Origin of the sequence: Prosthecodimorpha hirschii (assembly GCF_001305515.1) — a bacterium.
GTDB classification, from domain to species: Bacteria; Pseudomonadota; Alphaproteobacteria; order Rhizobiales; family Ancalomicrobiaceae; genus Prosthecodimorpha; species Prosthecodimorpha hirschii.
This window is the reverse complement of the sequence record NZ_LJYW01000001.1, coordinates 1,891,222-1,947,456: the sequence shown is the minus strand read 5'-3', so window position 1 is coordinate 1,947,456 and position 56,235 is coordinate 1,891,222. Positions and strand designations below refer to the sequence as shown.

Below are 56,235 nucleotides of genomic sequence, written 5' to 3'. Positions count from 1 at the left end.
GTGCAGCGTGGCGAGCCGGGAAATCTCGGTGGCGCGCTGCCGTTCCGCGCGGGTGCCGGCATCGGCCGGCGGGGATTCGATGACTTCGTCGTCCATGGTAGTCCTCTTGAGTATGGGTTCAGTTCCGGGCGCCGGCATCGGCATGCGAACCATCGCGCTAGCGTCGGCCGGCACCGACACAAGGGACACCTCGTGAAGTGACCAGCGTTTCGCGGTCCAATCCTCGCGGCCAGTGGTCTCGTCGACGGCCGTGATCTGCCATTTCTCGACGCGATAACCGACGCTGATGCCGGTCAGCTCGCCGCGCTCGATCTGGCCGGCGGCCTCCTGGGCGTCGGGCGTGGCGGCGAGACGGATGGCGCCGATGAGGATTCCACCCTCGATCCAGGCCCTCTCGACGACACCGAGCACGGCGCGGCGGTCGGTGGCGCGGTGATGGTCGAGGAACCGGACTTGGCCGGTCGGCATGCGGGTCAGGTCGATGGCATCAGGCGAGATCGAGAGGATCTCGTTGCCGAACCACCGGCGAACCGGTGTCGCCGTGGCCAACACCGCCTCCAAGGTCCCGGCCTTGGCATCGAACGTGCCGGGTCGGAACTGGATGCCGTCTACCAGCGCCACCCTTGCCCCGGCGACCTGTCCAGGCGCCAAGCGCTGTGTCCGTTGCAGCGTGGTCATGAGGCCTCCGATCTGCCGCCGGGCGTACCCGGGTCCGTCGCGACAGCCTCGGCGACCTGGGAGGCACCGGACTTCGCGACCTTCCTCGGATCGGAGTCGAGGACGATCCCGGCGGCATCGACCGCGGCATTGAACTCTGCGATTTCGGCCAGCACATCGGACGGCGGGCGGCCCCGCTCCTGAACGATCTCGGCATGCGAGCGGAGACCAGCCCTGAGATCGATGACGTCGGCCATGGCCTGTTTCATGGGATCGACCGCAGGCATGCGCGGCGGCGCCCACTCAACGGGGACAGACGCCAGGGGGATTTTTCCGGCCGTGTAGGCCACCTCACAGAACCAGTCCCACACCCGCTGACAGAAGGCGGGGACCAGAATCTGCCACTGGATGACTTCCACCAGCCGATAGAACTCCTGCAGGCCGAGCCGGCCCGAAATGTAGCTGACATGGGCGAGATCGCCGGAAAGCAGCTCGTATGGCACCCGGAAGCCCGCCGCGATGTCCTGCAGCGAGGCCCGCTTGTAGGCCTCATAGGATCCGGTGGCAGCCGGCGAGTTGAACGTGATCTGCTTGCCGCCGCGGGCATAGAGGAACATGCCGGGCTCGAAACGGTCGACCGTCGCGCCGGAGCTGTCGTAGACGCCTCGAAGCGCTGCAGCCTCGCTGTCGTCCAGCGGAATGCCGACGCCCATGTCGGTCTCATCGCCCCCGGTGACGACGCCCACGGCGCAGGCTTCGATCTTCTTCCGCATCATCTCGCTATCGCGGTAGTCGTCGAGGTCACGAAGGCCGGCAATGGCGGCAACACCCCACGGCTCCCCGCGTGACTGGTCGCGCCGCATCTCGAAGACGTGGGCAATTTCGGCCGCAGGGACGCGAAGAGACCGAAAGCCGTTCGCTTCCAGCGACCAGGTGCCGGAATCGCCGGGATGGCGCGGGAACAGCCAATAGCCGGACGGCCGGTCGGATGCGTCCTGCTCGATCCCTTGATAGGCCGTGACACCGTTGCCGACCGGACCATCCCTGGACGTATCCAGTAGGTCCGCCTCCAGGACCTGCAATTCCAGCGGAACCGCTGCACTCGTTCCGCGGCGGATCCGCTTCCGGATCAGAACCTCGCCGGCCTCGATGAACTCGCGGCAGACCAGGGTCTGCAGACCGTAAAAATCAAGCAGCCCCTTGGAATGGCATGATTTCGTCCACGTATCCCATTCCGCCATGATCTTCCTGTCGCGGCCCTTGTTGCCGGTTTTGGCGCGCGGGACGATTCCGGTGCCGATGGCGTGAACCACGATGGTCGAGACCGCCTTTGCCGCATGGGGGTTGTTCCGCACCAGGTCGCGCATGCGGTTCCGAAGCGCCGGCAGGCTGACCGACAATTCGGCATTTGCCGAGGCGCCCTTCGGAGTCCACCCGCCGGACTGGCGATTTTTGTTGGCGCCGGCATAGGAACGGATCCGCGCCTCAAGCTTGGCCCGCTCGATCAGGCGTCGTTCCCCTGCGCCGGGGGCGAAATAGCCGATCAAGTGGTCGAGCCAGGTCGCCGGCATCAGACCGCACCGATCTCGAATCCGATGCCGAGCTTGGCCGCGCGCTGCCGGAGGCCGGACACCAGAGAAGTGATGTTCGTCGCCGCGATGGCGATCATGTCGCCGTCGATATCGCCGATCGGGACGAGCCCGTGCCGGCTGACGACGCGGAGATCCGCGGCCGGGCCGATGGCCACCGCGAGACGCTCCAGCCGACGGGTGCCGTCGGTCCAGCCGACGCGAACGATCGCGAAATAGCCGGGGACGGACGCATCCTGGTAGACCCGCGCAACCTTCTGAAGGTGATCGAAATTCTCGTAGATCAGGCTGGTCACGGTCTCGGCGCCGAGATGTCGGCCGACGAGGGCATCAGCGGCAAGACACGCGATGGCATCGGCGACGCTGTATCGCCGATAATGACTGTCATTTGAGGATCGGACCGGCAGCGGCAGGGTGCCGTTGTTGACGCCGTGACGGATCTGACTATCGGTCAGATCCGTCAACAGGCAGAAAGCTTCTCGTCGCATAGTTTTCGGCTCCACGTTCTGTACCGAGCGTGGCCGCAATGGAACGGAATGGCAACCGCCATCCTGCGAGCTGCCTCGCGAGGCTACATTCCGCGGTCGGCAGTGTGGACATCGCCGTCACGCCGAGCGTCCCGGCAGCCGGTCCATCCATTCCGCCACCGCTGAGGCCCGCCACCGGACGGACCGGGTCGACAGCACCAGCGGCTGCGGGAACTTGCCCTTACGCATCCACTCATAGATCGTCGACCGCGACAGGGCGGTGATTTCCTCGACTTCGTGAAGCTTGAGGAGGCGATCCATAGCGCCCTCAGAGCAGGACGACGCGAGGGGCCAGGCGGCAGAACGCCTTATCGGCAGCCTCCATGAGCCGCCGAGCGGCCTCGGCGTGCCGGCGGTTCAGACCGGCCGTCACGGCCAAGCTTTCGGCCGCGAGCGCATCGCCCCAGGTCGGCAGCGACGCGACGGCGGCGGCCTCCAGGATCGCCAGGAGGCGACGTTCCGTCGCCTCGTCAGACCACAGCAGCAATCCGTCGGCGGCATCACTGTATTGTTCGAGGAGACCATAGATATTGTAGCCGACGAGATCCGGAAAATCGTACGACGTTTGCGATTTGCAAATCCGGATTTGCGTATTTGCAGTGTGTTCAACGATTTCAAGGCGCATGACATCGACTCCTTGCGTGTTTATTACGCAAAGAACGATGCTCGATCTGGAAATTAGATGCAAGGGTGTCGAATTGACTATTTCAGGCTTGGCCTGGAATCGTCACGACATATTCGCCGGGTTCGACCGGCGATGGTGCCGGAATGGCTTCACCGTGGGCGCGGCGGTAGCCGATCGCCGTCTCGATTGCATCGGCGGCTTGTTCGAGCGCTTCCGCCACGGTGGCGCCGTTGGTCACGACTTCGCGCAGGTCGCGACAGGAGACCAGGACGACCCCGTCCTCCGGCTCCAGGCGCACGGCATAGCTCATGGTGCTTCCTCCGGTTGGTCAGGCTGGATATCGCTATCCATCGCCTGTGTCGCCGGAAATTTACGTTGCAAAACGCAAATTCAGAATCCAACCGCTAGCGAATTTGTGCGCTGCGAATCGCACCGCGGTCGATGGGGGTGGTCGGAAGGACCCGCGTCTATACCTCGATTGCCCTGGGTAAGGTCGGGTGCCATGGCCTCTCATCACCCTACGGCATCAGCCGGGTCAGCTTCGCTTCCACCTCGCGCTGCATGAGCGCCGGTGCCTGCGCCTCAAAGACTGCCAGGGTCGCGCCCTTGACGAGTTCCTTCCAGACTGCCGGCCCGTACAGCAACCGGCCCTTGGACTTACTGCCCTTCGCGGTGGGCAAGACGGCATAGTAGCGACCCTTGGCGCTGACAAACGACCGCTTGAACCGGTGGGCCACTCCCCACGGGTCCGACGTGACACCACCTTCGGTCCCGCCGGCGATCTGCCCCCAGCGGCCTCGGCTGTCTCGCGCCTGCAGCTTCCAATGCTGCCGCGGCGACCACCGGACGCTGTCTCGCTTCGATCCCTTCGTGCCCTGCACCTCAGCGATGTAGACGCCGGATCCCGTCGCGGCAATCTGGTAGACGCCGCGCATGCCAGCCGGAACGAACCCCTTCGTGCGGGACGAGACGCCGCGCGGCTTGATGTTGGTCTGTTCCTGCAGCGTCTTCCGCACGATCGGCAGCAGATACCGGCCGGCGCGGTGGACGCCTTCCTCCAGACGGGTTTGCACGAGATCCGGCGAGCGCAGCCCCGACAGGGCCGTCAGCATCTTCTGCACCCCCGACGGGTCGTATGTGATCACGATGCGCGCCATGGCGTCAGCTCCGAACGGAGCGGGAACATACCACACTGACCGACACGCGCCAAACGATCATGCCCGACACCGCACCCGCGACGGCTCGCCGATACAACCCGATCCGGGGCGGTTGGTAGCCCGCCCATCCCCGGAGGCGGGGCTTCCAACCGCCGGGGGGTATAGGGGGGTTGGAAGCACGCCGGTTGGAAGGTGGTTGGTAGGCCGTTGGTAGGGGTTTTAGAGGCGGTCGGAAGGCCGTTGGAATGGCGTTGGAAGGCCGATTTTCGAGTTGGAAGGGCGTTGGAAGGGGCATCATCGGTTGAATTCATGTGGCTGCGGTTGTGTTATGTTGACGGTATGATCCGGGTCCGCCGCCGCGATGCCGGGCCATGTTCCTCGATCCGAATCTCACCGGCTGCCAACAGCCGATCCATCGCTCCGGACAGATGTCGAGCCGTGCAGCCCTTCGCGCCCGGATGAGCCGCAAAAACACGAGGTGCATAGCTTGACGATGGCGCCGGCGACACGCTTCGCCCCTCGCGGCCGAACTGCCGCAGCAGAGTGACGAACACCTCCTCGGCGCGGCGTTCGGCCGCCATCTTGTCGAGCCCGCCGATGCCGGTGCCATCGGGCACGAAGACGCCAGCACGCCAGCGCAACAGGATGTCCTGCCCGGCCTGGGCATAGTTCGCCTTTTTCACGGACAGGCGCCGGAGGTCGGGATCCGGCTCGGAATCGTCTTCCGACTTGACCCGTTCGAGAAAGAGCCTCGCTCTGACCGAATTGCTCCAGCCCGTGCTACCGCTCGCCCCGGTGCCGCTCCGGAGACCATCGAGGCTGGGATGTGCCAGCATCAACACGGCGCATTGCAGATCAATGGCAAGGCCCCGCAGGAAGCCGATGAACTGCCGAGCCTGCGTCCGGTCGTTCTCGTTTCCGGCGAAGAGATCGGCCAGCGTATCCAGGACAATGAGCCGAGGTTGTACAGACGCCGCGTATTGCCTGATCTGTTTCAGACGTTCGGTTTTCATCACCGTCGAGCCGATCGCTGTACCGAGGACGGCATCCTTGCCGGCGAGCGGTAGCAGATGCAGGTTATCCAGGTCGGCGAGGTCGATGCCCTTGGCCCGGCAGATGTCGGCGAGCCGTCGATGCAATTCGTCCCGGTCATCCTCGGCGGATAGATAGATCGCCGGCCCGACATCGGGCAGTCCGCAGGGCCAGTCGGATCCGGTCGCGACCGCGACGGCCAATTGCAGGGCGAGCAGCGATTTGCCGGCTGCGCCGTCGCCATAGATCAGCGACACCGTCCGGTCCGGGATCAGCTCTGGCACCAGCCACGGACGCGACGGCACGGCTTCCCCGGCGAGTTCGGCAGCGATCAGGACCGGCAGCGGATCCGTTGCCGGCCGTTGATCATTACTCGCCGCGCGTTCGGCATTCCAGCCGCCCGCCGGGCCTGCGCGCCTTGATCCGCTCCGGCCCGGCTCGCTTTCGAGATCGTCGGGCAGACCGTAGTCGGCGAGGCTGAGGGCCGGAGGCCCGTCCGTAAGCCATGGCGGCAGGTCACCGAGCATCGGCGCCTCCCGCGGCCACGAGGAGGTCACCAGCCATGCGGCGCCAGTCCGTCAGGTGGTCGCCGATGGCGTCGCGGTGGTCGGCTTCAGCCGTCCGGTCGACGTCTAGGATCTCCGGCGGTAGCGCCGAGAAAAACGCAATAGCGTCGAGCGTCGCGATCTCACGCTCGATCTGAAGCGCGACATCGGCCAACTCGCAGGCCATCCGGCCGAGCGGTCCGCGCCTCGGCGCCCCTCCCGCCACGAAGCATGCCACCGTCGAGCCAATTACCACGAGTCGCGCTAGGTCCGCGACCGCATGTCGGATCCGTTGCCGGCGGTGCGGATCGGCCTCGGTCCGGTGCGCCTCGATCGCGGCCTCCAGCCACCGGGCGGCACGCCAGGCCCGCCCGACTTGGCCGGCGAGACCCACCCCGCGACCGTGGCTCCACGACCACGCGGCCCGGTGCCCGGGTTCGCGCCAGCGGTGGTCCCATTCCACGAGGCGGTCGAGCAGGAGCGGGATCCGCGCCGTCAGCGGAGGGCCGCCGTTTCCGGACCTTGTAGATTCCGCCGGTTTCGGGTAGGTCTGAGATGCACACGCATTGCTATCTTCGTTGCCGCCGGCCAGGGATCCGACCCCCTCGCCGGCGGTTTCGTTTTCGGGGTCCGGCGGACCATCCCGCCCAGGTTTCGCCCAGGATACCCGGGCACGATCCGAGAACGGATGCGAACATTCCGGCTCGGTCGGTGGCGGTTTTCCTTGCGAATCAGGCGAGGCACCCGCGTTGACATCGTAGGGGTCACAGGTTCGATCCCTGTCACGCCCACCATTCCCTCCGGTTCTGCCAAATCTTCCAAGCCTGAAGCGGTCATTGGCGCTGCCGAGACCGGGATGGCGCTTTGCCGGTCCGATCCGGGGCCGGGTCGGATCGGGTGATGCGGACGCGTGCTGCCGGTCGGCGTGAGCGCGCGGTGCGGACAGGATCGGGACGGCGGTTTCGGGCCGGCCTCAGGCGAAGATCCGGCCGGTCAGCAGCTTGACGTAGGTTTCCACGACCAGCTCCGACGGGCGCACGAACTGGCCGTCGACATAGCAGAAGCGGCCGCTCAGATATTCGCGCGTCGACAGCAGCATCTGCGTCAGGATGTCGATCTCGCGCGGGTCGCTGATCCGAAGGTTGCCGCGCCGCAGTTCGTATTCCATGGCGCGGCGGTAGCTTTCGGACTGCATTTCGAGATGCCGGCGGAAGCCGACCGGCGCCTGCACCATGCCTTCGCTCAGGATCTTGAACAGGTGCGGCGATTCCTCGAGGAAATCGAAGAAGCCGCACAGGCGGGCGCGCTCGCGCGCGATCGGATCGTCCGGCGCGGCCCTGACCCGGTCGCGGATCAGCTCATGCAGCTGTTCGCTGATCGCCGGCAGCAGCTGATCGAGCAGGTCCTGCCGCGATTCGAAATAATTGTAGAAGGTGCCCTGCGCCACACCGGCCCGCGCGGTGATCAGCGCCACCGAGGCGCCCGCATAGCCCTGTTCGCCGACGATCTGGATCGCGGCCTCGAACAGGCGCGTGCGCGTCACCTCCGCCTTCTCGGCGCGGCTGAGGCGTGTCCGGCTTGGCCGGACCGGGGTGGAAACGGGCTTGGGGGCGACGGCAGGAGAGTCGGTCATGATGTCAATAACCCTAGAGGACGCCATCCGGGCCGTCAATTTGGATGAATTCTGACTCGTCGTTCATTTCTCTTTACAAGGCTGGAAATCGGGCTAGCATGACCGTCACCGCGTTGCCCGTGGGAGGTTCCGGACGGAACGGCAGGGCGGTCGGGCCGGACAATCCCGGACGCAACAAAGCAAAGCCTGCCGATCGGGATGCAAGTCCCGAAACGAGTACGGCTGCCTTGGGGAGGAATTCATGATCCGACATGTCAAAACGCTACTGGCCGCGACCGCGATGCTTGGTCTCGCCTTTGCCGAGACCGCTGCGGCGGCCGACCTGATCATTTCGAGCGGCCTCGGCAAGCCGCATCTGTGGGTCGGCGCCCATATGGACCCCTTCGCCGACGCGATCGAGAAGGGCAGTGGCGGCAAGATCAAGTTCACGCGCTTCTATGCGGGCGAGCTGAGCGCGGTCGGCCGCGAACTCGACAGCCTGAACGGCGGGGTGATCGGCGTCGCCGCGCCGCTGCTGGCGCCCTATCACGAAGGCCGGTTCCCGCTCTCGGACGTGTCGCAGCTGCCGACCTACGGCACCACGTCGCCGATGGTCACCCGGGCCTATCAGAAGCTGCTCGATTCCGACGTGAAGCTGAAGGACGGCAAGACCTTCTATCAGTACGAGATCGGCCAGAAGGGCATCCGGGTGTGGGCGCTCGGCGCGACCGCCCCCTATTCGATCTCGACGGTCAAGAAGGTGCTGAAGGAGCCGCAGGACTTCAACGGCACGCCGCTGCGCGCCGGTTCGGCGCTGCACACGATCATGCTCGGCAAGCTCGGTGCGACGCCGGTCACGATTCCGGGCCCGCAGGCTTTCGAAGCCGCTTCGCGCGGCACGATCGAAGGCCTGGTGATCGCCATTTCCGACTGGCCGTCCTATTCGCTGCAGCAGGTGCTGCGCCATTCCATCGTCGATGTTTCGATCGGCCATTGGGAGAGCTACCTCGCGATCAGCGACGCCGCCTGGGCGCAGCTCACCGACGAGCAGAAGCAGCTGTTCGACAAGACGGCGCGCGAGATCGCGCTGAAGAATGCCGAGCAGTGGGAAGCCCGCGTCGGCACCGTGCGCGAGGATTCGATCAAGAAGTACGGCGGCTCCTTCGTCTCGATCAACACGCTGTCGGCGGCCATGAAGAGCCATGTCGAGACCGCGGCGGCCAACACCTGGACGGCCTGGATCGAGAAGACCGAGGCTGCAGGCCATCCGGCCAAGGCGGCGGCGCGGCTCTATGCCGAACTGATCCAGGCGGAAGGCGGCAAGCTGCCGACCGGCGTCGCCGAATATCTCGCCAAGTGATCCGTGGTCGGCGTCGCCGCGGCGGCGCCGTTCCCGCAACCCGAACCACGGAACTCCCATGAGCAAGGACTGGATCATCTGGGCGGTCACGGCCTGGATCGTCGTCTTCATGCTGGCCGGACAGGCGGTCGCGACCTGCCTGCTCGGCGCCGGGCTTCTCGGCGTGGCCCTCTGGATGGGTCCCGCCGTGCTGGGCGGCATCGTCGGCCAGGATACCTTCTACACCGCCTCGGCCTATACGCTGTCGATCATCCCGCTCTATCTGCTGATGGCGCAGCTTCTGCTCAAGGGCGGCGTGATCGTCGACCTGTTCCGCGTCGGCCACCGGCTGGCCGGCTACAAGCGCTTTCCGCTCGGCATCGCGACCATCGTGACCGGCGGCCTGCTCGGTGCGGTCTCGGGATCGGGCACCGCCAGCGCCGCCGCGCTCGCCACCCTGGCCGGCCCGGAACTGCAGAAGGTCGGCTATACCCGCAGCTTCTCGGTCGCCCTGACGGCGATCTCGGGCTCGCTGTCGGTGATCATCCCGCCGAGCCTGCTGATCATGATCTACGGCTCGCTGACCGAGGTGCCGATTGGCCATCTGTTCATCGGCTCGATCGGACCCGGCCTGCTCTGCATCCTGGTCTATATCGGCTGCCTCTACTTCCTGGGCGAGGTCGAGCCCGGCGCGATCGACGGATCGCGCGTGGAGCTCGACGAAGATCCGCGCCAGGCCCGCCGATCCGTTCAGGCCTTCACCTTCGTGGTGGTGCTGATGGTCGTCGTGTTCGGCGGCATCTATGGCGGCATCGTCACGGTCGGCGAGGCCGGTGCGCTCGGCGCCTTCGCGGCCTTCGTCGGCATGCTGGTGATGGGGCGGGTCGGGCCGAAGCAGATCGCGGCGGCGCTGGTCGATTCCGTCAAGGTCTCCGCCATGCTGCTGATGCTGCTGATCGGCGCGCAGATCTTCTCCCGCTTCATGTCCTTCTCGCGCCTGCCGACCGAACTTCTGGAATTCGCCCAGCCGCTCGTCGCCAATCCGACCGTGCTGGTGCTGGTTCTGATGGGCGGCCTGTTCGCTGCCGGCATGTTCATGGAGGAGGTGACCACGATCGTGCTTGCCGTGCCGCTGATCGAACCGATGATCGGGGCCGCCGGCATCGACACCATCTGGTTCGGCGTGATGGCCTGCTTCGTCATCTCGTTGGGGCTGCTGACGCCGCCGGTCGGGCTCGTCGCCTTCTCGGCCGCGACGGCCGCGCGAACGCCGGTCGGGCCGGTGTTCCGGCCCTGCCTCGTCTTCTCGACCTTCGCCGCCTTCATCGTGGTCGGCGCCATGATGCTGTTCCCCGGCATCGCCACCTGGCTGCCGAGCCACCTGAACTGAGGTCCGCCATGCGTTTCTGGAGAGCCGTCTGGGCCCTGGAATGGGGTCTCGCCGCCATCGGCGCCGGGTCGATGCTGTTCATCATGATGATGGTCACGGTGATCAGCGTGGCCGGCCGCTACTTCCTGCAGGTCGACCTGATCCCGGGTGCCTACAATATCGTGGAGCGGATCCTGTTCCCGCTCCTGGTCTTCTGGGCACTGCCGATCGCCCATCGCGAGGGCATGTTCCCGCGCCTGGAAACCCTCGCCGACGCGCAGCCGCCGCGCCGGCGCGCCCTGATCGGAGCGGTCGCGACGGTCGTCGAGATCGCCGTCTATGGTCTCTTCTTCTGGTTTGTCGCCCGCTTCGTCTGGCAGAGCGTCGAGACCAACCGGACCATGCAGATCGGCACCACCTTCCTGCCGGTCTGGCCGATCCTGCTGACCATGCCGCTCGCCTTCGGGCTGATGCTCCTGGAGATGGGGCGCCTGCTTCATCGCGACATCCGCCGCGCGCTCGGTCTCGATGTCAGCGTCGACGAGCCTGCCCACCATCAGGGGAGCCTGGTCGTATGAGCGTCGCGGCACGCCAGCCGGTCGTCGGTGAGCCGCCCGTGCGGCGCTTCGATCCGACCGATACCGAGGCGGTCCGCGCCGCCCTGACCGGTTTCGTCGCGGCGGAGACCGGCGGCCCGGTCGAGATCGGCGCCTTGCGCCGGTTCACGGTCGGGTTCTCCTGGGTCACCTACGGCTTCCACGCCACCTGGTCGGCCGGCGGGCGAAAGGTCTCGCGGGACCTGATCCTGCGGGCCGGCCCGCCGACCGGCATCTTCAGTCCCTACAGCGCCTTCCCGGAATTCGTCACCCTGAAGGCCCTGGAGGCGAGCGCCGTGCCGGTGCCGCGCGTCTACTGGCATTCCGACGACCTGTCGATCCTGGGGGCGCCCTTCTTCATCTGCGACCTGGTCGCTGGCGAGGCGCCGATTCCCTGGACCCGCGACGGCGGTCCCGCCTTCGACGACGAGCGGCGCGTCCGGCTCGGCGAGCAGTTCGTCGCGGCTTTGGCGGCACTGCACAATTTCGCCTGGCAGGGGACGCCGGTCGCGGCCATCGACGGCACCACAGATCCGCACCGGACAGCGACGGCGCAGGTCGACCTGTGGATGGGCTATCTCGCCCGCTGGTCGGAGGACCGCGTGCCGATGCTCGACCTGGCAGCCGCCTGGCTGCGCGAGAAGGCACCGGTCGCCCGCCGGGTGACCATCACGCATGGCGATTTCCGGATCGGCAATTTCCTGGAACAGGACGGCCGCATCACCGCGATCCTCGACTGGGAACTGGTCCGGCTCGGCGATCCGGTCGAGGATCTCGGCTGGATCTGCCTGCAGGCCTGGCGCGGCCGCTCGCCCTATATGTGCCACTTCTTCGAGCGCGAGAACCTGCGCGACCGCTATGCGGCGCTGACCGGGCACGAGCCGACGCTTGCCGAGATGGCCTATTGGGAGGCCTTCGGCACCTTCAAGCTCGCCATCATGCACTACGGCGCCACCGACTGCTTCGCGCGCCGCGGCTTCAACGACCTGCGCATGGCCGGGATGGGGGCGCAGATCCCCCGTGTCCTGCTGCAGGTGGAATCGGCGATGGAGCGCGCATCGTGAATATCCCGCTGACCCGGCTGATCGACGGCATCATCGCGACGATGCGCGCCGACGTCATCCCGAACGTCACCGATCCCTATGCGCGCGGCCAGGCGGTCGGGGTGATCGACCTGCTCAACAACATCGCCCCGCGCGTGGAATGGGCGCATGCCCCGCAACTGCGCCGCATCGAGGCGAAGCGCGCCTTGCTCGACCGGATCTGCGACCTCGTTCCCGAATTGTCGCCGGCTTGCGCCGACCTGCAGCAGCCGGCCCCGGCGGAGGAGCCGGGCGGCCTGGTGCGCCGGCTCGACGCGGCCATCTGCGATGCCATCGCGCTGCTCTGGCCGCGCCGGCACGAGGCGCACTGCGCCGAGGCCGCGTCCCTGATCAAGGTGCATCTGCACGACGAACTGACGGCGGAAATGAAGATCACGCGAAAGCCGCTCTTCGCAGAGATCGCCAGCGGGACCGACGGCGGCAAGAACGCCTGAACCCTGGAATGCAAGAACGACGGCTCCACTGGGAGGGTGGACTATGGTGTATCATCTCGATCCGCGCATGCCCCCGCGCGAAGCCTGCGTCCAGCGCCATCAACTTGAGCGATGGGCCGCCGAACAGCCGGACAAGGTCTTCGCCATCTTCATGGACGGGACGAGCTGGACCTATGCGGAGACGCTGCGCCAGGCGATCGTCACCGCCAACGCGCTCCGGGCGCTCGGCGTCCGCCAGGGCGAGCGGGTGCTGTGCTGGCTGCCGAACAGTGCCGACTGCCTGAAGGCCTGGTTCGGGCTGAATTTTCTCGGTGCCGTCTTCGTTCCGATCAATCTCGCCTATCGCGGCAATCTGCTGCGCCATGCCGTAAAGCTGTCCGAGGCGCGGCTCGGCATCATCCATGCCGACCTGCACCAGCGGCTCGGCGAGGTGGATCTGGGGCTGCTGCAGGAGATCGTCGTCATCGGCGGCGAGGCCCGGCCGGTGCCCGGGCTGACCGTCCACGGCGCCGACCGGTTCGCCTCCGAGGACGAAACGCCGCCGGAGCTGGAGCGCCCGATCGCGCCCTGGGACATGCAGTCGATCATCTTCACCTCGGGCACGACCGGCCCGTCCAAGGGGGTGATGTCGTCCTACATGCACCTCTACAGCATGTCGAAATCGGCGCCGTTCCTGAGCGCCGACGACCGCTACATGGTCAACCTGCCGATGTTCCATTCCGGCGGCGTGATGCCGGTCACCGCCATGCTGATCCATGGCGGCTCGATCGTGGTGGTCGAAGCCTTCAACACCGAGGCCTTCTGGCCGACCGTGCGCAAGACCGGCATCACCACCGTCGTGCTGCTCGGCGTGATGGGCGGCTTTCTGCTCAAGCGCCCGCCGAGCCCGGACGACAAGAACCACACGCTGCGCACCTGCACCTATGTGCCGCTCAACGAGACCGCGCCGCAGTTCCACGAGCGCTTCGGCACGGAAATCCACACGCATTTCAACATGACCGAGATCTGCATGCCGATCGTCTCGGCGCCGAATCCGACCGCGCTCGGCAGTGCCGGCCGGGTCCGGGACGGGGTCGAGGTGCGTATCGTCGACGAGAACGATTGCGAGGTCCCGGTCGGGGCGGTCGGCGAACTGGTGCTGCGCACCGAGTGCCCCTGGGCGCTCAATCACGGCTATTCGGGCAATCCGGAAGCCACGGTGCGGGCCTGGCGCAATGGCTGGTTCCACACCGGCGACGGGTTCCGGCGCGACGCCGACGGCAACTTCTTTTTCGTCGACCGGCTCAAGGACGCGATCCGCCGGCGCGGCGAGAACATCTCGTCCTTCGAGGTGGAGTCCGAACTGCTCGCCCACCCGTCGGTCCGCGAGGCGGCGGCGGTCGCGGTCAAGAACGAGATCGCCGAGGACGAGGTGCTGGCCGTCGTCGCGCTGCGCGAGGGGATGAGCCTCGATCCGGTCGAACTGATCGAGTTCCTGCGGCCGCGGATGCCGCATTTCATGATCCCCCGCTACGTGCGCGTGGTCGATGCCCTGCCGCGCACGCCGACCTCCAAGATCGAGAAGTTCAAGCTGCGCGACGAGGGCCTCGCCGCCGATGCCTGGGACCGCGAGGCCGCCGGCATCCAGGTCAAGCGCGAGAAGATCGGACAGCAGAGCGCCTAGAGCCAGGCGGGACGGACGTGAGCCGTCCGGCCGACCGGCAGGGGCTTGATATCAAAGGGTTCAAGCGGGCCCGTACCGGCCGGATCCCGTCGATCCGGCCGGGCTGCGCCTCAGGAGATTGGGAATGTTCGCCGAACTCTCCCCGCATGCGCGCGATCTGCGCGACCGGCTGACCGCATTCATGGCCGAGCACATCTATCCGAACGAGCGCGCCCTTCTGGAGCCGCCGCCGGAGGCCGAGCGCTGGGCGCCGCGCCCGCTCGCCATGGCGCTGATGGCCGAGGCCCGCGCGGCCGGGCTCTGGAACCTGTTCTACAATCACGGACCGGAAGGGCAGGGGCTCAGCAACTTCGAATATTCGCAGCTCTGCGAAATTCTCGGCCGCTCGCTCGCCGCGCCCGAGATCTTCAACTGCAATGCGCCCGATGTCGGTAACATGGAAATTCTCGCCGCCTACGGCACGCCCGACCAGAAGGCGCGATGGCTGGCGCCGCTTCTCTCCGGCGAGATCCGCTCCTGCTTCGCCATGACCGAGCCGGCGGTCGCCTCCTCGGATGCGACCAATATCGAGACCGCGATCACCCGCGACGGCGACGACTACATCGTCGAGGGGCGCAAATGGTGGGTCACCGGCGCCCCGTCGGCGCGCTGCAAGGTCGCCGTCGTGATGGGCAAGAGCGATCCGGCGGCGGAGAAGCACAAGCAGCAGTCGATGATCCTGGTGCCGATCGATGCGCCGGGCGTGCGGGTGGTGCGCCCGCTGCGGGTCTATGGCTTCGAACATGCCCCGCTCGGCCATGCCGAGGTCGTCTTCGACCGGGTGCGGGTGCCGGCCGCCAACATGCTGCTCGGCGAGGGGCGCGGCTTCGAGATCGCGCAGGGCCGGCTCGGTCCCGGCCGCATCCACCATTGCATGCGCTTCATCGGTCTCGCCGAACGGGCGCTGGAAAGCATGTGTCAGCGGGCGAAGTCGCGCGTCGCCTTCGGCTCGGCGCTCGCCGACATGGGCGCCGTGCGCCAGGCCATCGGCCAGTCGCGCTGCGACATCGAGCAGGCGCGCCTGGTCACCCTGAAGGCCGCCTGGGCGATGGACCGGCACGGCAACAAGGCCGCCCGCAACGACATCGCGATCGCCAAGATCGTCGTGCCGACGATCACCGGCGCGGTCATCGACCGGGCCATCCAGATCCATGGCGGCGCCGGCGTGTCGCAGGACTTCTTCCTGGCCGAGGCCTTCGCGGAGACGCGCTTCCTGCGCATCGGCGACGGACCCGACGAGGTGCATCGCGAGGCCCTGGCGCGCGTCGAACTGGCCCGCTGGGCGTGACCGCGGATGCCGAACGCAAGCCAAAAGACGAAACGCAACAGAACGAGGGAGGATGCCGGTGTCTGATCGGTATGTGATGCGACCCGAGCATGAATTCATGCATGCGCCGGACAGTTCGCCGAATTTCAACGAGAGCGTCTACACGAACGGTTTCGACAGCGCGACGCGGTTCGGCGGCTGGATGCGGCTCGGCAACCGCGTCAACGAGGGCTATGCCGAGCTTTCGGTCTGCCTCTACCTCCCGGACGGGCGGATCGCCTGCCAGTTCCTGCGCCCCGAGATCACCAGCAACGATCGTTTCGACGCCGGCGGGCTCCGCTACACGGTCGACGAGCCGCTGAAGAGCGTCTCGATGCACTATGACGGCGATCTGATCATCGTCGACGATCCCGACGCCCTGCGCGATCCCAAGCAGTTGCTCGCCCACGGGCCGCGCCTGAAGGGCCGCGTCTCCTGGCAGCATCAGGCGGAATCGCCGATCCATGGCGGCGAGCCGGCCCATGACGGCGTCCAGACCATGTATGGCCGCGACTTCTCGCTCGGCCATTTCAACCAGCACGGCCGGGTCCGCGGTACGATCGAGGTCGGCGACAAGCGCTGGACGCTCGACGGGCGCGGCTGGCGCGACCATTCCTGGGGCCCGCGCTACTGGCAGGTGATCTACTACTACCGGCTGTTCATCGCCAATTTCCCGAACGGCGACGCGATGATGCTGCTCAAGATCACCGACAAGACCGGCAAGGTCCGGCGCGAGGGCGTCCTGCTGGTCGACGGCGTCTACGAGGACATCCTCGATCTCGACGTGCAGACCGACTGGACCGAGAAGCAGGACCCGCGCTTCGTCCGCCTCGGCGTGATGACCGCCAACCGCAAGGTGCGCATCGACGGCGAGATCATGACCCTGGCGCCGCTGCGCAATCGCCGCAAGGCCGGCGACGAGACGCTGGTCTCGCGCATCGCCGAGGGCTTCACCCGGTTCCGCTGGGGCGACCAGGAAGGCCTCGGCATGACCGAATATATCGAGCGGATCGAGGACGGGAAGCTGGTCGGCTATCCGCTCTGAGCGGGCTTCGGCGCGACCGGCGGTCGGGACACGACCGGCCCGACACGAACGGACGGAACGGGGAAGTCGGCGGGGGAGATGGCGGCGATGCTGCGAGGCCTCAATCAGGAACGGATCGTCTTCACGATCGCGGTCGTTCTGTTCGTCCTGTTCTCCGTGCTCCTGCCTGGATTCCTGTCCGCCGGCAATCTCCTGTCGCTGATCCAGAACGTGTCGATCCTCGGCATCCTGGGCGTCGCGATGGCGATCGCGATCATCGGCCGGGGCATCGATCTCTCGATCCTGTCGACCATGCCGGTCTCGGCCGCGTGGCTCCTGACGCTGGTCAACGGCGGCATGCCGATCGGGCTCGCCTTCGTCTGCGCGCTCGGCTTCGTCATCGCGGTCGGGATCATCAACGGCACTCTGATCGCCTATGTGGAGATCCCGGCGATCTTCGCGACGCTCGCCATGGGCATCGTGGTCTACGGCTTCGGCAAGGCCTTCATGACGCCGATCGACGCGGTCTATACCGGCCGCGGCGAGTCCTGGTTCTACGCGATCGGCAGCGGCCGGGTGCTGGGCATCCCGTCGCCGGTCATCGTCTTCGCCCTGGTGGCGGCGGCGGCCTTCCTGTTCCTGCGCACCCTGAAGCCCGGCCGCTTCATCTACGGCATGGGCGACAACCCGCTCGCCGCCCGTGTCACCGGCATCCCGGTGCGGCCGATGATCATCCTGCAATATGTGATCATCTCGATCATCGCCCTGATCGCCGGGATCGTCATGGCGACGGCGCTCGCCGGCATCAACACCCGGCTCGCCCTCTCGACCATGGTCTACGACGTGATCCTGGTCGTCGTGCTCGGCGGCATCGGGCTCGCCGGCGGCAAGGGCGGCATCCGCAACGTGGTCGTCGGCACGCTTCTGATCGGCATCCTGCTCAACGGCATGACGATCATGAACCTGACCTACACCGTGCAGAGCATCCTGAAGAGCGTGATCCTGCTCCTGGCCATCGTGGCCGACACCCTGCTCAACCCCCGGGACGAGCAGACGGCCCAGCATGGCGACATCTAGCGGCCGGTCGGGACGGAGGGTTTCCCCCGTCTCGTGAATTCGATCCCCCGACTGTCTCTAAAACCGGGAGCCGGAAGCGGACGTGCAGACCCCAAAACGATAAACTGGAGGAATGCCATGATCGGGAAATCAATGTGGAGCGCAGCCGCCGCTGTCGCAATCCTGGCGAGCGTTGCCGGGACCGTCGCGGCCGGACCCTATGACGACGGCCAGTCGAAAAAATACTACGAGACCATGAAGGGCAAGCGCGTCGCCTTCGTGCCGCTCTCGATGGGCTTCGACCTGACCGAGGGCTGGAATGCCGCCCTGCAGAACCAGGCCAAGGCGCTCGGCTACACGGTCGACGTGCGCGATCCGAACTGGAACGTCGAGGCGGCCGTGCAGGCCGTCAACGGCTTCATCGCCGACAAGCCGGACGTGCTGATCCTGCATCCGCTCGACCAGCAGGCCTATAACCGACTCGTGCCGAAGGCCCAGAAGGAAGGCATTTACGTCGTCCAGGTCAACCTCAAGTCGGTCGTCAACGGCGATGCCTATGTGGGCACCGACTGGTACGACATGGGCGTCCGCCAGGCGCAGCTGATGGCCAAGACCTGCGGCAAGGCCGCCGGCAAGAACGGCAAGGTGGCGATCGTCACCGGCCAGGCGGCGACGCCGACCGTGATCATCGGCAACCAGGGCATGGACGATGTCTTCGCCGAGCATCCCGACATCAAGATCGTCGCCAAGCAGTCGGCCGATTTCGATCCGTCCAAGGCGCAGGCGGTCACCTCGACCATCCTGAAGCAGAACCCGGATCTGTGCGGCATCATCGGCATCTGGGACGGCCAGGATACCGGCGTCGCCGCGGCGGTGCGCGAAGCCGGCATGCAGGACCAAGTCTTCTTCATCAGCCAGGGCGGCGGCAACAAGGCGGCCGCCTGCGACAACATCGCCAACGGCAATTTCGACGCCTATTTCAGCTACGACGTGCCCGGCCAGGGGCGCGATCTGAACGCGGCGGTGAAGATCCTGCTGCAGACCAAGCCGAAGCCGGGCAGCGCCGCCTTCGCGCTCTACACGCCGCTGAAGCTGATCACCAAGGACAGCCTGACCGCCTCCTCCTGCTGGACGCTCGACCAGCTGAAGCGCGACGGCGGCTGAGACCGCGGTCCCCCGGGTCCGATCTCCCGGCCGGCGCCCCATGCCGGCCGGGCCTTCCCTTGCGAGGAGTGATGAGATGGCGGCGTCGGAAGCCTGGACGCGCTGGCGGTATCGCTGGATCCCCGACAAGCTGGTCGGCGAGATCCTATCCAAGAGCTGGATCGACACCCTCATCCCGGGCGTGATCCTGGCGGCGGTGCTCGCCTTCTTCAGCCTGAAGCTGCCCGGTTTCTTGAGCGGCTCCAATCTCGGCGACATCGCGCAGATCTATGGCGAGTATCTGATCATCATCGTCGGCATCACCTTCGTGATGATGGCCGGCGGCATCGACCTGACGGTCGGATCGACCTTCGCCTTCTGCAATCTGGCGGCCCTGCTGCTGATCAATTCGATGGAGATGAACCTCGCCCTCGGCATTCCGCTGATCATGCTGATCGGCGGCGCCATCGGGCTGATCAACGGCCTGCTGATCGGCTATCTCGGCATGCGCGCCTTCCTGACCACGCTGGTCATGCTGATCATCGTGCGCGCGGTCGTCGACCAGGGCCTGCTCGACTATGGCCAGACCATCAGCCGCGGCTTCAATGCCTCGACGGCCTGGGAGTTCATGGGCGTCGGCACGGTCTTCGGCGTGCCGTCAAGCCTCGTCGTCGCCGCCGCGATCGCGCTGGTCGGCCATGTCGTGCTGACGCGGATGCGTTTCGGCTGGCACGTCATGGCGGTCGGCGGGTCGCGCCGCTCCGCCTACAATGCCGGCATCCGGGTCAAGCGCACCGTCTGCCTGACCTATATGATCTCCGGCCTCATGACCGGGCTGGCCGCGACCTTCTACGCCGCCCGGCTGACCAGCGCCGGCACCGATGTCGGCAAGGGCCTGGAAGTCACCATGCTGACCGCCGCGGTGCTCGGCGGCATCAGCCTCGGCGGCGGTCGCGGCTCGGTCATCAAGGCGATGCTCGGCGCGGTCATCGTGCTCCTGGTCCAGAACAGCCTGATCCGCATGGGCCTGACCAGCGGCACCAGTTCGCTGGTGCTCGGGCTGATCCTGCTCGCCGCCGTCGCGATCGACGTGCGCTGGGTCAAGAACCGGCACAAGATCCTGGCGCGCGCCTATGTCTCGCCGACCTATTTCCGCCTGCCGCCGCTGCCCGAGACGGCGGCGGGCTCCGGCTCGCCCTATGCGCTCAACGACCGTCTGCGCGGCGTCGCGGCGATCGGCCTCGGCGAGCTCGACGGCCCCGAGGACGTGATCTTCGACCGCGACGACAATCTCTATTGCGGCAGCCGGCATGGCGACATCATCCGCTTCTTCGCGCCGGACCATCGGCGCTCGGAGATCTTCGCCCATATCGGCGGCCATCCGCTTGGTCTGGCCTTCGATCCGCAAGGCAACCTGCTGACCTGCGTCGGCGGCATGGGGCTCTACCGGGTCTCGCCTTCCGGAGAGGTCACCAAGCTCTCCGACGAGACCAACCGCAGCCTGCTGTCGATCGTCGACGACAGCCGCCTGCGTCTCGCCGACGACCTCGACATCGCCCCGGACGGCCGCGTCTTCTTCAGCGAGGCGACCATCCGCTACGAGATGTATGACTGGATGGTCGACGCGCTCGAAGGCCGCGGCAACGGCCGCATCATCTGCTACGACCCGCGCACCGGCCAGTCGCGCACGGTGCTGCCGAACCTGCAATTGCCGAACGGCATCTGCGTCGAGCCGGGCGGCCAGTCGCTCCTGTTCGCGGAGACCTGGGGCTGCCGCATCACGCGCTGGCATTTCGACGGACCGCACAAGGGCCGGCGCGAAGTCGTCATCGACAACCTGCCGGGCTATCCGGACAACATCAACCGCGCCTCGGACGGCACCTTCTGGTGCGCGCTGTGCGGCATGCGTTCGCCGGTGTTCGATCTCGCCCTGCGCATGCCCGACTTCCGCCGCCGCATGGTGCAGAAGGTCGGCCGCGACGACTGGCTCTATCCGAACATGAATACCGGCTGCGTCATCAAGTTCGACGCCGCCGGCACCATTCTCGACGTGCTCTGGGATCTCGGCGGCGAGGCGCATCCGATGATCACCTCGATCCGCGAGCACAAGGGCCACCTCTATCTCGGCGGCATCTACAACAACCGGGTCGGCCGATACCACATTCCGGGCGCCGACCCGGCCTGGACCTCGAATGCCTCCTATTGGGGAGACCGGTCGTGATCGGTCCGCTGAAACGCCTCTGGGACGGCTTCCGCGGCAGCGGCGATGCCGCTGTGACCGTGCCGCCGATGGACGGCGCGCTGCGCCCGAACCAGCTCCTGGAAACGGCCCGCCTGGTCGCCGCCGTGCCGTCGCCGGACGATCTCGCCAGCGACGGCCGCAGCCTCTTCGTCTCGTCGGGGCCGCGCATCCTCCGGCTGGTCGACGGGGTGGGCACAGTGACGGCCGAGTTCGGTGCCGAGATCACCGCCCTGGCGGCCTCGCCGCGCGGCCGGATGGCGGCGGCGGTCGCCTCCGACCATCTCGTCGTGACCGAACCGGACGGGGCCTCGACCACGATCGCCCGCCTCGGCGACGGGCCGACGCGCTGCATCACCGCGCTCACCTTCGCGGGCGAGGGCGCGCTGCTGATCGCGCAGGGCTCGTCGCAGCGCGCGGCCGCCGGCTGGAAACGCGACCTGATGGAGCGCCGCAGCGACGGCGCGGTCTGGCGGCTCGATCTCGCCACCCGGCAGGCCGAGCGCCTGGCCGGCGGGCTCGGCTGGCCGCTCGGTCTCGCGCTCGACGCGGCCGGCGGCATCCTGGTCGCGGAAAGCTGGAGGCATCGCATCGTCGCGCTGGCACCGGGCCGCGCGCCGCGGCCGGTGCTGGCCGATCTGCCCGGCTATCCGGCGCGGCTGCATCCCGATCCGGCCGGCGGCTTTTGGCTCGCCCTGTTCGCCCCGCGCAACCAGCTGATCGAGTTCGTCCAGCGCGAGCCGGCCTTCCTGGCGCGCATGTTCGCGGAAGTCGACGAGGCCTTTTGGGCGGCGCCCTCGCTGCGGCCCTCGGCGACCTTCCTCGAACCGCTGCAGGGCGGCGCGCAGAAGCATCTCGGCATGCTCAAGCCCTGGGCGCCGACCCGCTCCTACGGGCTGATCGTGCGGCTCGACGACGCGCTGCGTCCGGTCGCCTCCTATCACAGCCGCGCCGACGGCATGCGCCACGGCGTGTTCACCTGCCTGCCCTTCGGCGGCCGGATCCTTGCGGCCGCGAAGGGCGGGGATGCGGTGGTCGAGATCGATCCCGCCGCCGATCCCGCCAACGGGCCGGCCGCCGCAACGGGAGCCCAGCCATGAACGCCCTGATCGAGATGCGTCAGGTCACCAAGGCCTATCGCGGCGTGCCGGCGGTGACCAAGGTCGACTTCGTGCTGCGCGAGGGCGAGATCCACGCTCTGCTTGGCGAGAACGGCGCCGGCAAGTCGACCCTGACCAAGATGATGTGCGGCGTGACCCTGCCGACCAGCGGCGAGATGTTCCTGAGCGGCGCGCCGTTCCGCTTCGAGACGCCGGCCGAGGCGCTGGAAAACGGCATCGCCATGGTGTTCCAGGAGACCAGCCTGGTGCCGTCGATGACGGTCGCGCAGAATCTCTATCTCGGCGACGAGCGCCTGTTCAACCGCATCCGGGGCTTGAACATCGCCGCCCAAACCTTCCTGCAGTCGCTGAACTTCAACGTCAATCCGACCGCCCTCGTTTCCGCTCTCGGCGCTGCCCACAAGCAGATGGTCGAGATCGCGCGCGCGGTGCGCAAGAAGGTGCGGGTGATCATCTTCGACGAGCCGACCGCCGCGCTGACGCCGGAGGAGAAGCACCATTTCTTCGCCCTGGTGCGGCGGCTGAAGCAGAGCGGCGTCTCGATCATCTTCATCTCGCACGCGCTTGAGGAGGCGCTGGCCATCGCCGACCGGATCACGGTGCTGCGCGACGGCGAGATCGTGGCCAGCGACGACGCCGGCGCCTTCGACCGCGATCGGATCATCCGCGCCATGGTCGGCCGGTCGCTGTCCGGCTCGCTCTATCGGCGCGAGGCCGGCCAGGCGGCGCGGCCGGTCGGCGAGAAGGTGCTGAGCGTGCAGAACGTGTCGATGGGCAGCATCGTGCGCAACACGTCCTTCTCGATCTATAGTGGCCAGGTCACCGGCATGTTCGGCCTGATCGGCTCCGGACGGACCGAAGCGGCCAAGATCATCGCCGGCGTGGCCAAGCGGAACTTCTTCAACGGCGGCGAGGTGCGCCTGCACGACCGCTCGGTCCGCTACCGGGTGCCGCGCCAGGCGGTCGCCGACGGGATCGTCTACGTGACCGAGGACCGCAAGCTCGAAGGCTTCTTCGAGACCATGACCATCCCGGAAAATCTCTACATGGGCGCGCTGGCGGCCGGCACGGCGGGCGGGATGCTGGTCGACATGGCCGAGATGCGGGCGATCGCCGCCGAATGGACCCGGACCCTGAACGTTCGCGCGATCAACCCGAATGCGCGCGTCATCGAACTCTCCGGCGGCAACCAGCAGAAGGTCGTGATCGCCAAGTCTCTGGTGCAAAAGCCGAAGATCATCATCTTCGACGAGCCGACCCGTGGCGTCGATGTCGGCGCGATCGCGGAGATCCACCAGTTCATCAACGGCCTCGCCGACCAGGGCCTGGCCGTGGTGGTGATCTCCTCCTACCTGCCGGAGATCATGAACCTGTCCGACCGTATCCTGGTCTGCCGGTCCGGGCGCGTCGTCGAGGAGTTCGGTCCGGACGAGGCGACCGAGGAGAAGATCATGTATGCGGCGGTGCACTGACGCCGCCGGCGGACGGTCATTCGCCGGCTAAGGTTCGCGCCGGTCGAGCACGAGGCCCTCGGCGATCGCCAGCCAGACCAGATGGGCGTCGGTGCGCGCGCCGAGCTTGGCCTTGATCTGAGAATGGTAGTTCTGGATCGTCTTCAGGCTGAGACAAAGCGCCTCGGCGATCTCCTCCGCCGCCTGTCCCGAGGCGAACATGCGCAGGATCTCGGCCTCGCGCGGGGCCAGCTCGTCGAGCGGTCCGCCGCGCCGGGTCAGCCGCTCGGCGGCGAGATCGGCGGCGATGTCGGCGCTGAGCGCCCGGCCGCCGCGCGCCACCGTGTCGATCGCCCGGATCAGCTCCTCCGGCGGGCTCGTCTTGGTGACATAGCCGCTGGCGCCGGCCTCGAAGGCCTTGAGGGCGAAGGGCGCGCTCTGGTGCATGGTGAAGACCAGGATGCGGGCGGTCCGGTCCCATTGCCGGATGTGGCGGATCGCCTCCAGCCCGCCGGCGCCGGGCAGCGACAGGTCCATGACGGTCAAATCCGGCGTTGCGCTCTTGAACAGCCGGTAGGCCTCCGCGGCGGTCTCGGCCTCGGCGACGACCCGGTGGCCGGGCTGGCGCTCGATCAGCCGGCGATAGCCCTCGCGCACGATCGGATGATCGTCGACCAGCATGATCGAGAGCGCCGTCACGATGCCACCGCGGCGGTCAGGGTGGCCGCGGCGGCCAGAGTAGATGCGGCGGCCAGGGTTGCGGGGGCGGCCGGTGCGGTCGGAATCTCCGCCGAGATCGACAGGCCGCCGGCCGAGCGGCCGATCGACAGCCGCCCGCCGAGCGCGCGGATGCGCTCGCGCATGCCGGTGACGCCGAGGCCGGGACTGTCGGACAAGCGCTCGGGCGCGCCGCCGCCGTCGTCCTCGACCGTCACCGTCAGCGTGCCGGGCGGCCCGGGGTTGCGGCGGATGCGCACCAGCACGGTGGCGGGATCGCCGTGGCGGGCGGCATTGGTCAGACATTCCTGCACCAGCCGATAGATGCCGAGCGCCTCGGCCGGCGGCGTCGCGCCGAGATCGCCCTCGACATCGAGCAGGAAGCGCGTGCGGCTGCCGCGATGGCTGTTCCACGAGCCGACTAGGCTGCGCAGCGAGGCGGCCAGCCCGACCTCCTCCAGGTCCGGCACGCGCAGCCGCGCCAGCGCACCGCGCAGCGTCGCCTGCATGTCGGCGATCAGCCGGCCGATCGAGTGGGCGTCGCGCGCGATGTCGGGCCGCGCGGGCGGGGCGTCGCTGGCGATCGAGGCGGCCAGCGCGCCGCCGGCGGTCAGGCACTGGCCGAATTCGTCGTGCAGTTCGCGCGCCAGCATGCGCCGCTCCTCCTCCTGCACCGCGAACAGGCGCCGCGTCAGCCGGCCGCGCTCCTCGGTCGTGTGTTCGAGCCGTGCGGCCAGATCGTTGAAGGCGCGCGCGATGTCGTCGAATTCGGCGGTGCCGGAGGCCGGCAGCCGGGCTGCGGTCGCGCCGGGGCCATCGGCGCCGTCCTCGAGGTCGCGCAGCGCCCGCACGATGCCGCCGACCGGCCTCAGCGCATGGGCGACCGCGAGCCAGGCGAGCAGGCACATGCCGGCCGCCATCCCGGCCGCCGCCCCGGCGACCAGGCTGACCTGCTGCCAGGCCTGCTCGGTCGCCGCCTGGGTGTCGACGCTCGCCCGGATCGTGCCGAGCCGGTGGCCGCGGAACACGACCTCCCGCACCACCGCCTCGCGCGGGGCGGCAAAGCGCTCGAACAGCGTCGCGAACCAGGCAGGCACCGTGCCGCCGAGCCCGTCGCGGGCATTGCACAGGCTGCTGTCCGGATCGGTCGGGGTCGAGACCAAGATGCACACGCCGGGCAGCACGACGCTGCCGCTCGCCCGCGCGGTCCAGCCGGACAGCAGTTCGCTGCTGGTCACGCCGAGGCTGCCGAGGCCGGGCCGGTACATCCAATGCCGTTCCAGCCGGTCGACCGAGATTTCCGCCCCCCGCTGCAGCCGGGCATCGGTGGCATGCAGCATCCACAGAATGGTTCCGGCGAGCGCGATCAGCGCCACCACGGCGAGACGGACGGTGATCCTGACGATGAGGCTCATGGCAGCGGGCGAACTCCTGACGGGCCACTGCGCCGCCCGCGCGCGGCCGGCGCGGCGACCGCGGACCAGCGTGACCGGCGGACCCCGGCCACGCAATCTGCCACGCCGGCCCCCGGTGCGACATGGCGTCCCGGCCGATCGGGAAGATTTCCCAGGGATCGGAGGGCGTCGGGCTCTGGCATCCGGGGCGCTTCGGTGGCCGTATGCGGGCGAGGGGCGGGCTCGACTGCGTCCGCGGGGGGAATGGGAGACAGCATGGACGCCTTGCCGAGGGCCGAGGGGCCATTCGCCGACGCCGCAATGCCGGCGGCCGACGACGCGGCCGCCGCGATCGGTCGCCTGGTCGCCAGCCTGCAGGGCGGGCTGATCGGGCTCGACAGCCTGGTCGAACGCCTGATCGTCGCGCTGATCGCCGGCGGGCATGTGCTGCTCGAAGGCGCGCCGGGCCTCGCCAAGACACGGGCCGTGAAGCAGCTCGCCGACGGGCTCGCGGTCGGCTTCGCGCGCGTCCAGTGCACGCCGGACCTGATGCCGGCCGACATCACTGGCACCCAGGTCTGGCGGCCGGATCGCGGCGCCTTCGAGTTTGTCGCCGGGCCGGTGTTCCAGTCGCTGGTGCTGGTCGACGAGATCAACCGCGCGCCGCCGAAGGTGCAGTCGGCCCTGCTCGAAGCCATGGCGGAACGCCAGGTCACCGCCGGCGGCCACACCTATCCGCTGCCCGAGACCTTCATGGTCGTCGCGACCCAGAACCCGATCGAGCACGAGGGCACCTTCCCGCTGCCGGAGGCCCAGATCGACCGCTTCCTGCTGCATGTCATGCTGACCCTGCCGGATGCCGGCGCGGAGCGCGCGATCCTCGATCTGGTCGAGCGTGAGGGCCGCTCCGGCGCCGAGGCCGCGCCGCGCCGGCTCGATGCCGCGACTCTGCTGGCGGCCCGCCGGGCCGCGGGCGCCGTGCATCTCGCCCCGGCGCTGAAGGACTATATCGTCCGCCTGGTCATGGCGACGCGCGACGGCGGCGCCGCGCCGGACCTGCGCAAGGCGATCGAGCACCCGATCTCGCCGCGCGGCACGCTCGCCCTGGCGGCGGTCGCCCGGGCCCGGGCTTTCCTGCGCGGCCGCGACCATGCGCTGCCCGAGGATGTCGCCGAGATGGCGGTCGATGCGCTGGCGCACCGGCTGGGACTGACCTGGCGGGCGAGCGCGGAGGGCGAGACCGCGCGCGGCCTGATCGGCCGGCTCCTCGAAACCGTCGCGCCGCTGTGACGGCGGCGGCTCTCGCCGATCTCGGCCCCGGCGTGGCGCCGGATGCGGAGCATCTGCTCCGGCTGCGCCATTGGGTCCGCGCCGACCGCGCCGCGCCGCGTGCCGCGACCGCTCTCCCAGGCGGTTTCGTGGTGCGCCGGCGCGGGCGCGGCCTGGAGGTCGACGACATCCGCCTCTTCGCCGAGGGCGACGACCTGCGCCATCTCGACCGCAACGCCACCGCCCGCACCGGCGAGCCGCATGTGCGCACCTTCCGCGACGAACGCGAACGCACGCTGCTCCTGCTGGTCGATCTGCGTCCGTCGATGCTGTGGGGCACGCGGCGCGCCCTGCGCTCGGCCGCCGCCGTCGAGGCCGCGGCGCTGGCCGGCTGGCGGGCGCTGGAGACCGGTGGGCGGATCGGGCTCCTCGCCTTCGGGGTCGGCGAGCCGGTCGTGGTGCCGGCCCGCGGACGGGTGCGCGGCATGATCGCGGTCGCCGGCGGGTTGGCGGTGGCGCATGACGCCGCGCTGGCCGGCGCGCTCGGTGCCGGCCCGTGGGGCGGATCTCCGCAGACCAGAAGCCCGTCGGACGAACCGAGCCTCGCCGCCGGCCTGCGCATCGCCGCGCGGCTCGCCCCCAAGGGCGCCACCGTGCTGCTGGTCTCGGGCTTCGATCACCCGGGCGCCGATTTCGACGAGGCCGCCGGCCTCATGATGCGCCGCAGCGACCTTGCCGCCCTGGTGGTGGTCGACGCCCTGGAGGCCCGCGCCGACGGCGTCGTCTATCCGTTCCTCGACCCTGGCGGTGCGCTCCGGCGCGGCCGGATCGCCGCGCCCTTCGACCGGACGACCGATCCGCGCTTCCTTGCCCTCGACCGCCTCGCCGTCGCGGCGGCGCCGATCCGGGCCGAGGCCGGCCCGGCCGCGATGGTCGAAGCCCTGGAGGCGCTCGATGGCCGGCGCTGAAACGCTCCCCGGGGCCGTCGTCCCGCTCCCGTCGGAGGCGCTGGCCGGTCTCGTCGACATCCGAGGCCCGCAGCCGACGTTCGAGAGCCTTGCGGCCGACACGGCGATTGCGATCGCGATCGGGATCGCCCTGGCGATGCTCGTCGGGCTGGTGGTGCGCCGCTTCGTGGTTGCGCGCTCAAGCCCGCGGGTGCGCACCCTGGCGGCCCTGCGTGCCGCCGCCGTCCTGCCGTCCGATGCGGCGGCTCCGGCCCTCGCCCGGGCGCTCGCCGACCATGTCGCGGCCACCGGCGGCCCGGCCGGTTCGCTGGCCGATCCCGCGGCCCGCGCCGCGCTCGACCGGTTCTTCGCCACCGACTGGTTCTCCGGGCCGGAGGCGCAGCGCTTCGCCGCGGCGCTCTACCGGCCCGATCCAGGTCTCGACGGTGGCGCGATCGCGGAGCGGCTCGCCCGGCTGATCGGGGGGCGGCGGCCATGATCGGCGATCTGTTCGCAAGCCCGCTCGCGCTCCTGCTCCTGCCTCTGCCGCTCGTCGCGCTCCTCCTCCTGCCACCGGCGGCGGGCGAGGAGGGCGGTGCGATGCTGGTGCCCGAGACGATCGCGGCGCGGCTCGCCGCCGGCATCGGCGCGCGCGTCGCCGGCCGGTCGCGCCTCGGCCTCGCCGGCCTGCTCTGGATCGCCCTCGTCCTGGCGCTGGCCGGGCCGCAACGCCTGGAGCCGAGCCCGGCCTTGCCGGTCTCGGGGCGCGATCTCGTGCTGGTCCTGGATCTGTCCGGCAGCATGGACCGCAAGGATTTCGAGATCGACGGCACGCCCGCGCGCCGGCTCGATGCGGTCAAGAAGGTCGCCGCCGCCTTCGTCCGCGGCCGTACCGGCGACCGCATCGGCCTCGTCATCTTCGCCGAACGCGCCTTCTTCGCCGCACCGCCGACCTTCGACACCGAGAGCGTCGCGCGCACCATCGAGGCCGCGACCATCGGCATTGCCGGCCGCTCGACCGCCATTGGCGAGGGGCTCGGGCTCGGCCTGAAGCGGCTCGCCAAATCCCCGGCGCCGTCGCGCGTGGTCATCCTCTTGTCCGACGGCGCCAACAATGCCGGCACGGTCGGCCCGCGCGACGTGGCCGTGCTGGCGCGCGATCTCGGCATCCGCGTCCACACCATCGCGCTCGGCGCCAACGAACTCGGCATGGTCGGCGACGACCCGGACGCCGTCGACGCGGCGACGCTCCGGCGGGTCGCCGAACTGTCCGGCGGCACGGCCTTCCGGGTGCGTTCGACCGGCGATCTCGAAGCCGTCTCGGCGACGCTCGACGCCATGGAGGCGAACCGCGGCCGGGCCGCAGCCGCGCAGGTCTTCCATTCCTATTGGGTCTATCCGGCCGTGGCGGCGCTGCTCCTCGCGCTCGCGCTCGCCGCCTCGGATGCCGGCCTCCTGACACGGTCGGCCCTGGCGCAGACCTTTGGCCGGAGGAAGCGGCGCCGGCCGTCGGCGCGGCAGCCGGCCGGGGACGGTGAACGCGGCCCCGATCCGGCCGTGAAGTCCGAATCTGGGCGGCCGGAACGCCATCGGGAGGCGGCATGATCGAGTTCCTGGGTCTGATCCTGCTGCGGCCGTTCTGGCTCCTGGTGCTGCCGGCGCTGGTCGGCGCCGCCTGGCTGTTGCGCCGGCGGCGGCGGCGCATCGCCGCGGCCTGGACGGAGGCGATCGACCCGCCGCTGCGCGCCGCGCTCGAAGCCCTCGGCCGCGTCGAGGCCGGGGTCCCGGTGCGCGCCTTCGGACCGGCCGGCCTCGCGCTGGCGGTCGCGGCGGTCCTCGCCGCCGCGCTGGCCGGGCCGGCGCGCGAGACGCGGGCCGGGGCCAGCTTCCGCAATCTCGACGGCGTCGTGCTGCTGGTCGACCTCGGGGCCCGGGCGAGCACGACGGAACGCCTGCCGGCGGCGCTGATGGCCGCGCGCCTGCTGGCCGAGGCTTCGGGTTCCCGCCCGGTCGCGCTGGTGGTCTATGCCGGCGACGCCTATCTGGCCTCCGGGTTCACGACCGACGCCGACGCGCTCGGCACCACCATCGCGGTGCTCGACGGCGAGACCGTGCCGGATCGCGGCGACCGGCCCGATCTCGCCCTGGCGCTGGGCCGGCGCCTGGTTGCGGAGGCCGGCATCCTGGCCGCCGATTTCGTGCTGATCGCGCCGGACGCCGCCCCGCGGCCGGCGCTTCTCGCCGGCGCGCGCGCGGTCGCTGCCGGCGGCCATCGGCTGTCGGTCCTCGTCTCGGCGCCGTCGAGCCAAGGCGCTGCCCTCGAACCGGTCGCCCAACTCGGCGGCGGGCGGGCGGCGAGCGTCGCCGATCCGTCGCCGCTCGCCGTGCTCCTGGCCGATCGGCCGGCCAGCCGGCTGGCCGCGACCGGGCTTTCGGCCCTGGTGGCCGAGGATCTCGGACGCTTCGTCCTGATCGCGGCGCTGTTTCCGGCGCTGCTTCTGTTCCGGAGGCGCGGATGATCCGGCTTGCCGTCGCCATACTGGCCCTCGCGGCCGCCCTGGCGGTCGCGGCGATCGCCGATGGGCGCGCCGCCCTCGGACGGTTGCTGATGGCCGCGGGCTGGCCCGAGCCTGCGGTCGGCCTGTTCGACCGGCCGGAGGCGATCGGCACCGCGCTCTACCGGGCGGGCCGCTACGGCGAGGCGGCGGACGCCTTCCGCCGGGCGGGGGCAGCCTTCGCCTTCGACCGCGGCGACGCGCTGGCCCGCGCCGGCCGGCTTTCCGAGGCGGTCGAGGCCTTCGACGCGGTGCTGGCCGGCCGCCCGGACGATCGCGATGCGGCCGCCAACCGGGCTCTGGTCGCGGCGCTGATCGCCGGTCGCGAGGCGCTGCCGCCGGAAGGGACGATCGACGGCGGCGCGGCGCTGACGGAGAAGAAGTCCCGTGCCGGCGAGGCGCGCAGCGAAGGCGACGAGCAGCCATCCGGCGGCGACGGCATGGCCGGCGATCAGCAGGCGGCTTCGTCGAGCTCGGCCGAGGGCGGCTCGCGGGTGGCGCGCAAGGGGGCGACCGACACCAAGGCGCAGGCGGCGGGCGAGGGGCGTGCCACAGGGGCGGCCACCGACAGCGATGGCGTCGGCAAGGCCAGCGTGACCGACGCTGTCATCGCCAAGGCCTTCGAGGACGTCCGCAAGCGCGAGATGGGCAAGAGCTTCGACGCCCAGGCGATGGCTGCCAACCGCGAGTGGCTGGAAACGCTGGCCGACGATCCCGGCCGCTACCTGAAGCTGATCATCGCCGCCGAGCAGACGCGCCGGCGCGAGGCCGGTCCGATCCCGACCGAACTGGACGTCCTTTCCGGAAAGGCCACCCGATGATCCCCGGCCGGACCTCGGTTCTGCAGGCATGCCGACTGGCCGTCGCGGCCGGACTGGCCTTGGTCCTGGTCTGCGCCTTCGCGACATTCCCGATCCGGGCCGAGACGGCCGACTTCGTCTTGCCCGACGATGCCCGCCTGACCGTGACGATCGATGCGGCGGCGCCCGAGCCCTATGCGCGCGAAATGATCCTGGTGCGCATCCGCGGGCTCTACACCGTGCAGATGACGCTCGAGACGCTCGACCAGCCGGATCTGACCGACTTCGCCTGGATGCAGCTCGGCCGGGACCGCTGGACCAGCACCACGGCCGAGGGCCGGCCGGCGCGCAGCTTCGAACGCGTCATGGCGTTGTTTCCCAAGCGCGCCGGCGTCCTTACCGTCCCGTCGTTCCGCCATCATCTGACGCTGCTGGCGCCGGACGGGTCGCGCGTGCCGCATGACGTCGTCTCCGCACCGGTCGCCGTCACCGTGCAGGTGCCACCCTCCGGCGGCTGGTGGCTGCCGGCGCGCGCCCTGCAACTGACCGATCGCTTCGATCGCGATCCGACCGCGTTGCCGCCGGGCGAAACCGCGCGGCGGACCGTCACGATCGAGGCCGAAGGCATCTCGGCCGACCAGTTGCCGCCCATCCCCAGCCTCAGGGCGCCGGGCGTGATCGCCTTTCCGGAACCGGAAACGCGCACCACGCGCCTGACCCGCGAGGGGCCGGTCGCGACCGTCGTCTGGCACTGGACGCTGCGGTCGATGACCGGGGAGCCGGCCACAGTGCCGGAAGTGGCCATCCGGTGGTTCGACACGCGGACGCGCAAGACCGAGGCGGCCGTCATGGCCGCCGCCACCGTGGCGGCGCCGGGCCGGTTCGGCGCGGCGGTCGCGGGGACGGGCGAGAGACTGGCGGCGATCCGCGCCGTTGCGGTGCCGGGCGGACTGGCCGCGGGGCTGGCGCTCGGCCTCGGCCTGCTGCTCGCCGGCCGGCGGCTCGATGCGGCCGGACTTCGCCGGGCGCTGTCCCGGCTGACGCCCGATCCCGACCGTCGCACCATGCGCCGGGCCGTGCGGGCCGGCGATGCCGCCGCCTTCCGGGCGGCCGCGCTGCGCTGGGCGGGCCGGAACGGCTGCGTCGAGGACGATCAGGTTGCCACAGCCCTCGCGGGGCTCGGCGTGGCGGTCTTCGGCCGACCCGCGCAGGCGGAAGCACCCGGCGACCTGCGCCGCCGGCTGCATGCCATCGATCGCCTGATGGTCCGGCGCCGTCGCCGGATGTGACGATCGCGGCCGCCACCATCCGGGCGGTCAGCCTCCCGTGCGGTCAGCGTCCCGTCTGGTCTGGACGCGCGTCACAGCACCAGATCGACGGCCGCACTCGCCGCCAGCACGCGCCGGGCATTGGGCAGGTCGTTGCCGTCGACCTTGACGGCGATCGACGCCGGGTCGAAGCCGAGGTCGCACCAGCGCGCTTCCAGCCGCGCGCGCAGGACGGCTTCCGGAACCTGCAGCATCGCGGTCAGGTCGAGCCAGGGGCGCACGGCGCTCCAGGGTGTTTCGTCGAGCAGCAGCCAGTTGCCCTCGACGACGACGATCTCGCTCGCGCGCTCGATCAGCCGGGCGCCGGCGCGGGCGATTTCGAGCCGGCGGTCGAAGACCGGCACCGCGACCTCAGCCTCGTCGCGCGCGGCCAGGCGCTTCAGGCAGTGCACCAGGCCGGCCACGTCGAAGGTCTCCGGGGCGCCCTTGCGCGGGCGCATCCCGGCGGCGTCGAGCACCGCGTCGTCATAATGGAAGCCGTCCTGCGCGAGCAGGGCGGCGCGGCCCGGGCGGGTGCCGTCGAGACGGGCGACCAGGGCTTCCGCCAGGGTCGACTTGCCCGCGCCGGGCGGCCCGACGATGCCGACCATCAGGCGCCGCCCGCTTGCGCTGGTCGCGGTCGCGCGGGTCTCGATGGCGGCGGCCAGCGCCGCCACGCGATCGGCGAGGTCGGTCATTGCGCTCGGCCGCCCTGCCGCGCCAGCCAGGCGCGCGCCTTCGGCCCGTCCGCCGCTTCGCCGTCGCTGCCGGGGATGCACAGCTTCTCCCGGCCGGCGGCGTCGATCACGCAGAGTGGATCGAAGGCGCCGCCGCCCTTCCGGTACTTGTGCCGGGAGACCAGGAGGGAACCGGCGTACCGTCCGGAGCGGATCGCCTCGACGCTGTTGCCGTCGACCACGAAGGTCGGGCGTCCTCCGGCCAGGGCGACCCGGTGCACCGCATCGGAGACCGCCCAGGCCCGGGCCAGGAAATAGACGGCCGTGCCGTCCGCCGCGAAGGCCGGGTTGTTGATGCCGAGGAGGTTGGTCTTCGGCTCGGGTCCGCGCTCGGGGGCGACCAGACGGCGCTCCGGTCCGCCCTCCGCGGCGACCAGCATCAGCGCCACCGGCTGGCCCTCGTCGCCATCCTGGTCGGTCTTGCCTTCGGGGCGCAGGAAGGCGACCTGCCGACCGTCCGGCGACAGAACCGGATCGCGGTCCTCCGGTCCGGCCGAGAGCACGCGCCGGCCGCCATCCGCGGCGATGGCGACGATGCGGCCGTCCTCCGCGGCGAGGCGCACCGGATCGGCCAGGGCGGCACCGGTGAGAAGGACCAGAAGGGCGACGGCGTATCCGGGCAGGGCTGTCATGGTAGTCTCCGGCGGCAGCGCGCCAGCATGACGGCCGGACCGGGCGTCGGCAACCGCCCGATGACTGCGGCCGGCGCGGGGGGCCTCGGCGCGTCAGCGGCCTTGTCCCGCCTCGCGCCTGCGGCTATGCGGAAGGCTGTCCAGGAGAGGTCCCCATGGTGTCGAAGCTCGATCAACTGCGCAGCATGACCACCGTCGTCGCCGATACCGGCGATATCGGCGCGATCCGCGCGCTCCGGCCGGTCGATTGCACCACCAATCCGACCCTGGTCCTGAAGGCGGTCGATACCGAGGCCGGCCGTCAGCTGCTCGACGAGGCGGTGGCCTGGTCGGCCGGGCTCGGCCTCACCGGCGAGGCGCGCATTGCGGCGGTGGCCGACCGCCTGGCCGTGTCGATCGGCGCCGAGCTGGCCGCACTGGTTCCCGGCCGCGTATCGACCGAGGTCGATGCCGATCTCTCCTTCGACACCGATGCCACCGTCGCCAAGGCGCGCGCGATCGTGGCCGCCTATGCCGAGCGCGGCATCGGCCGCGATCGCATCCTGATCAAGATCGCGGCGACCTGGGAGGGCATCCGGGCCGCCGAGATCCTGCAGCGCGAGGGCATCGACTGCAACCTGACCCTGATCTTCTCGCTGGTCCAGGCGGTCGCCTGCGCGGACGCCGGCGCCTATCTGATCTCGCCCTTCGTCGGCCGGATTCTCGACTGGCACGTGAAGGCGGCGGGGCGCAGCTTCGGGTTGGAGGAGCATCCCGGCGTGCAGTCGGTGCGCGCGATCTACCGCTATTTCAAGGCCTACGGCATCGCCACCGTGGTGATGGGCGCCTCGTTCCGGTTGATCGGCGAGGTCGAGGCTCTGGCCGGCTGCGACCGTCTGACGATTTCGCCGGCCCTGCTCGACGCGCTCGCCGCCGACCAGGGTCCGTTGACGCGCCAGCTCGATCCGGCCGCGGTCGGCGAGGCGCCGGAGCGGCTGACGCTCGACGAGCGGGCCTTCCGCTGGCGGATGAACGAGGACGCCATGGCGAGCGAGAAGCTCGCCGAGGGCATCCGGCTCTTCGCCGCCGACCTGCGCAAACTGCGCAGCCTGGTCGCCGCCCGGCTGTAGCATCGCCCGGCGGATCGGTCAGGCGCCCCGCGGACGGCGACGCGACCCTGCGGGGCCGTGATCCCCGGCGCAGTGCGCCCGGCAAGGGCTCAGGCGGCGCGCCCGGCAAGGGCTCAGACCGCTTCCAACATCAGGCGGAATTCCTTGACGAAGCGATCGGCGGACGAGCGTTCCGCCACGCCGGCCATGATGGCCAGCACATCGTCCCACAGCGGCGTGCCCCAGGCCGCGTGAACGCGGTCGATCGCGGCCAGGATGTCGTCCGGCGCCAGGGACGCCGCCGTGAACGGATAGTCGGCACCCAGATAGTACCGCGCCTCCCGATTGGCGGCGTCGACGATCACCGCCGCGCCCAGATGGGCGGCCGTGAACCCCTTCAGGAACGGCTTGCTGCTTTCGTCCTTGCGCGGCAGGCGGACGGCATAGTGGCACTCGAAGTCGCCGATCCCGGCCAGCCAATCGGTGCCGGAGCGCTGCGTGTCGACCGGCACGATGGTGACGCGCTCGGCGATGCCGGGCGTCAGGACCGTGTTGGCAATCTCCCCGAAATAGCCGATCCGCGGCGCGGCGGACGGCGCCCGTGCGTGGCCGGCGGGCAGGCGGGGGTCGACCGTGTGGGTCAGATGATAGCGCGGCGTTGCCGGAAACTGATCGGCCAGGTCGCAATAGCCTTCGATCGACGAGGCGATCAGCCCGTCGAGCAGAGGAACCAGTTCGGGCCGTGCCGGCAGGTCGACGAAATCGGCCAGGACCCGATTGCCGCGATCGGCGAGGGCGGCGATGCGATCCGGCGTGATCGTCTGCAGCAGCCCCTTGGTCAGGATGACCACCTCGCCGGCGATCTCGAAATCCGAACGGATGGCCACCTCGACGCCGTGGGCGCGCAGGATGTCGACGGCCTGGAAGCCCCGCATCACCGTCGTGCCGGTCGTCCGCCGGTCCTCTGCATAAAGGATGCTGCACCGGCGGGCGCCGGCCGCCAGGGCGGGGCGGCTGGGGCCGCCCGGGATCGCGTGGGCGATCTTGCGGATCCAGGCGTTGGCGCGGGAATTGCCGTAGGCCGGCGGCATGATGGCCGGCCGCTGGGCCTCGAGATGGAACAGGGCACCGAGGCTGATCTGGTCGCGCGTTGTGGTGCATTCGATTTCCGCCCACCAGGCGGCCATCAGGCGGCGGACATCGGTGCTTTCGTGACGGCGCCACAGGAGCGACGCTTCGACCAGACCCGTGCGCGGCGGCACGCCGGAGCTGAGATAGCGCGCCGCCTGGGCGTAGAGCGGCGCCGGCTGGTACTTGCCGGCGACATGGACCGCGAAGCACTCGTCGATGAAGCTGGCCCGCTCCGGATGGGCCCAGGCGACGAAATCACAGCCGATCAGGAAGCGGTCGAACCACGGCCAGAGATCGCCGGCCAGCACCGAGCAGGCATCGACATGGAGCGAGTAGTCGTAGCCGTGAAGCGCTTCCCACGGAAACAGCTTGTAGCGCTTGGCCTCGAGATTGTCGTTGTCGGTGCGCCGCGGAACCTTGCGGACCTGCCAGCCGTCGGAATGCACCGGCTGGTCCGTGAAGCAGATGTAGTCGATGCCCGGCGTCGGCGCCAGAACCGGCGGCAACCGGTCGTAGGGACCGAACAGCGCCGTATAGACGGCGATGCGCGGCCGTTCGGAGGGCGGCCCGGGTGGCCTCGCCGCGACGGTCTCGAACAGGGTTTCGTTGTGGTCGCCGTCGAGGGCCAGGACGTGCTGGCGCAGGGAGCGCACCCCGAGATCGCCGGTCAGGTCCGCCGGCAGTTCGGCGGTGATGCCGAGGGCTTCGTCGACCAGGCCGACATGGAACAGGCAGAGGGCGCGCGCCATGGTGCGCCAGACCGAGTAGCCCTGCCCGCGGGGCTCGGTCGGCGTCTCGAATTCGAGTTCGGCCAGTGCGGCCGCATAGCCGTCGAGCCGGATTCGCGCGGCAAGCGCGACGATGCGCTGGTCCCAGTCGTCGAGCGCCCGCATGATGGCGACCGGATCGAGCCCCTCGGTCAGCCAGAAGGAGACGATGTCGAGATCCGCCGGCGCCGGACCGGGCAGCATGCGGCGCAGTCGGCCCAGGTCGAAATCCGGCAGCGGCAGCCGACCCTCGCGGTGCCCGGTGGTGAGATAGTGGGCGAGCGGGTTCCAGCCCGTCTCGGCGACATCCGGATTGGCGTGCAGGTAGTAGATCTGGTCGAAGCACGGATGCGGCTGCACCTCTTTCCAGCCGTGCCCGGTCAGGTAGTGCAGGACCGGGTCGGTCACCGTCTCGCCCCTCTCGGCGAACCGCCGGCCCAGAAGCGCGGGGTCGACCATCGGGTGCGGAGGAATGTGCATCCGTTCCGGCAAGGCCAGATACTGGGCGAGCGGTTCGCGATCGGGCGAGATCAGGCCCGCCTTGAGCAGATGGACCGGATTGAACAGGGGGTGGGCGGTGACACCGTTGCGCCAGGCGCCGGCCAGATAGCGGGCGAGCGGCGGCTGATCGGTTCCGAGCTGACGCGCGAGGTGCTCGAGATCGACGTAGGGATGCGGCGATCGCCGCTCGAAATGGCCGTGGAACAGGAAATGCTCGATCGTATCGAGATCCGAATGGGTCACGTCGGGGTTGCGGCGGCGGTACCAGACGGGGTCGAACAGCGGATGCGGCGACAGTTCCTTTTGCCGGCCGACGGTCTCGAAGTGATGCCGCTCGCGGCCGGGGGGGATCGGCTCGGACGTCTGGCTGCGGTACCAATCGGCATCGAACAGTTCGAAGGCCGCGGCGCTCAGCGGCCTGCGTTTGCGCCGGAACAGTTTTGAAATATCGAATGCCATGAGATCGCAGTCTTGGGTTGTAGAATCCGGGGAACGGTGGATTCCTCTAACTGTGAGTGGCAAATCCTCCCCGCCTGCGATAGCGGTCGCGCGCATTGTTGGCAAGCATGCCAGAACTGTGGAGGCGGAGCGTCAGGAAACTCCGCCCGGAACGCCGGGCGATCATGGCAAATGGTCCGGTTCGACGCCTGAAACGTCAGTCACATTAGGCGCTCCGGCGATTTTGCCGCAACTTCGGCGCATCCGCCAAATCGGGTGCCATGGCCCGTTGAAGGGATCGTGACAGCCGGCTTCACCATTGCGGCATCGGTGGAGGGCGAGAACCCGCCGGGGTTGCGGAACCCCGGGCGCGGCCCCCGGAACGGCGGCCGGCGCCGGCCGAATCGCGGGTTCGGCTTGCCGCCACAGGCCCTGGGCGATAGCATCCGATCCAGTGCATAGGTCCGGGGTCGCCCGAGGGAGGTGATCGATGTTCCGATGCTGTTTCGGCGATTCTGCACTCCGGCGCCGCATCGGGGCCGCCGGCGGACTTCTGCGGCGCGGCGCCGTGTCCGCCTGCCGCGCCGGCCGTCGCGTCGGAATGGCGGTTCTGTCGGGTGCGGTCGTGCTGGTCGGGGCGCTCGGCGCGGCCGAGGCGCAGGCGCCCAGGCCGCGAACCAAGTCGCCGCCGGGTGCCAGCGTCTATTTTCTGGAGCCGCAACCCGGCGCGACCGTCGGGACCCGCTTCAAGATCCGTTTCGGGCTTTCCGGCATGGAGGTTTCGCCGTCCGGGACGCCGAAGCCAAACAGCGGCCATCACCACGTCATCATCGACACCGACCTGCCGCCCTTCGACGAGCGCATCCCGGCGGATTTCAACAACGTCCATTTCGGCGGCGGCCAGACGGAGGCGGAGCTGACGCTGCCGCCGGGCGAGCACACGCTGCAGCTCCTGTTCGCCGATCACGACCACATTCCGCACGATCCGCCGCTCGTCTCCAAGGAGTTGCGCATCCGCGTCGTCGAGGATGCGGCGCCGCCGCCGCCGACCGGGCAGGCCCAGGACGGCCACCTGCACCACGGCGCTGGCGATGCCGGGAGCGTGGCCGGGGTGCCGGCGGCGGCCGGGCGCCGGCCATCCCCGCCCGGTGCATCGGTCTATTTCGTCTATCCGCCGGATGGCGCCGTGATCCGGCCGCGGACTACGATCCGCTTCGGCCTCAAGGGCATGGGGGTCGCGCCCGCCGGAATCGACAAGGCCAATACCGGCCACCACCATCTGCTGGTCGATGTCGAAACCCCGCCGCTCGACGGACCGCTGCCCAACGACTTCAATCACATCCATCTCGGCAAGGGACAGACCGAGCACCGGCTCGACCTGAAGCCCGGGGAGCACACGCTGCAACTCGTCTTCGCCGACGAACGCCACATACCGCACGATCCGCCGATCCTGTCGGAGCGGATCCGGGTCACCGTCAAGCTGCCGCCGAAGCCCGTCAAGGCGAAGGCGAAGGGCAAGCCCAAGCCGAAAGCGCGGAGGGTCCGATGAGGCGTAGAGGTCTGAGGGAAGCCGCGGCAGGCATCGCCTTGGCGGTCGGCATCGGGCTGCCGGCCGGCGTCGGGCTGCGCGCCGACAGGGCGATCGCCGCCGAGGGCACGACGCCGGCACCGAAGGGGGCGGCGGTCTATTTCCAGACGCCGCAGGACGGCCAGCGCGTGCCGCGCCGCTTCACCGTGCGGATCGGGCTGCGCGACATGGGGGTTGCGCCGGCCGGGGTGGCGACGGCCGGAACCGGACACCACCATGTCCTGATCGACGCCGAGGCGCCGCCGGCCGGCGAGCCGATCCCAGCCGACTTCAACCATATCCATCTCGGCAACGGCCAGACCGAGGTGGAGTTGACGCTCACCCCGGGCCGTCACACCCTGCAGCTCGTCGTCGGCGATCATCGCCACATGCCGCATCAGCCGCCGGTTCAGTCGCCGAAGATCACCGTCACCGTCTATTGAAGCCCGGAGGGATGTCGCGCGCGATGGCAGGAGCGGAAGCAGGAACAGCGGCGACGGCAGCGGGCTGTTCCGCGCGCCTTGTCACGGCGTCTCTCGGCTGTCTCCTCCTGCTCGGCGCCCTCGCCCTGGGTCTGGCGGCGCGTCCGGCCGCAGCCCAGTCGGCCGCGCCGGCCGAGACCGTATCGCCCGACGCCTTCGAACTGACCTTCTGGGACACGATCCGCAACAGCAAGAATCCCGAGGACTTCCGGGCCTATCTGGAGGCCTTTCCGAAGGGGCGCTTCGCGCCTTTGGCCCGCATCCGCTTGCGTCAGAACGGCGGCGATGGACCCGGCCCGACCGATCCCGAGGCGCTGGAGGCATTCTCGGGCGACTTCGTCGCCAGCGAGGCGACCCCGGTTCTGGCGCGTCCGGCGCCCGATGGGCCGCGCCTCGGCAGTCTGCGGGCCGGCGAGGCCGTCCGCGTGACCGGCCGGCATGCCGCGACGGGTCTGGTGCGGGTCGAGCGGCGCGACGGCAAGCCGGGCTTCGTCGCCGCCGAGCGCCTGAAGCCGGTCGGCGGGACCCCGGCCGCCGGCGCCGGCCAGGGCGGTCCGTCCCCGGACTCGGCAGGGGCTGCGGTGGCGGCCGGGCGACCCGGCGAACCTGTCACCGATTGCGCCGACTGCCCGGAAATGGTGCGCATTCCGGCCGGCAGCTTCGAGATGGGGGCGAACGAGCTGTTCGACTTCGAGAAGCCCGTGCATCGGGTCACCCTCGCGCGGCCCTTCCTGATCGGACGCTACGAGGTCACCGTCCGGCAATGGGAGGTCTGTTCGGGCGAGGGCGCCTGTCCGGCCAAGGTCGGTCCGGCCATGGACGGCTCGCTGCCGGTCACCGACGTGACCTGGGGCGAGGCGCGCGGCTACGCCACATGGCTGGCGCGCAAGACCGGGCGGCGCTATCGGCTGCCCAGCGAGGCGGAGTGGGAATATGCCGTTCGCGGCGGCGGCAAGACGACCTATCCGTGGGGCGCGCAACTGATCCGGGAGCGGGCCAACTGCCTCGGCTGCAATGCCACGTCGCTGCGCCGGGTCCTGCCGGTCGGACGCTTCCCGCCGAACGAGTTCGGGCTGCACGACATGGCCGGCAACGCGGCCGAATGGGTCGAGGACTGCTGGTTCGACAACTATCGCGGCGCGCCGGCGGACGGGTCCGCGCGCGATTCGGCCAATTGCCGCGAGCGCGTCCTGCGCGGCGGCTCGTTCGGCAACGATCCGCGCTATCTGCGCTCCGCCGCCCGGTTCAAATACGATGCCGAGGTCCGCTACTACGGCAACGGCTTCCGGGTGCTGCGCGAGGAGTGAGCCCGCGACCGGCGTGCGCGGCGCCGCACGCCGTCGGCATCGCCGGCGGCACCGGCACGCGTTGCCGGCGGGATCGGCCTCCGTTCAGGTCGCCGGTTTGACGCGCACGAGCTTGCCGTTCGCATCGTCGGTGATGATCCAGAGATGGCCGTCCGCGCCCTCGGCCACGTCGCGGATGCGGGCGCCGAGCTCGCCGAGGATGCGTTCCTCCTTGACCACTGTGTTGCCGCTCAGTTCCAGCCGCACCAGAACCCTGGTCTTCAGGCCGCCGACGAAGAGGTTGCCCTTCCAGCCCGGAAAGGCGCGGCCGGAATGGAAGATCATGCCGGACGGCGCGATCACCGGCGTCCACTGGTAGATCGGCTGCGTCATGCCGGGCGCCTCGGTCAGGCCAGTGCCGACCGGCGTGCCGTCGTAGTTCTTGCCGAAGGACACGACCGGCCAGCCGAAATTGAGCCCCGCCTTGGCGATGTTGATCTCGTCGCCGCCGAGCGGGCCGTGCTCGATCACCCAGAGATCACCGGTATTCGGATTGAGGGCGGCGGCCTGCGCGTTGCGATGGCCGAGGCTCCAGATTTCCGGCAGGGCGCCGGGGCGCGTCGTGAAGGGGTTGCCGTTCGGAATGTCGCCGGCCGGGGTGATGCGCACCACCTTGCCGATATCGGAGTCGAGTGTCTGCGCCTTCTCGCGGATCGTGTAGTCGAAGCGTTCGCCGAGGGTGATGAACAGCGCGCCGGTGCGGTCGAAGACCAGGCGCGAGCCGAAATGCAGCGTGCTGGCGACCTTCGGCTTCTGCGAGAAGATCACCTGGACGTTGTCGAGTTTGGCCTTCTTGGCGTTCAGACGGCCGCGCGCCACCGCGGTCGAGTTGCCGCCCGGACCGGCTTCGGCATAGCTCCAGTAGACGAGGCCGTTGCGGGCGAAATCCGGATCGATCGCGACATCGAGCAGGCCGCCCTGGTCGCGCGCGTCGACCTTGGGCAGACCGGTGATCGCCTTCGAGGGCTTGCCGTTCTGCTCGAAGATGCGCATGCGGCCGCTGCGCTCGGTGATCAGCATCCGGCCGTCGGGCAGGATGGCGATGCCCCAGGGATGGTCCAGGCCGGAGGCGACCACCGTCGCGGTGATGGTGGCCTTCTCGGTCGTGATGCGGGGGGCGTCGGTCGGCGTGGCGGCCGTGACGGTGGCGGCGATCAGCATCGCCGCGAGGCTCAGGGTCGTGGTCACGCGCATGGCGGTTGCTCCTGCTGCGGCGGAATCGCTTTGGAATCGGACCGGCGTTCGAGTCCATCCTCGCATCTTGTGATGAAGACGGGAAGAAACCGACCCGTTCGGGGGCGCCTCGGGCGCCGCCGGGCCGCTTCGACAGGACCGGACGGTTGGCATCCGGTGCATGGTGCCGCTCGACTTCGCTTCAAGATCGATCTTTCGGGGCCGCCGCCGGTCACGGCGGGCCGTCGGCGTGAATGCCGCGCCGATCGCGCCTGGCCGCTTCCGCGGCCGGACCCAGAAGGGCATCGCGGGGATCCTCGGGTTCGGCCCAGCCCTCGCGGACGAGCCGCAGGGCGAGCGGGTCCTTGTCGAGATCGCAGGCTGCCGGCACGATCGGCGGGCGCGGCAAGGCGGCCGGGCCGGACGGCCTGGTCTCCTCGGGTCCGACCGCGCGGCACCCGACCACGCGGCCCGCGATCCAGCCCGACAGGGCGGTCGCCGACCGAATGCCGCAGGCCCAGCGCAGCCCGGCCGGCGTTCGGCAGATCAGCGTGCGCTCGAACGGCCGGATGCCAGCCAGCCGGAAGGCCTTGTCGTCGGCCACGAAGGTGACCGCGTCGACCATGCGGGCTGGACTGTCGACCCGGACATAGATGCGGTCGTCGATCGTGCGGGCGGGCGCGTCGATTCGCTCGCGCGTCTCCTGGCTGCGATCGATCCGGGTCGGCACCTGCGTCCAGATCGGCTGCCCCGGAGGCGCCTCGGCGGCCAGAGCGGTCGGGCCGGCGAGGAGCGGCGGGAGCGCCATCATCAAGACCGCCAGGGCTCGGCCGGGATGCGCGAAGGCACCCGAAAAGGCACCGATCCGGTCGTGGGAAGGGCCGGATCCGCCGTTGACAGGGGCAGGGCGCTTGCCTATGGTCCCGCCCGAATTCGTCGCGAGCGCGGACAAAACCGCGCTCGCTTTCGTATCAACCCGTCGTGACGGACAGGTGTCGACTGCGCGCTTCGCGGTGCGATCGATCCTTACGCGCTCGACAGCCCGGTGCCCGGTCATGAAGATCAAGAACTCGCTCAAGTCGCTCCGCGGTCGCCATCGCGACAACCGCCTGGTTCGCCGCAAGGGGCGCGTTTATATCATCAACAAGACCAATCCGCGCTACAAGGCGCGGCAGGGCTGATCCGATCGCTCCGTCGCAGACGCGCGAGGCTCATCCCGGCGCCTGCAGCGGATTTCCGGACCTTCGGCATCGCGATGCCGTCCGGCCACGATCGCGTGATGTCCGAAAGGCCGGCTTTGACGAGCCGCATGATCGGTCCCTATGATCCGATCATGCGGTTTTTCATGTCGCCACGGTCTCCCCTCCTGTCTGTCGGTTCGACGCTGCTGTCGGCGGCTGTCCTCGTCGCGTCGCTGGCCGGTGCGGTCCTGCCGGCCGGAGCCCAGGGCGTCCCGCGCGACCATCCTCCGCTGACCCCCGACCGCAAGGCACCCTCCGATCGCGTGCCGGCGGAGCCGGGACCTGGTCGCGGCAGCCGCACCGAGAAGCCGTTGCCGGGCGGCGGCGTCGGCGTGGACCTGACCGCACCGCCGGCCGGCCCGCAGGCGGCGGTCACCCTCGAACAGCTGTTCGAACGCCTGAAGACGGCGAAGCGGCCCGAGGCGGGCCAGCGCATCGCGCGCGAGATCGAAGGGCGCTGGCTGCAATCGGGCAGCGACACCGTCGATCTCCTGATGGCGCGCGCGCTCGCCGCCATCAAGGCCAACGACACGGCCCTCGCGCTCGACCTGCTCGATGCCATCGTCACGCTGAAGCCCGACTATGCCGAGGGCTGGAACAAACGTGCCACGGTGCATTTCGTGCGCAAGGACATCGGCCGCTCGGTCGCCGACATCGAGGCCGTGCTCCGGCTGGAGCCGCGCCACTACGGGGCGCTCTACGGGCTCGCCACCTTGATGAAGGAACTCGGCGACAAGAAGCGGGCGCTGGCCGCCTACCGGCAGGCACTCGCGCTCAACCCCTTCCTGTCCGAGGTCGAGAAGCAGGTGAAGGACCTGTCGCTCGAGGTCGACGGGCGCGATCTCTGAGACCGGACCCATGGTGTTGCGTATGATCGGGCTCGCCGCCGGCGGGGCCGTGGTTCTTGCCTTCCTGCTCGCCGCCTATGCGTCGGTGAAGTCGTCCCGGATCGAGGCGGAGCATCCGCCGGCCGGGCGCTTCGTCGAAGTCGCCGGGCTGCGGCTGCACTATGTCGACCTGCCCGCGACCGTGCCGCAGGCCGACGATGCCCCGGCCATCCTGTTCGTGCATGGGGCGAGCGCCAATCTCAAAGACAGCCTGCTGGCCTTCCGGGCGGCCCTGGAGGGGCGCCATCGGCTGATCTTCGTCGACCGTCCGGGGCACGGCTATTCCGAGCGCGGCGCCAATCCCGGCATTGCCGCGCCGGCCGCCCAGGCCGCCGTGCTGGCCGCCTTGCTCGACCGGATCGGGGTCCGGCGTGCGGTCGTGGTCGGCCACAGCTGGGGCGGGGCGGTCGCGGCCGCCATGGGCGTGCTGCGTCCGGACCGCGTCGCCGGTCTGGTCTTCGTCGCCGCCGCGACCCATCCCTGGCCGGGCGGGGTCGAGTGGTACTACCGCGTCGCGGCGACGCCGATCGTCGGCACGCTGTTCGCCCGCACCCTGGTCATGCCGATCGGCATGGCGTCGCGCGACGCGGGCCTGAAGAGCGTGTTCGATCCCAATCCGGAGCCCGACGGCTATACCGGCAAGGTCGCCGTGGACCTGCTGTTCCGCCCGCCGGAATTCGTCGCCAATGCCGAGGACGTCTTCGGCCTCAATGCCAATCTGGCGATCCAGTCGCGCCGCTACGGCGAGATCCGCGTTCCGACCACGATCCTGTCGGGCAACAAGGATTCCGTCGTCTATGAGGAGCTGCATTCCGGCGGGCTGGCCCGCGACATCCCGGGATCGCGCCTGATCTGGCTCGACGGGGTCGGCCACATGCCCCATCACGCCGCGGGCGAACGGGTCGTCACCGCGATCGAGGAGGTGGTCGATCTGGCGCGCGGACGGGCCGTGGCGTCGCGCTGACGCCCGGCCACAGACGGGCGCCGCGCAGCGGCCCGGCCTGCGGGAGCGGCGCAAGACGGCTCAGCCGGCGCGGCCGACCGTGCTGCGCACCTTGTGGAACCGCAAGGCGCGGTCGGCGGTCTGCTTGTCGAGTTGGCGATACTCGGTGACCATCGGCATCACCTGGGCCTTGTTCAGCCGCAGGCGTTCGCAGCGCAACGCGCTCAGCCGCTGGTAGACCGTATCGGACATGTCGAGCGACCGGCAGATCACCGCGATGCCCATCGCGTTGACCTTGTGCAGCACGTTGTTGACATGGGCCTCGGGGACGGAGGCCAGCTCCGACAGGACGAAAGCCACGTCCATGATCCGCTTCTTGAAAATTAGCTGGTCGACGACCTCGTCCAGCGGGCGTCGACCCTCCCGGATGTCGGCGATGGCCAGCTTGGCGTCGAGCCGGTTGCGCCGGTTGGTGTGGCGCGCCTGATCCAGCTCGCGCCGCGCCTCGTTCATCAGCGCGTCCAGCTGCTCGTGATCCTGGGCCATCAGGTGCTCGAGCCGCTGGCGGGCGGCCGGACTGAGATGGGCGACCAGTGCCTTGGCGATCAACGGCGGCATGTCGGCCCGGAACGACAGGGCGTCGCCCAGCTCATGGTCGCTGCCGGCCTTCTCGGCGAGGCTGGCGAAGCTGCGCTCGGAAAACTGCGCGCCGAGATTGCGGGTGACGGCCTTCAGAACCTCGCCGGTACCGCGCTCGACGATGACGTCGGTGACGCGCGTGCCGAGTTCGGCACGCTGCGCGATCGCGTGGAGATGGGCCTGGCCCTGGCTGGTGGCGAGGCCGACCAGATCGTCCTCGGTCAGGACCGGCGAATGACGCAGGATCGGCGCAGCGACGCGGGCATCGTCGCGGGCGAGCTTCAGCGCCAGATCGCGCGGCGTGCGATCCAGGCCGGAGACCCTGTCGGCGACCTTGACGCGATCATCGAGCGGCACCTGATCGAGCAGGCGGCTGAGCACCTCGCCGAACAGGAGGGTCTCCCGATCGGTATGGAGTTCCGAGCCGTCGACGAAGAGATTCGAGACCTGCTGCAGCAATTCGCGCCGCTTCTCGCTCGACCCTTCGCGAGCCAGATCGACGAGCATGGAGTTCGGCACGGACAATTTCCGGATCCCGTGAATGAGCGAGACCGCACCGTAGCCCGCAAAATCCTAAAAAAGGATCCACGCAAACGATCTGAATGCACCATCCGGCATCCCGAACCGGGGTCCGGAGGGCCACGGCGGCATGCCGGTCCCCGGCCGGTGGCCTATTCTTCGGTCGGCTCGCCGCCGAAGACCATGCCAAGCGCCTGCAAGTAAAGGTCGAGCACGGCCTCTTGCTCTTCCCGCTCTGATTTGTCCTGCTTCCGGATGCGGATCACCTGACGCAGGATCTTGATATCGAAGCCGGTGCCCTTGGCCTCGGCATAGACATCCTTGATGTCGTCCTGAATGGTCTGCTTTTCCTCTTCGAGACGCTCGATGCGCTCGACGAAGGACTTCAGTTGGTCGGCGGCAAAGCCCGCGGGTCCGGACAAGGCTGTCTCCTCGGCAACGGGGGGTGAACGGATCAGCGCGGGTTAGAGCCCGACTCTGGGGGCCGGGTCAAGCGTTCCGCGCGGCGGCGGGGTTTGACGGTCCGATCTGACCCCGCCGCCCGGCCGGCGCCCGCCGCCGATCCCGGCCGGCGGCGCCGCTCCGGCCGCGATCGCTCAGTGCTGCGGGCGGTTCTTTTCGAAGGCCGCGAGCTGGTCGCCGGAGGCGTCCCGCTGGTGCTTCGCCTTCCACTCGTCGTAGGGCATGCCGTAGACGGCGACGCGGCTGTCCGCCTTGCTGACCGGCATGCCGCGCGCCTCGGCGGCTTCCAGGTACCAGTTGGCGAGGCAGTTCCGGCAGAAGCCCGCCAGGTTCATCAGGTCGATATTCTGCACGTCGCTGCGCTTGTCGAGATGCTCGAGCAGGCGGCGGAAGGCCGCGGCTTCCAGTTCGGTGCGTGATTTTTCGTCGAGATCGCTCATGCGATGGCCTCCGCTGCAACGTCGGCACCCGCCGGGACGGCCGGGGCGCCGGTTCGGTGGGGACTGTCAGGCCGGCGCGGTCGCCGGCGGTTCGAAGGGACGCGCCGCCTCCGCCAGCGGCAGCGGCAAGGGGTCGACCGGCCCGGCATCCGAGCCGAAATGCTCGACCCGGTGCAGGTCGGGGCGGCCGGCGAGATCGTCCATGATCCGCGCCAGCCGCTCGGCCCAGGCGAGGATCCCGGCCGCGTCGGCGATCAGGTCCTGGCGCACCTCCAGGATGGCATGGGCGAGGCCGCGACGGGTGGCGTGGCGGAACATGGTGTCGCCGGAGAGCGCGCCGCCATAGGGCTCGTTGTCGCCGACCACCAGGGCCGGATCGGCCGCGAGCGCGTCGTGCAGCAGCTTCGGCAGGCGCGGATCGCGATCCCACAGGATGCCCGCATGCCAGGGCCGCGGCACGCCGCGCCAGACCGGGGTGAAACTGTGCAGCGACAGGATCACGGGCGGGACGCCGCTCGCCCGTGCCGCCGTTTCGATCACGGCCGCGACCGCCTCGTCATAGGGGCGCCAGAAGCGCCCGATCCGCCGGGCCCTTTCGGCCGCATCGATGCGCGCATTGCCCGGCACCACGGCGCCGTCGGACAGTCGCATGATCAGGGTCGGGTCGTCGTCGCCGCGATTCGGGTCGATCAGCAGGCGCGAGAATCGCGACAGCACGGCCGGGGCGCCGGTCCGCCGTGCCAGTTCGCGCGTCAGGCCGTCGATGCCGATATCGTAGCCGATATGGCGCTCCAGCTGACCGGCGGGCAGGCCGAGGCCGGCATATTCCGCCGGCACGATATTGGTGGCGTGATCGGCGAGGATCACGAGGCCGCGGGCCGGATCGCCGGCAAGAATTTCGCGGGCCTCGTCGCGGAAGGGCGAACGGGCATCGAGTTCGGGGCTTGGCATCGAAAGACCATAGGCGGAAGCGTCTGCGGAATGATAGTGACGCGCAGCCCGGGCCGCCAGAGCCCGCGCCTCAAGCCTCCTCCCCGGTTCGACGGAAGTCCGCCCCGCCATGACCCTCACCGCCCGCCCGGGCCGACCCTCGCCGGTCGTTCTCATCGCCGTGGCCGCCCTCGTCGCCGGCGCCGTCGCCATGGCGATCTCGCCGGTCTTCGTCCGCGTCGCCGGCGCCGCCGACGTCGGTCCCTTCACCAGTGCCTTCTACCGCGTCTTCCTGGCCCTGCCGCTGTTGTGGGTCTGGGCACGCCTCGAACTCAGTCGCTCGGGCCAGCCGGCTCCGGGTTGGACCTGGCAGATGGTCGTGGTCGGACTGCTCTTCGCCGGCGATCTGTTCTTCTGGCATCTGGCCGTCCTGAAGACGACCATCGCCAACGCCACGCTGCTGGCCACCATGGCGCCGATCTGGGTGGCGGCCTTCTCCAGCCTGTTCATCGGCGAGCCGGTCACGCGTCCGACCATCCTCGGGCTGGCGATCTGCGTCGCCGGCGGCGCCGTGCTGGTCGGTTCGAGCTCCAGCTATGCGCCGGAACGGTTCCTCGGCGATCTCTTCGGCATCGGCACCTCGTTCTTCTTCGGGCTCTATTTCCTGGCGGTCCGCGTCGCCCGGCGCACCGCGCCCGCCGGCGCGGTGCTGTTCCGGTCGACGATCGTGACCGCGGCCGCCCTCGCGGTGGTGGCGGGCGTGACGGAGAACAGCTGGCTGCCCGCCGGCTGGCTCGGCGCCGGTGCGCTGGTGCTGATGGCCTGGGTCAGCCATGCCGGCGGGCAGGGGCTCCTGGCCTATGCGCTCGGCCACCTGTCGGCGGCCTTCTCTTCGCTGGTCATCTTCCTGGAGGCGGTCGCCGGGGCGCTGTTCGGCTGGCTGATCTACGGCGAGGCGCTGGGGCCGCTCGAACTGCTCGGCGGCGCCGGGATTCTCGCCGGGATCTGGATCGCGCGGCCGAGATCATGAGGCCCGCGCGCCGTCCGACCGCGGGCTCGCGACCGGCCGGACGGCGTCGCGCACGCGGTCGGCCGATTTTCTGCCGCAATTGTCCCGCCCTTTCGTCAGCCTCGCCATGGGGGAAGCCGTTCGTCTGGACAAGACCGGGACGAGCAGGCATCCTCCGCACCCGAAATCGACTGGTCACCGGACGAGACGCTTTGACTTCTGTCCCCTCCGTGATGAACCCCTCCGATCCGGACGCGATGCGAAGCTTGCTGTCACCTGCCTGTGTCGGTCCGCGCTTCGGCCGGACGTCTTTCCTTACGGTTTCGACGATCGCCGCAGCGATCTTCGCCGCTTCCGCATTTTCCGCCACGGAAGCGAAGGCGGACCTGCGCATCTGCAACAAGACCTCGAGCCGGATCGGTATCGCCGTCGGCTACAAGGATCAGACCGCCTGGGCGACGGAAGGCTGGTGGAACCTGCCGGCTTCGTCTTGCGAGACCCTGCTCGCCGGACCGCTCGTTTCGCGTTATTACTACATCTATGCGATCGATTACGACCGGGGCGGCGAATGGAGCGGCCGCTCCTTCATGTGCACCCAGGAAAAGACCTTCACGATTCGCGGCATCGAAGATTGTCTGAAGCGCGGTTTCGAGCGGACGGGCTTCTTCGAGATCGACACCGGCGAGCAGCGCAGCTGGACGGTCCAGTTGACCGAGCCGGGACGCGCCGGCCTCGGCACGGCCGGCAGCCAGTAGCGCGGCGGATGCCGGGCGACCGGCGGCCATCGGTCTTTCTCCAGCCGGTCACGATTCTCAAGGCCTGACGGTCTCCCGAATCACCTTGTGCCGCCCTTCGGTCGCGACCGAATGGCGAGGGCTCCGACGGGTTCCGCTGCCCGGAGAGACCCGCGTCGGGCGCCCCCGCAGCCGTACACGCGCCGCTTGAAGCGAAGGTGAGGGAGGGACGAGGTCCGTGCGCTACATCCTGTCTCTGGCTGTGCTGTCGATCCTGCTTCTGCAATGGACCCGCTCGATCCCGGCGGCCAGCGTCGGCGGCCCCTTGGCGATCGCGTCCGTCTTCGTCACCGCGGCCCTGGCGGTTGGGATTCATGAGGCCTGGATGCACAGGCGGGGTCTGGCCGGCTGGATCGTCAATATCGTCGTCGCCGTCTTCGGTGCGTTCGTGGCCGCCCAGATCGGCGGCTTCCTCGTGGTGATGCTGCTCGGCAGCGTCGCGACCGTGGAGAGTTCGATCGTCAAGACAGGCGAGCCCGTGATGTCGCTGGCGCTGGCCGGCGGCATGGTGGCGACCGTCCTGGGGGCATGGGCGGCGCTTCGGATCGTCGACCGCTGGCGCTGAGCCGGCTTCGACCATCGTCGCAGGCGCCGCCTCCCCGGAGCCCGGCCGGCAATCCCCGCGGCCCCGACCTCTCTGCCGTGCCCGGGACGGAAAATCCAGACATTCGAGGCGCTTGACGGATCGTTGCCCGGCTGCCGGCGACATGCTCCTGCCGGACCGGCCGTCGCGGCGGACGGTCGCGGCAGAGCCAAATGGCCGCGCGGGCTCTTGCATTATCTTGCATCGCGGGGTCTTCCTGCCGCATCACTCGGATAACCGGCGATGAAGCGCCGGACCGACAGGGGAGGCGGCGGCGGCGATGCGGCGCAAGAGACGTGTGAAGATCGTGGCCACGCTGGGCCCGGCCTCGAGCGACAGTGCCACGATCGAACGGCTGTTCATGGCCGGGGCCGACGTTTTCCGCATCAACATGAGCCACACCAGCCACGATCGGCTGCGCGAACTGGTCGGCATCATCCGCGCACTCGACGTGAAGACCGGTCGTCCGATCGGCATCCTGGCCGATCTGCAGGGCCCGAAGCTGCGCCTCGGCACCTTCGCGGGCGGGCCGCAGGAGTTGAAGATCGGCGACGAGTTCACGCTCGATGCCGATCCGGCGCCGGGCGACCGGACGCGGGTCTATCTGCCGCATCCCGAAATCCTGTCCGCGGTCGAGCCGGGCCACCGCCTGCTGGTCGACGACGGCAAGGTGCTGCTGCGTTGCACGGCAAAGGATGGCGAGCGCGCGATCCATACCCGCGTCGAGGTTGCCGGCCGCGTCTCCGACCGCAAGGGCGTCAGCCTGCCCGACACCACCATTCCGATCGGCGCCATGACCGAGAAGGACCGCGCGGATCTCGACGCGGCACTCGATATCGGCGTCGACTGGATCGCGCTGTCCTTCGTGCAGCGGCCCGAGGATCTCGCCGAGGCGCGCAAGGTGACGCGCAACCGCGCGGGCATCATGGCCAAGATCGAGAAGCCGCAGGCGATCGACCGGCTGGCGGAAATCGTCGAACTGTCCGACGCCATCATGGTGGCGCGCGGCGATCTCGGCGTGGAACTGCCGATCGAGCGGGTGCCGGGCCTGCAGAAGCAGATGACGCGCGCCTGCCGCCGCGCCGGCAAGCCCGTGGTGGTGGCGACCCAGATGCTCGAAAGCATGATCGCCTCGCCGGTGCCGACCCGCGCCGAGGTCTCGGACGTGTCGATCGCGGTCTTCGAGGGGGCCGACGCGATCATGCTCTCCGCCGAATCCGCGGCCGGCAAGTACCCGGTCGAGGCGGTCGCCATGATGGATGCGATCGCCCGCGAGGTGGAGAAGGACCCGACCTATCGCGGCATCATCGCCGCGCAGCGCTCCGAGCCGGAGGCGACCGGGGCCGACGCCATCGCGGCCGCGGCTCGCCAGATCGCCGAGACCCTGAACCTGTCGGCCATCGTCTGCTTCACCATGTCGGGCTCCACGGGCCTGCGCATCGCCCGCGAGCGGCCGTTCCCGCCGCTGGTCGCCATCTCGCCCGACCCGGACATGGCCCGCCGCCTGTCGCTGGTCTGGGGGCTGCATTCGGTCATCTCCGAGGATGCGCGCGATTTCGACGACATGGTCTCGCGTGCGACCGGGCTCGCCTTCCGGGAGGGCTTCTCGAAGCCCGGCCAGCGCATCATCATTTCCGGCGGCGTGCCGTTCGGAACGCCCGGATCGACCAACATGCTGCGCATCGCCTTCGTCGGTGCCGACCACTACGCTGACATGTGATCGCACCGCATCGTTGACGCGCGGATGGAGAAAAGGCCCGGCAGGGGAACCCGCCGGGCCTTTCTCACGAGGGCATCAGGAGCGCCCGGGCCGGGCGTCGCGGTCAATCGGTCTTGACGATCGCAAGCGCCGCGACCGCCGGGCCGCTGAAGCGGTCGCTGCGCAACTCGCCCGAACCGTTGCCGAAGTGGGACACGACCAGCAGCGCCGGCTTGGTCAGCAATTGCGGCAGATGTTCCTGGTCGGGATGGCGCAATTCGCTGAACGCCGCCATCCGGGTCGTTGCACTGTCGAGCAGTTTCGGTTCCGTCCGTTCACCGGTGCGGCCGACCAGACGCGCGAGCGGATCGGCGCGATCGCCCTTGGCGGCCGGGCGGGCGGCCGGCGTCGACGGCAATGCGAGCCGGGCGGTGCCGGCATCGGTCGCCGAGACGGCGCCGGTCGTCGCCGCCGGCAGGGCCGCCAGGACGACACCGCCGCCGGCCTGCGGGCGCGGCGCGGTCGACTGTCCGAAGGCGGTCGCCTGGACCGACGAACCGGTCCCGCCGGACCGGATTTCGGCGACCGGCATCGGCTCATAGGCGGGTTTGGGTGTCGGCAGGATCGGCGCATAGCCGAGCGCGGAGGCGGCGATGACCGGATCCTGCGCGCCGGTGGCCATCGCGATGGCCTGGCTCGCCGGCGCGGCGGACGGCGGCAGCGCGGCGTAGCTGGTGCCGGGCTTGCCGCGCGGCTGGGCATAGCCGGCGGGCAGCGGGGTCCCGATGGTCGGTGCAGCGGCGGCCAGTTGCGTTCCCGGCTTCGGCGCCGGCACGGGCATGTCGACGGATTGGGCGGTGCCGGCGGCTGCCGGCGCCGGGACGATTCCGGACGGCCCCTGCATCCAGCCGGCCGGCGTGCCGTTCGGGCCCTGATTGCTGGCGACCAGGGAACCCGGCGCGCGCGGGGCCGGAACCGGCAGCGGCAGGGCGACCAGCGAACCCGGCGCGGCGCTGCCGGCCGTGCCCGCAGCGCCGGGCTTGGGTGCCGTCGACGGGCTGTAGCTCTCGCCGGCGTCTGCGACGGCGCGCGAGCCGGGCGGCGGCGGCCCCTGGCGCAGGGTCTGGACCCGGGCCGGTGCCGCGCCCTCTTCATCGTCGTCGCCGGCCTCGGCGGCCTTGTTGCCGCCACCGAAGAAGGAGGCCAGGAAACTGCGTCCGCCGGACCCGCCGGCGGAGGCCACGGCCGTCTCGCCGCGCCCCTTGCGCGACTGCACCTCGGCGAGCGCCTCGGAGTAACGCGGCAGCGGATTGCCGTCGGCGGGCAGATGAGCCGTCTTGCCGTCCGGGAACAGCGCGACCAGCTGCTCGCGCGTCATGCGCGGCCAGGCGCGCACGCTGCCGGTATCCATGTGGACGAAGGGCGAGCCCGAGGTCGGATAGAAGCCGACGCCGCCGAACTGCTTGCGCATGCCGACCGCGCGGAGCTTGTCCAGCGGCACGTCGGGCAGGTAGAAATCCATCGCCTTGCCGAGCGTGTGCTGGCTGAACTTGGCGACGCCGCGCGAGCGGGAGCGCAGCATGTTGTTGGTGGTGGGCGAACGGTAGCCGCAGACGATGTGGATCGGGTCGCGCGCGCCGGTGTCGCGATAGACCTCCCAGATCAGGTCGAACAGCTGCGGGTCCATCTTGGTGGACTCGTTGCGCCGCCAATCCCTGAGCAGGCGGTTGAGTTCCTGCAGCCCGGCCTGATCGTAGGACCCGTCGCGCTTGAAGACGATCGTCGCGCGTTCCTGGGTGTGGGTGTTGTAGAGATTGAGCGCGCGCGTCTCGGCCTTGGCGACCGCGGCGGAGCCAATCAGCACCGCGGCTGCGACGCCAAGCCCGGTGCGGTGGAGGCGATAACCGTTCGACATGCGCCCCGTTCGACCACTCTGTTCAGCCTGCTACCCCGAGGTAGGCGAGGGTCCCGGACCCTGCAACTTGGTACCACCCCGATCGGCCCACATTCGCTGCGACTGGTTAATGAAGCATTTACCCTAGAACGGAATGCGCTGAAAAGATGACGCACGCCCCGATCGCAGTTTTCCGATCCCCATCGCGAGCTTCGGGCCCCATCCGGCCCGGTCTCGGTTCGCCTGATCGCGAACGTGCGGGGTGCATCGGACCCCTTTGAAACCGCCCGGCGCATCGCCGGCCGGTTTCCCCTTTGCCGTCGGACCCGACCCGGAGCGACGCCGGTCAGATGCCGAGCAGCTTCTTGGTCCGCGCATTGTGGCCATAGACGTCGGCCCGGCTTTCGAGCTTGCCGTCGGGGCCGACGAAGGCCGTGAAGTAGGCGAGGTGCACCTCGAGCTTGCGCTTCAGCCAGAGATACTTCTCGCCGCCGCCGATCATGCCCTTGAGCTGCTTGCCGTCGAGCCCACCCGGCTCCTCGGCGAGGAGCGCGTCGGCGAAGGCGAAGGGCTCGTGCACGCGCACGCAGCCATGCGACAGCGCCCGGTAGGTCTGCGAGAACAGGCCGCGCGAGGAGGTGTCGTGCAGGTAGACGGAATGCTGGTTCGGGAACATGAACTTGATGTTGCCGAGCGCATTGCCGCCGCCCGGACGCTGGCGCACCGAGACGGCATTCGGATTGACGTTGGCCCAGTCGACCTCGCTCGCGCTGACGACCCGCTTGCCGACGACGACCTCGTAATTGCCGCGGTCGAGATAGCTGCCGGCGGTCTCCTGGATCTTGCCCAGCATCTCCTTCTTGAGGATCGAGACGGGCACGTTCCAGTAGGGATTGACGATGATGTGGGTCATCGTCTCCGAGAAGACCGGCGTCTGATTGGCGACGCGGCCGACGATCACGCGGGTGCGGTGGACTTCCTTGCCGTCGCGCACGATCGCGAGCTGGTAGTCCGGAATGTTGACGAAGACATGCAGCGAGCCGAGCTCGCGCGGCAGCCAGCGCCAGCGTTCCATGTTGGCGACGATGTCGGCCGGCTTCAGCTCGACCGCCTTGGTCTCGCCGGCCGCACCCGGATCGTTGAGAAGCGAGACGGTTGCCGGACCGACCAGGCCGGTCGGCTTCAGACCCTTCTCCTTCTGGAACGCCTTGACGGCCTCGACCAGCGGATCGTCGTAAAGTTCGCCGTCCGACGCGGTCGCGCCGACGCCCAGCCGCTCGCGCAGGGCGGCGACGCGGCCGTCCTTCTGGCCGGGCTTCAGGGTCGGGCCGTTCGGCACCTGCACCACCGGCGGCGGCGGCGTATAGCCGCCCATCTCGGCCAGCTTGGCCTTCAGGCGGCGATAGCCCTCATGCGGCGGATTGTAGGCTTCGAGCGTCGCGGAGAGATCGGACGACGCGGCGAACTCCGCCAGCGCGGCGGCCGGATCGACCTGCGGCGGCTTGGCGGTGGCCAACTCGCTGAGGCGGGTCGGCTCGAAGCGACCCGACATGGCATGCATCGCGTAGCGCAACGCGGCGGCGGCATAGCCGACCTCGAATTCCGCAAGCGTGGTCTCGCCGGCATCGCCCTTCGGCCGGCCGACCAGATAGGTGGACGGGTCGAGGCCATCGTCGGCGGCATGGCGGAAACGGTCGGCCGCCTGTTCGGCGCGCCG

General features: G+C 69.6%; 54 protein-coding genes (1 of these 54 only partly in view). 31 read left to right on the top strand and 23 right to left on the bottom strand.

Annotation, left to right across the window (positions count from 1 at the left end):
- From ABB55_RS08520 to ABB55_RS08475, 10 genes are all read right to left on the bottom strand, one after another.
- Nucleotides 1–678, bottom strand: the beginning of a protein-coding gene (locus ABB55_RS08520) for a prohead protease/major capsid protein fusion protein (RefSeq protein ID WP_083463466.1). The gene continues 1,191 nt to the left of window position 1, outside the view; 678 of the gene's 1,869 nt are visible here — the first part of the coding sequence; it begins with the start codon at nt 676–678; the stop codon falls past the left edge of the window.
- The gene (locus ABB55_RS08515; protein WP_054358433.1) at nt 675–2,228 is read right to left on the bottom strand and encodes a phage portal protein; all 1,554 of its coding nucleotides are present in this window, start codon (nt 2,226–2,228) and stop codon (nt 675–677) included. The genes ABB55_RS08520 and ABB55_RS08515 overlap by 4 nt, the downstream gene beginning before the upstream one ends.
- Nucleotides 2,228–2,773, bottom strand: a complete 546-nt coding sequence (locus ABB55_RS08510; RefSeq protein ID WP_152981978.1) for a hypothetical protein — start codon at nt 2,771–2,773, stop codon at nt 2,228–2,230. The genes ABB55_RS08515 and ABB55_RS08510 overlap by 1 nt, the downstream gene beginning before the upstream one ends.
- 78 nt (nt 2,774–2,851) lie before the next feature.
- Nucleotides 2,852–3,034, bottom strand: coding sequence for a helix-turn-helix transcriptional regulator (locus tag ABB55_RS08505; protein WP_054358431.1), 183 nt, complete (start codon nt 3,032–3,034; stop codon nt 2,852–2,854).
- Nucleotides 3,035–3,041: 7 nt separating this feature from the next.
- Nucleotides 3,042–3,398: a hypothetical protein gene (locus ABB55_RS08500; protein WP_054358430.1), complete on the bottom strand. Its 357-nt coding sequence runs from the start codon at nt 3,396–3,398 to the stop codon at nt 3,042–3,044.
- 82 nt (nt 3,399–3,480) lie between these two features.
- Nucleotides 3,481–3,708 (bottom strand): type II toxin-antitoxin system HicB family antitoxin, encoded by a 228-nt coding sequence (locus tag ABB55_RS08495; protein ID WP_054358429.1) that lies wholly within the window; start codon nt 3,706–3,708, stop codon nt 3,481–3,483.
- Between the two features lie 208 nt (nt 3,709–3,916).
- Nucleotides 3,917–4,555, bottom strand: a complete 639-nt coding sequence (locus ABB55_RS08490) for a hypothetical protein (RefSeq protein ID WP_054358428.1) — start codon at nt 4,553–4,555, stop codon at nt 3,917–3,919.
- A gap of 326 nt (nt 4,556–4,881) precedes the next feature.
- Nucleotides 4,882–6,114, bottom strand: coding sequence for an AAA family ATPase (locus ABB55_RS08485; protein WP_083463465.1), 1,233 nt, complete (start codon nt 6,112–6,114; stop codon nt 4,882–4,884).
- Nucleotides 6,104–6,307 (bottom strand): hypothetical protein, encoded by a 204-nt coding sequence (locus ABB55_RS29625; protein WP_152981977.1) that lies wholly within the window; start codon nt 6,305–6,307, stop codon nt 6,104–6,106. The genes ABB55_RS08485 and ABB55_RS29625 overlap by 11 nt, the downstream gene beginning before the upstream one ends.
- 798 nt (nt 6,308–7,105) lie before the next feature.
- Nucleotides 7,106–7,765, bottom strand: coding sequence for a TetR/AcrR family transcriptional regulator (locus tag ABB55_RS08475; RefSeq protein ID WP_054358426.1), 660 nt, complete (start codon nt 7,763–7,765; stop codon nt 7,106–7,108).
- Nucleotides 7,766–8,006: 241 nt separating this feature from the next.
- Here ABB55_RS08475 and ABB55_RS08470 point away from each other — a divergent pair, with 241 nt between their 5' ends.
- From ABB55_RS08470 to ABB55_RS08410, 13 genes are all read left to right on the top strand, one after another.
- On the top strand, nt 8,007–9,104 hold the full coding sequence (locus ABB55_RS08470; protein WP_200912012.1) for a type 2 periplasmic-binding domain-containing protein: 1,098 nt from the start codon (nt 8,007–8,009) through the stop codon (nt 9,102–9,104).
- Nucleotides 9,105–9,162: 58 nt separating this feature from the next.
- Nucleotides 9,163–10,473 (top strand): TRAP transporter large permease, encoded by a 1,311-nt coding sequence (locus ABB55_RS08465; RefSeq protein WP_054358425.1) that lies wholly within the window; start codon nt 9,163–9,165, stop codon nt 10,471–10,473.
- Between the two features lie 8 nt (nt 10,474–10,481).
- Nucleotides 10,482–11,030 carry a TRAP transporter small permease gene (locus tag ABB55_RS08460; protein ID WP_083463463.1) on the top strand — a complete coding sequence of 183 codons (549 nt, stop codon included), beginning with the start codon at nt 10,482–10,484 and terminating at the stop codon, nt 11,028–11,030.
- Nucleotides 11,027–12,112 (top strand): phosphotransferase family protein, encoded by a 1,086-nt coding sequence (locus tag ABB55_RS08455; RefSeq protein ID WP_054358424.1) that lies wholly within the window; start codon nt 11,027–11,029, stop codon nt 12,110–12,112. Before ABB55_RS08460 ends, ABB55_RS08455 begins: the two co-directional genes overlap by 4 nt.
- On the top strand, nt 12,109–12,585 hold the full coding sequence (locus ABB55_RS08450) for a hypothetical protein (RefSeq protein WP_054358423.1): 477 nt from the start codon (nt 12,109–12,111) through the stop codon (nt 12,583–12,585). Before ABB55_RS08455 ends, ABB55_RS08450 begins: the two co-directional genes overlap by 4 nt.
- Before the next feature lie 43 nt (nt 12,586–12,628).
- Nucleotides 12,629–14,248, top strand: a complete 1,620-nt coding sequence (locus ABB55_RS08445) for an AMP-binding protein (protein WP_054358422.1) — start codon at nt 12,629–12,631, stop codon at nt 14,246–14,248.
- A 124-nt stretch (nt 14,249–14,372) separates the two neighbouring features.
- Nucleotides 14,373–15,575, top strand: a complete 1,203-nt coding sequence (locus tag ABB55_RS08440) for an acyl-CoA dehydrogenase family protein (protein ID WP_054358421.1) — start codon at nt 14,373–14,375, stop codon at nt 15,573–15,575.
- A 58-nt stretch (nt 15,576–15,633) separates the two neighbouring features.
- A complete protein-coding gene (locus ABB55_RS08435) occupies nt 15,634–16,638 on the top strand; it encodes a DUF7064 domain-containing protein (RefSeq protein WP_200912011.1) in 1,005 nt (334 codons plus the stop codon).
- Between the two features lie 87 nt (nt 16,639–16,725).
- The gene (locus ABB55_RS08430) at nt 16,726–17,694 is read left to right on the top strand and encodes an ABC transporter permease (protein WP_244471997.1); all 969 of its coding nucleotides are present in this window, start codon (nt 16,726–16,728) and stop codon (nt 17,692–17,694) included.
- A gap of 117 nt (nt 17,695–17,811) precedes the next feature.
- Nucleotides 17,812–18,837, top strand: coding sequence for a sugar ABC transporter substrate-binding protein (locus ABB55_RS08425; protein ID WP_083463462.1), 1,026 nt, complete (start codon nt 17,812–17,814; stop codon nt 18,835–18,837).
- Nucleotides 18,838–18,913: 76 nt separating this feature from the next.
- Entirely contained in the window at nt 18,914–21,037 is a 2,124-nt protein-coding gene (locus tag ABB55_RS08420) for an ABC transporter permease (protein ID WP_054358417.1), read from the top strand.
- On the top strand, nt 21,034–22,155 hold the full coding sequence (locus tag ABB55_RS08415) for an NHL repeat-containing protein (protein WP_054358416.1): 1,122 nt from the start codon (nt 21,034–21,036) through the stop codon (nt 22,153–22,155). The genes ABB55_RS08420 and ABB55_RS08415 overlap by 4 nt, the downstream gene beginning before the upstream one ends.
- The gene (locus ABB55_RS08410; protein ID WP_054358415.1) at nt 22,152–23,648 is read left to right on the top strand and encodes a sugar ABC transporter ATP-binding protein; all 1,497 of its coding nucleotides are present in this window, start codon (nt 22,152–22,154) and stop codon (nt 23,646–23,648) included. Before ABB55_RS08415 ends, ABB55_RS08410 begins: the two co-directional genes overlap by 4 nt.
- 27 nt (nt 23,649–23,675) lie before the next feature.
- Here ABB55_RS08410 and ABB55_RS08405 read toward each other — a convergent pair whose 3' ends face one another.
- On the bottom strand, nt 23,676–24,308 hold the full coding sequence (locus ABB55_RS08405) for a response regulator (protein WP_276557497.1): 633 nt from the start codon (nt 24,306–24,308) through the stop codon (nt 23,676–23,678).
- A 14-nt stretch (nt 24,309–24,322) separates the two neighbouring features.
- On the bottom strand, nt 24,323–25,759 hold the full coding sequence (locus tag ABB55_RS08400; protein ID WP_054358413.1) for an ATP-binding protein: 1,437 nt from the start codon (nt 25,757–25,759) through the stop codon (nt 24,323–24,325).
- A gap of 255 nt (nt 25,760–26,014) precedes the next feature.
- Here ABB55_RS08400 and ABB55_RS08395 point away from each other — a divergent pair, with 255 nt between their 5' ends.
- From ABB55_RS08395 to ABB55_RS08365, 7 genes are read left to right on the top strand one after another with little or no spacing between them, the layout of a single operon-like run.
- Nucleotides 26,015–27,028, top strand: a complete 1,014-nt coding sequence (locus tag ABB55_RS08395; RefSeq protein WP_394367211.1) for an AAA family ATPase — start codon at nt 26,015–26,017, stop codon at nt 27,026–27,028.
- Nucleotides 27,025–27,975: a DUF58 domain-containing protein gene (locus tag ABB55_RS08390; protein ID WP_054358412.1), complete on the top strand. Its 951-nt coding sequence runs from the start codon at nt 27,025–27,027 to the stop codon at nt 27,973–27,975. The genes ABB55_RS08395 and ABB55_RS08390 overlap by 4 nt, the downstream gene beginning before the upstream one ends.
- On the top strand, nt 27,962–28,453 hold the full coding sequence (locus tag ABB55_RS08385) for a hypothetical protein (RefSeq protein ID WP_054358411.1): 492 nt from the start codon (nt 27,962–27,964) through the stop codon (nt 28,451–28,453). Before ABB55_RS08390 ends, ABB55_RS08385 begins: the two co-directional genes overlap by 14 nt.
- On the top strand, nt 28,450–29,559 hold the full coding sequence (locus tag ABB55_RS08380) for a VWA domain-containing protein (RefSeq protein WP_083463461.1): 1,110 nt from the start codon (nt 28,450–28,452) through the stop codon (nt 29,557–29,559). The genes ABB55_RS08385 and ABB55_RS08380 overlap by 4 nt, the downstream gene beginning before the upstream one ends.
- Nucleotides 29,556–30,473, top strand: coding sequence for a hypothetical protein (locus ABB55_RS08375; RefSeq protein WP_054358410.1), 918 nt, complete (start codon nt 29,556–29,558; stop codon nt 30,471–30,473). Before ABB55_RS08380 ends, ABB55_RS08375 begins: the two co-directional genes overlap by 4 nt.
- Nucleotides 30,470–31,330, top strand: a complete 861-nt coding sequence (locus tag ABB55_RS08370) for a hypothetical protein (protein WP_054358409.1) — start codon at nt 30,470–30,472, stop codon at nt 31,328–31,330. Before ABB55_RS08375 ends, ABB55_RS08370 begins: the two co-directional genes overlap by 4 nt.
- Nucleotides 31,327–32,598: a BatD family protein gene (locus ABB55_RS08365; protein WP_054358408.1), complete on the top strand. Its 1,272-nt coding sequence runs from the start codon at nt 31,327–31,329 to the stop codon at nt 32,596–32,598. Before ABB55_RS08370 ends, ABB55_RS08365 begins: the two co-directional genes overlap by 4 nt.
- Before the next feature lie 71 nt (nt 32,599–32,669).
- Here the strand turns inward: ABB55_RS08365 and ABB55_RS08360 are convergent, their stop codons facing one another.
- Entirely contained in the window at nt 32,670–33,314 is a 645-nt protein-coding gene (locus tag ABB55_RS08360) for a nucleoside/nucleotide kinase family protein (protein ID WP_054358407.1), read from the bottom strand.
- The gene (locus tag ABB55_RS08355; RefSeq protein WP_054358406.1) at nt 33,311–33,985 is read right to left on the bottom strand and encodes a TolB family protein; all 675 of its coding nucleotides are present in this window, start codon (nt 33,983–33,985) and stop codon (nt 33,311–33,313) included. Before ABB55_RS08355 ends, ABB55_RS08360 begins: the two co-directional genes overlap by 4 nt.
- 155 nt (nt 33,986–34,140) lie before the next feature.
- Here ABB55_RS08355 and tal point away from each other — a divergent pair, with 155 nt between their 5' ends.
- Entirely contained in the window at nt 34,141–35,094 is a 954-nt protein-coding gene (tal, locus tag ABB55_RS08350; RefSeq protein WP_054358405.1) for a transaldolase, read from the top strand.
- 113 nt (nt 35,095–35,207) lie between these two features.
- On the opposite strand, the gene ABB55_RS08345 is transcribed toward tal, so the two are convergent.
- Nucleotides 35,208–37,931: a glycosyltransferase domain-containing protein gene (locus ABB55_RS08345; protein ID WP_054358404.1), complete on the bottom strand. Its 2,724-nt coding sequence runs from the start codon at nt 37,929–37,931 to the stop codon at nt 35,208–35,210.
- Between the two features lie 580 nt (nt 37,932–38,511).
- On the opposite strand from ABB55_RS08345, the gene ABB55_RS08340 reads away from it, so the two are divergent.
- Genes ABB55_RS08340 through ABB55_RS08330 form a run of 3 tightly spaced genes read left to right on the top strand, consistent with a single transcriptional unit; the run spans nt 38,512 to nt 41,266 of the window.
- Complete coding sequence (locus ABB55_RS08340) at nt 38,512–39,459, top strand: DUF4399 domain-containing protein (protein WP_083464077.1); 948 nt, start codon at nt 38,512–38,514, stop codon at nt 39,457–39,459.
- On the top strand, nt 39,456–39,920 hold the full coding sequence (locus ABB55_RS08335; RefSeq protein ID WP_083463460.1) for a DUF4399 domain-containing protein: 465 nt from the start codon (nt 39,456–39,458) through the stop codon (nt 39,918–39,920). The genes ABB55_RS08340 and ABB55_RS08335 overlap by 4 nt, the downstream gene beginning before the upstream one ends.
- A 23-nt stretch (nt 39,921–39,943) precedes the next feature.
- Nucleotides 39,944–41,266, top strand: a complete 1,323-nt coding sequence (locus ABB55_RS08330) for an SUMF1/EgtB/PvdO family nonheme iron enzyme (protein WP_160321198.1) — start codon at nt 39,944–39,946, stop codon at nt 41,264–41,266.
- An 84-nt stretch (nt 41,267–41,350) separates the two neighbouring features.
- Here the strand turns inward: ABB55_RS08330 and ABB55_RS08325 are convergent, their stop codons facing one another.
- Both ABB55_RS08325 and ABB55_RS08320 read right to left on the bottom strand, forming a co-directional pair.
- Nucleotides 41,351–42,499 carry a PQQ-dependent sugar dehydrogenase gene (locus ABB55_RS08325; RefSeq protein WP_054358402.1) on the bottom strand — a complete coding sequence of 383 codons (1,149 nt, stop codon included), beginning with the start codon at nt 42,497–42,499 and terminating at the stop codon, nt 41,351–41,353.
- 211 nt (nt 42,500–42,710) lie between these two features.
- Nucleotides 42,711–43,289, bottom strand: coding sequence for a hypothetical protein (locus tag ABB55_RS08320; RefSeq protein WP_160321197.1), 579 nt, complete (start codon nt 43,287–43,289; stop codon nt 42,711–42,713).
- A 244-nt stretch (nt 43,290–43,533) separates the two neighbouring features.
- Between ABB55_RS08320 and ykgO the strand changes: the two genes are divergently transcribed.
- The 3 genes from ykgO to ABB55_RS08305 all read left to right on the top strand — a co-directional run bounded on the left by ykgO (nt 43,534) and on the right by ABB55_RS08305 (nt 45,570).
- Nucleotides 43,534–43,659, top strand: a complete 126-nt coding sequence (gene ykgO / locus ABB55_RS08315; RefSeq protein WP_054358400.1) for a type B 50S ribosomal protein L36 — start codon at nt 43,534–43,536, stop codon at nt 43,657–43,659.
- Between the two features lie 128 nt (nt 43,660–43,787).
- Nucleotides 43,788–44,567: a tetratricopeptide repeat protein gene (locus tag ABB55_RS08310; RefSeq protein WP_054358399.1), complete on the top strand. Its 780-nt coding sequence runs from the start codon at nt 43,788–43,790 to the stop codon at nt 44,565–44,567.
- A gap of 10 nt (nt 44,568–44,577) precedes the next feature.
- Complete coding sequence (locus tag ABB55_RS08305; RefSeq protein ID WP_054358398.1) at nt 44,578–45,570, top strand: alpha/beta fold hydrolase; 993 nt, start codon at nt 44,578–44,580, stop codon at nt 45,568–45,570.
- A 60-nt stretch (nt 45,571–45,630) separates the two neighbouring features.
- Here the strand turns inward: ABB55_RS08305 and ABB55_RS08300 are convergent, their stop codons facing one another.
- From ABB55_RS08300 to ABB55_RS08285, 4 genes are all read right to left on the bottom strand, one after another.
- The gene (locus ABB55_RS08300) at nt 45,631–46,707 is read right to left on the bottom strand and encodes a DUF2336 domain-containing protein (RefSeq protein WP_152981972.1); all 1,077 of its coding nucleotides are present in this window, start codon (nt 46,705–46,707) and stop codon (nt 45,631–45,633) included.
- Nucleotides 46,708–46,859: 152 nt separating this feature from the next.
- Nucleotides 46,860–47,129, bottom strand: coding sequence for a DUF2312 domain-containing protein (locus ABB55_RS08295; protein ID WP_054358396.1), 270 nt, complete (start codon nt 47,127–47,129; stop codon nt 46,860–46,862).
- 174 nt (nt 47,130–47,303) lie between these two features.
- Nucleotides 47,304–47,609, bottom strand: a complete 306-nt coding sequence (locus ABB55_RS08290) for a DUF1244 domain-containing protein (RefSeq protein ID WP_054358395.1) — start codon at nt 47,607–47,609, stop codon at nt 47,304–47,306.
- 66 nt (nt 47,610–47,675) lie between these two features.
- On the bottom strand, nt 47,676–48,560 hold the full coding sequence (locus tag ABB55_RS08285; protein ID WP_054358394.1) for an N-formylglutamate amidohydrolase: 885 nt from the start codon (nt 48,558–48,560) through the stop codon (nt 47,676–47,678).
- A 109-nt stretch (nt 48,561–48,669) separates the two neighbouring features.
- On the opposite strand from ABB55_RS08285, the gene ABB55_RS08280 reads away from it, so the two are divergent.
- The 4 genes from ABB55_RS08280 to pyk all read left to right on the top strand — a co-directional run bounded on the left by ABB55_RS08280 (nt 48,670) and on the right by pyk (nt 52,645).
- The gene (locus ABB55_RS08280) at nt 48,670–49,569 is read left to right on the top strand and encodes a DMT family transporter (protein WP_054358393.1); all 900 of its coding nucleotides are present in this window, start codon (nt 48,670–48,672) and stop codon (nt 49,567–49,569) included.
- A 212-nt stretch (nt 49,570–49,781) separates the two neighbouring features.
- On the top strand, nt 49,782–50,303 hold the full coding sequence (locus ABB55_RS08275) for a DUF1036 domain-containing protein (protein ID WP_244471996.1): 522 nt from the start codon (nt 49,782–49,784) through the stop codon (nt 50,301–50,303).
- 217 nt (nt 50,304–50,520) lie between these two features.
- Nucleotides 50,521–50,907, top strand: coding sequence for a hypothetical protein (locus ABB55_RS08270; RefSeq protein ID WP_054358392.1), 387 nt, complete (start codon nt 50,521–50,523; stop codon nt 50,905–50,907).
- A gap of 298 nt (nt 50,908–51,205) precedes the next feature.
- Nucleotides 51,206–52,645, top strand: a complete 1,440-nt coding sequence (gene pyk / locus ABB55_RS08265; protein ID WP_054358391.1) for a pyruvate kinase — start codon at nt 51,206–51,208, stop codon at nt 52,643–52,645.
- A gap of 103 nt (nt 52,646–52,748) precedes the next feature.
- Here the strand turns inward: pyk and mepK are convergent, their stop codons facing one another.
- Together mepK and ABB55_RS08255 are read right to left on the bottom strand one after the other, a co-directional pair.
- Nucleotides 52,749–54,539, bottom strand: coding sequence for a peptidoglycan L,D-endopeptidase MepK (gene mepK / locus ABB55_RS08260; RefSeq protein ID WP_054358390.1), 1,791 nt, complete (start codon nt 54,537–54,539; stop codon nt 52,749–52,751).
- Between the two features lie 325 nt (nt 54,540–54,864).
- A partial coding sequence (locus ABB55_RS08255; protein WP_160321196.1) for a L,D-transpeptidase family protein occupies nt 54,865–56,235 on the bottom strand: 1,371 nt, incomplete at its 5' end.

Excerpts from the sequence above, each read along its gene's own strand:
- ABB55_RS08515 (WP_054358433.1), bottom strand. The coding sequence starts at position 2,228 with ATGCCGGCGACCTGGCTCGACCACTTGATCGGCTATTTCGCCCCCGGC.
- ABB55_RS08505 (WP_054358431.1), bottom strand. The coding sequence starts at position 3,034 with ATGGATCGCCTCCTCAAGCTTCACGAAGTCGAGGAAATCACCGCCCTG.
- ABB55_RS08500 (WP_054358430.1), bottom strand. The coding sequence starts at position 3,398 with ATGCGCCTTGAAATCGTTGAACACACTGCAAATACGCAAATCCGGATT.
- ABB55_RS08495 (WP_054358429.1), bottom strand. The coding sequence starts at position 3,708 with ATGAGCTATGCCGTGCGCCTGGAGCCGGAGGACGGGGTCGTCCTGGTC.
- ABB55_RS08490 (WP_054358428.1), bottom strand. The coding sequence starts at position 4,555 with ATGGCGCGCATCGTGATCACATACGACCCGTCGGGGGTGCAGAAGATG.
- ABB55_RS08485 (WP_083463465.1), bottom strand. The coding sequence starts at position 6,114 with ATGCTCGGTGACCTGCCGCCATGGCTTACGGACGGGCCTCCGGCCCTC.
- ABB55_RS08475 (WP_054358426.1), bottom strand. The coding sequence starts at position 7,765 with ATGACCGACTCTCCTGCCGTCGCCCCCAAGCCCGTTTCCACCCCGGTC.
- ABB55_RS08470 (WP_200912012.1), top strand. The coding sequence starts at position 8,007 with ATGATCCGACATGTCAAAACGCTACTGGCCGCGACCGCGATGCTTGGT.
- ABB55_RS08465 (WP_054358425.1), top strand. The coding sequence starts at position 9,163 with ATGAGCAAGGACTGGATCATCTGGGCGGTCACGGCCTGGATCGTCGTC.
- ABB55_RS08460 (WP_083463463.1), top strand. The coding sequence starts at position 10,482 with ATGCGTTTCTGGAGAGCCGTCTGGGCCCTGGAATGGGGTCTCGCCGCC.
- ABB55_RS08455 (WP_054358424.1), top strand. The coding sequence starts at position 11,027 with ATGAGCGTCGCGGCACGCCAGCCGGTCGTCGGTGAGCCGCCCGTGCGG.
- ABB55_RS08445 (WP_054358422.1), top strand. The coding sequence starts at position 12,629 with ATGGTGTATCATCTCGATCCGCGCATGCCCCCGCGCGAAGCCTGCGTC.
- ABB55_RS08440 (WP_054358421.1), top strand. The coding sequence starts at position 14,373 with ATGTTCGCCGAACTCTCCCCGCATGCGCGCGATCTGCGCGACCGGCTG.
- ABB55_RS08430 (WP_244471997.1), top strand. The coding sequence starts at position 16,726 with ATGCTGCGAGGCCTCAATCAGGAACGGATCGTCTTCACGATCGCGGTC.
- ABB55_RS08425 (WP_083463462.1), top strand. The coding sequence starts at position 17,812 with ATGATCGGGAAATCAATGTGGAGCGCAGCCGCCGCTGTCGCAATCCTG.
- ABB55_RS08420 (WP_054358417.1), top strand. The coding sequence starts at position 18,914 with ATGGCGGCGTCGGAAGCCTGGACGCGCTGGCGGTATCGCTGGATCCCC.
- ABB55_RS08410 (WP_054358415.1), top strand. The coding sequence starts at position 22,152 with ATGAACGCCCTGATCGAGATGCGTCAGGTCACCAAGGCCTATCGCGGC.
- ABB55_RS08405 (WP_276557497.1), bottom strand. The coding sequence starts at position 24,308 with ATGCTGGTCGACGATCATCCGATCGTGCGCGAGGGCTATCGCCGGCTG.
- ABB55_RS08400 (WP_054358413.1), bottom strand. The coding sequence starts at position 25,759 with ATGAGCCTCATCGTCAGGATCACCGTCCGTCTCGCCGTGGTGGCGCTG.
- ABB55_RS08395 (WP_394367211.1), top strand. The coding sequence starts at position 26,015 with ATGGACGCCTTGCCGAGGGCCGAGGGGCCATTCGCCGACGCCGCAATG.
- ABB55_RS08385 (WP_054358411.1), top strand. The coding sequence starts at position 27,962 with ATGGCCGGCGCTGAAACGCTCCCCGGGGCCGTCGTCCCGCTCCCGTCG.
- ABB55_RS08380 (WP_083463461.1), top strand. The coding sequence starts at position 28,450 with ATGATCGGCGATCTGTTCGCAAGCCCGCTCGCGCTCCTGCTCCTGCCT.
- ABB55_RS08375 (WP_054358410.1), top strand. The coding sequence starts at position 29,556 with ATGATCGAGTTCCTGGGTCTGATCCTGCTGCGGCCGTTCTGGCTCCTG.
- ABB55_RS08370 (WP_054358409.1), top strand. The coding sequence starts at position 30,470 with ATGATCCGGCTTGCCGTCGCCATACTGGCCCTCGCGGCCGCCCTGGCG.
- ABB55_RS08365 (WP_054358408.1), top strand. The coding sequence starts at position 31,327 with ATGATCCCCGGCCGGACCTCGGTTCTGCAGGCATGCCGACTGGCCGTC.
- ABB55_RS08360 (WP_054358407.1), bottom strand. The coding sequence starts at position 33,314 with ATGACCGACCTCGCCGATCGCGTGGCGGCGCTGGCCGCCGCCATCGAG.
- ABB55_RS08355 (WP_054358406.1), bottom strand. The coding sequence starts at position 33,985 with ATGACAGCCCTGCCCGGATACGCCGTCGCCCTTCTGGTCCTTCTCACC.
- tal (WP_054358405.1), top strand. The coding sequence starts at position 34,141 with ATGGTGTCGAAGCTCGATCAACTGCGCAGCATGACCACCGTCGTCGCC.
- ABB55_RS08345 (WP_054358404.1), bottom strand. The coding sequence starts at position 37,931 with ATGGCATTCGATATTTCAAAACTGTTCCGGCGCAAACGCAGGCCGCTG.
- ABB55_RS08340 (WP_083464077.1), top strand. The coding sequence starts at position 38,512 with ATGGCGGTTCTGTCGGGTGCGGTCGTGCTGGTCGGGGCGCTCGGCGCG.
- ABB55_RS08335 (WP_083463460.1), top strand. The coding sequence starts at position 39,456 with ATGAGGCGTAGAGGTCTGAGGGAAGCCGCGGCAGGCATCGCCTTGGCG.
- ABB55_RS08330 (WP_160321198.1), top strand. The coding sequence starts at position 39,944 with ATGGCAGGAGCGGAAGCAGGAACAGCGGCGACGGCAGCGGGCTGTTCC.
- ABB55_RS08325 (WP_054358402.1), bottom strand. The coding sequence starts at position 42,499 with ATGCGCGTGACCACGACCCTGAGCCTCGCGGCGATGCTGATCGCCGCC.
- ABB55_RS08320 (WP_160321197.1), bottom strand. The coding sequence starts at position 43,289 with ATGATGGCGCTCCCGCCGCTCCTCGCCGGCCCGACCGCTCTGGCCGCC.
- ykgO (WP_054358400.1), top strand. The coding sequence starts at position 43,534 with ATGAAGATCAAGAACTCGCTCAAGTCGCTCCGCGGTCGCCATCGCGAC.
- ABB55_RS08310 (WP_054358399.1), top strand. The coding sequence starts at position 43,788 with ATGATCGGTCCCTATGATCCGATCATGCGGTTTTTCATGTCGCCACGG.
- ABB55_RS08305 (WP_054358398.1), top strand. The coding sequence starts at position 44,578 with ATGGTGTTGCGTATGATCGGGCTCGCCGCCGGCGGGGCCGTGGTTCTT.
- ABB55_RS08290 (WP_054358395.1), bottom strand. The coding sequence starts at position 47,609 with ATGAGCGATCTCGACGAAAAATCACGCACCGAACTGGAAGCCGCGGCC.
- ABB55_RS08285 (WP_054358394.1), bottom strand. The coding sequence starts at position 48,560 with ATGCCAAGCCCCGAACTCGATGCCCGTTCGCCCTTCCGCGACGAGGCC.
- ABB55_RS08280 (WP_054358393.1), top strand. The coding sequence starts at position 48,670 with ATGACCCTCACCGCCCGCCCGGGCCGACCCTCGCCGGTCGTTCTCATC.
- ABB55_RS08275 (WP_244471996.1), top strand. The coding sequence starts at position 49,782 with ATGAACCCCTCCGATCCGGACGCGATGCGAAGCTTGCTGTCACCTGCC.
- pyk (WP_054358391.1), top strand. The coding sequence starts at position 51,206 with ATGCGGCGCAAGAGACGTGTGAAGATCGTGGCCACGCTGGGCCCGGCC.
- mepK (WP_054358390.1), bottom strand. The coding sequence starts at position 54,539 with ATGTCGAACGGTTATCGCCTCCACCGCACCGGGCTTGGCGTCGCAGCC.